General features: G+C 39.5%; 49 protein-coding genes (1 of these 49 cut by a window edge). 18 read left to right on the top strand and 31 right to left on the bottom strand.

The genetic code is table 11. The features are described 5' to 3' along the window. The first annotated feature begins 285 nt into the window (after positions 1-285). From AC6UDC_RS00785 to AC6UDC_RS00770, 4 genes are all read left to right on the top strand, one after another. Entirely contained in the window at positions 286-2472 is a 2187-nt protein-coding gene (locus AC6UDC_RS00785; protein ID WP_500720779.1) for an SEC10/PgrA surface exclusion domain-containing protein, read from the top strand. 402 nt (positions 2473-2874) lie between these two features. Further along, the gene (locus AC6UDC_RS00780) at positions 2875-3009 is read left to right on the top strand and encodes a hypothetical protein (RefSeq protein ID WP_500694145.1); all 135 of its coding nucleotides are present in this window, start codon (positions 2875-2877) and stop codon (positions 3007-3009) included. A gap of 167 nt (positions 3010-3176) precedes the next feature. Continuing rightward, on the top strand, positions 3177-5912 hold the full coding sequence (locus AC6UDC_RS00775) for an LPXTG cell wall anchor domain-containing protein (RefSeq protein ID WP_500720777.1): 2736 nt from the start codon (positions 3177-3179) through the stop codon (positions 5910-5912). A 306-nt stretch (positions 5913-6218) separates the two neighbouring features. After that, a complete protein-coding gene (locus AC6UDC_RS00770) occupies positions 6219-6746 on the top strand; it encodes a hypothetical protein (RefSeq protein ID WP_500720775.1) in 528 nt (175 codons plus the stop codon). 1 nt (position 6747) lies between these two features. Here the strand turns inward: AC6UDC_RS00770 and AC6UDC_RS00765 are convergent, their stop codons facing one another. Then, positions 6748-7398 carry a hypothetical protein gene (locus AC6UDC_RS00765; RefSeq protein WP_500720773.1) on the bottom strand — a complete coding sequence of 217 codons (651 nt, stop codon included), beginning with the start codon at positions 7396-7398 and terminating at the stop codon, positions 6748-6750. A 129-nt stretch (positions 7399-7527) separates the two neighbouring features. On the opposite strand from AC6UDC_RS00765, the gene mazE reads away from it, so the two are divergent. The 4 genes from mazE to AC6UDC_RS00745 all read left to right on the top strand — a co-directional run bounded on the left by mazE (position 7528) and on the right by AC6UDC_RS00745 (position 11271). Next, a complete protein-coding gene (gene mazE, locus AC6UDC_RS00760; RefSeq protein WP_500694149.1) occupies positions 7528-7767 on the top strand; it encodes a type II toxin-antitoxin system PemI/MazE family antitoxin in 240 nt (79 codons plus the stop codon). 448 nt (positions 7768-8215) lie between these two features. Further along, positions 8216-9064, top strand: coding sequence for a MetQ/NlpA family ABC transporter substrate-binding protein (locus tag AC6UDC_RS00755; protein WP_500694150.1), 849 nt, complete (start codon positions 8216-8218; stop codon positions 9062-9064). A gap of 14 nt (positions 9065-9078) precedes the next feature. Then, on the top strand, positions 9079-10293 hold the full coding sequence (gene pepT / locus AC6UDC_RS00750) for a peptidase T (RefSeq protein ID WP_500694151.1): 1215 nt from the start codon (positions 9079-9081) through the stop codon (positions 10291-10293). A gap of 354 nt (positions 10294-10647) precedes the next feature. Then, entirely contained in the window at positions 10648-11271 is a 624-nt protein-coding gene (locus AC6UDC_RS00745; protein ID WP_500694152.1) for a hypothetical protein, read from the top strand. Positions 11272-11368: 97 nt separating this feature from the next. Here AC6UDC_RS00745 and AC6UDC_RS00740 read toward each other — a convergent pair whose 3' ends face one another. After that, on the bottom strand, positions 11369-12016 hold the full coding sequence (locus AC6UDC_RS00740) for a PD-(D/E)XK nuclease superfamily protein (RefSeq protein ID WP_500694153.1): 648 nt from the start codon (positions 12014-12016) through the stop codon (positions 11369-11371). Positions 12017-12075: 59 nt separating this feature from the next. Then, positions 12076-13101 carry a DNA adenine methylase gene (locus tag AC6UDC_RS00735; protein WP_500694154.1) on the bottom strand — a complete coding sequence of 342 codons (1026 nt, stop codon included), beginning with the start codon at positions 13099-13101 and terminating at the stop codon, positions 12076-12078. 371 nt (positions 13102-13472) lie between these two features. Between AC6UDC_RS00735 and tdc the strand changes: the two genes are divergently transcribed. The 3 genes from tdc (at position 13473) to AC6UDC_RS00720 (ending at position 18594) form a co-directional block, all read left to right on the top strand. Next, complete coding sequence (gene tdc, locus AC6UDC_RS00730) at positions 13473-15374, top strand: tyrosine decarboxylase (protein ID WP_500694155.1); 1902 nt, start codon at positions 13473-13475, stop codon at positions 15372-15374. A gap of 18 nt (positions 15375-15392) precedes the next feature. Continuing rightward, a complete protein-coding gene (gene tyrP / locus AC6UDC_RS00725) occupies positions 15393-16802 on the top strand; it encodes a tyrosine-tyramine antiporter (protein WP_500694156.1) in 1410 nt (469 codons plus the stop codon). Between the two features lie 403 nt (positions 16803-17205). After that, positions 17206-18594 (top strand): SLC45 family MFS transporter, encoded by a 1389-nt coding sequence (locus tag AC6UDC_RS00720; protein WP_500694157.1) that lies wholly within the window; start codon positions 17206-17208, stop codon positions 18592-18594. Positions 18595-18740: 146 nt separating this feature from the next. On the opposite strand, the gene AC6UDC_RS00715 is transcribed toward AC6UDC_RS00720, so the two are convergent. From AC6UDC_RS00715 to tyrS, 4 genes are all read right to left on the bottom strand, one after another. Then, a complete protein-coding gene (locus AC6UDC_RS00715; protein ID WP_500720771.1) occupies positions 18741-20417 on the bottom strand; it encodes a glycoside hydrolase family 13 protein in 1677 nt (558 codons plus the stop codon). Between the two features lie 70 nt (positions 20418-20487). Then, positions 20488-22164, bottom strand: a complete 1677-nt coding sequence (locus tag AC6UDC_RS00710; protein ID WP_500720769.1) for a glycoside hydrolase family 13 protein — start codon at positions 22162-22164, stop codon at positions 20488-20490. A gap of 27 nt (positions 22165-22191) precedes the next feature. Then, entirely contained in the window at positions 22192-23556 is a 1365-nt protein-coding gene (locus AC6UDC_RS00705; protein WP_500694160.1) for an SLC45 family MFS transporter, read from the bottom strand. Between the two features lie 181 nt (positions 23557-23737). Next, positions 23738-24991, bottom strand: a complete 1254-nt coding sequence (tyrS, locus tag AC6UDC_RS00700; RefSeq protein ID WP_500694161.1) for a tyrosine--tRNA ligase — start codon at positions 24989-24991, stop codon at positions 23738-23740. A 535-nt stretch (positions 24992-25526) separates the two neighbouring features. On the opposite strand from tyrS, the gene AC6UDC_RS00695 reads away from it, so the two are divergent. Genes AC6UDC_RS00695 through rbsU form a run of 3 tightly spaced genes read left to right on the top strand, consistent with a single transcriptional unit; the run spans position 25527 to position 29134 of the window. Further along, positions 25527-26720, top strand: coding sequence for a galactokinase (locus tag AC6UDC_RS00695; protein WP_500720767.1), 1194 nt, complete (start codon positions 25527-25529; stop codon positions 26718-26720). Positions 26721-26734: 14 nt separating this feature from the next. Continuing rightward, entirely contained in the window at positions 26735-28204 is a 1470-nt protein-coding gene (galT, locus tag AC6UDC_RS00690; protein WP_500720765.1) for a UDP-glucose--hexose-1-phosphate uridylyltransferase, read from the top strand. A 12-nt stretch (positions 28205-28216) separates the two neighbouring features. Beyond that, complete coding sequence (gene rbsU, locus AC6UDC_RS00685; protein WP_500695984.1) at positions 28217-29134, top strand: ribose/proton symporter RbsU; 918 nt, start codon at positions 28217-28219, stop codon at positions 29132-29134. Positions 29135-29750: 616 nt separating this feature from the next. On the opposite strand, the gene AC6UDC_RS00680 is transcribed toward rbsU, so the two are convergent. The 4 genes from AC6UDC_RS00680 to AC6UDC_RS00665 form a co-directional block, all read right to left on the bottom strand. Further along, positions 29751-29993: a type II toxin-antitoxin system Phd/YefM family antitoxin gene (locus AC6UDC_RS00680; protein WP_500720763.1), complete on the bottom strand. Its 243-nt coding sequence runs from the start codon at positions 29991-29993 to the stop codon at positions 29751-29753. A gap of 143 nt (positions 29994-30136) precedes the next feature. Continuing rightward, positions 30137-30715 carry a hypothetical protein gene (locus tag AC6UDC_RS00675; protein ID WP_500694166.1) on the bottom strand — a complete coding sequence of 193 codons (579 nt, stop codon included), beginning with the start codon at positions 30713-30715 and terminating at the stop codon, positions 30137-30139. 707 nt (positions 30716-31422) lie between these two features. After that, positions 31423-31908, bottom strand: coding sequence for a hypothetical protein (locus AC6UDC_RS00670; protein ID WP_500720761.1), 486 nt, complete (start codon positions 31906-31908; stop codon positions 31423-31425). A 310-nt stretch (positions 31909-32218) separates the two neighbouring features. Next, positions 32219-34126, bottom strand: coding sequence for a thiamine pyrophosphate-dependent enzyme (locus AC6UDC_RS00665; RefSeq protein ID WP_500720759.1), 1908 nt, complete (start codon positions 34124-34126; stop codon positions 32219-32221). Positions 34127-34349: 223 nt separating this feature from the next. Between AC6UDC_RS00665 and AC6UDC_RS00660 the strand changes: the two genes are divergently transcribed. Then, positions 34350-34547: a hypothetical protein gene (locus tag AC6UDC_RS00660; RefSeq protein WP_500694170.1), complete on the top strand. Its 198-nt coding sequence runs from the start codon at positions 34350-34352 to the stop codon at positions 34545-34547. Positions 34548-34680: 133 nt separating this feature from the next. Here AC6UDC_RS00660 and AC6UDC_RS00655 read toward each other — a convergent pair whose 3' ends face one another. From AC6UDC_RS00655 to AC6UDC_RS00605, 11 genes are all read right to left on the bottom strand, one after another. Next, positions 34681-35517: a MetQ/NlpA family ABC transporter substrate-binding protein gene (locus AC6UDC_RS00655; protein ID WP_500694171.1), complete on the bottom strand. Its 837-nt coding sequence runs from the start codon at positions 35515-35517 to the stop codon at positions 34681-34683. A gap of 406 nt (positions 35518-35923) precedes the next feature. Continuing rightward, positions 35924-36694, bottom strand: coding sequence for a YibE/F family protein (locus AC6UDC_RS00650; RefSeq protein ID WP_500720757.1), 771 nt, complete (start codon positions 36692-36694; stop codon positions 35924-35926). Further along, complete coding sequence (locus tag AC6UDC_RS00645) at positions 36691-37806, bottom strand: YibE/F family protein (protein ID WP_500720755.1); 1116 nt, start codon at positions 37804-37806, stop codon at positions 36691-36693. Before AC6UDC_RS00645 ends, AC6UDC_RS00650 begins: the two co-directional genes overlap by 4 nt. Positions 37807-37939: 133 nt before the next feature. Further along, positions 37940-39196: a NupC/NupG family nucleoside CNT transporter gene (locus tag AC6UDC_RS00640; protein ID WP_500695972.1), complete on the bottom strand. Its 1257-nt coding sequence runs from the start codon at positions 39194-39196 to the stop codon at positions 37940-37942. Between the two features lie 195 nt (positions 39197-39391). Next, positions 39392-39661: a hypothetical protein gene (locus AC6UDC_RS00635; protein WP_500720753.1), complete on the bottom strand. Its 270-nt coding sequence runs from the start codon at positions 39659-39661 to the stop codon at positions 39392-39394. Between the two features lie 11 nt (positions 39662-39672). Further along, on the bottom strand, positions 39673-40413 hold the full coding sequence (locus AC6UDC_RS00630; RefSeq protein WP_500694176.1) for an SDR family oxidoreductase: 741 nt from the start codon (positions 40411-40413) through the stop codon (positions 39673-39675). A gap of 15 nt (positions 40414-40428) precedes the next feature. After that, complete coding sequence (locus tag AC6UDC_RS00625) at positions 40429-41094, bottom strand: SDR family oxidoreductase (RefSeq protein ID WP_500706094.1); 666 nt, start codon at positions 41092-41094, stop codon at positions 40429-40431. A 465-nt stretch (positions 41095-41559) separates the two neighbouring features. Next, complete coding sequence (arcC, locus tag AC6UDC_RS00620) at positions 41560-42483, bottom strand: carbamate kinase (protein ID WP_500720751.1); 924 nt, start codon at positions 42481-42483, stop codon at positions 41560-41562. Continuing rightward, the gene (locus tag AC6UDC_RS00615; protein WP_500720749.1) at positions 42484-43902 is read right to left on the bottom strand and encodes a basic amino acid/polyamine antiporter; all 1419 of its coding nucleotides are present in this window, start codon (positions 43900-43902) and stop codon (positions 42484-42486) included. It lies immediately after the preceding gene. 79 nt (positions 43903-43981) lie between these two features. Next, positions 43982-45031 (bottom strand): ornithine carbamoyltransferase, encoded by a 1050-nt coding sequence (gene argF, locus AC6UDC_RS00610; RefSeq protein WP_500701418.1) that lies wholly within the window; start codon positions 45029-45031, stop codon positions 43982-43984. Between the two features lie 16 nt (positions 45032-45047). Next, positions 45048-46286 (bottom strand): arginine deiminase, encoded by a 1239-nt coding sequence (locus AC6UDC_RS00605; RefSeq protein ID WP_500696271.1) that lies wholly within the window; start codon positions 46284-46286, stop codon positions 45048-45050. Positions 46287-46885: 599 nt separating this feature from the next. Between AC6UDC_RS00605 and AC6UDC_RS00600 the strand changes: the two genes are divergently transcribed. Continuing rightward, positions 46886-47116, top strand: a complete 231-nt coding sequence (locus tag AC6UDC_RS00600; RefSeq protein WP_500694182.1) for a hypothetical protein — start codon at positions 46886-46888, stop codon at positions 47114-47116. A 55-nt stretch (positions 47117-47171) separates the two neighbouring features. Here the strand turns inward: AC6UDC_RS00600 and AC6UDC_RS00595 are convergent, their stop codons facing one another. Beyond that, a complete protein-coding gene (locus tag AC6UDC_RS00595; RefSeq protein ID WP_500720747.1) occupies positions 47172-47756 on the bottom strand; it encodes an NADPH-dependent FMN reductase in 585 nt (194 codons plus the stop codon). 194 nt (positions 47757-47950) lie between these two features. Here AC6UDC_RS00595 and AC6UDC_RS00590 point away from each other — a divergent pair, with 194 nt between their 5' ends. Both AC6UDC_RS00590 and AC6UDC_RS00585 read left to right on the top strand, forming a co-directional pair. After that, the gene (locus AC6UDC_RS00590) at positions 47951-48154 is read left to right on the top strand and encodes a hypothetical protein (protein WP_500720745.1); all 204 of its coding nucleotides are present in this window, start codon (positions 47951-47953) and stop codon (positions 48152-48154) included. Positions 48155-48232: 78 nt separating this feature from the next. After that, entirely contained in the window at positions 48233-48973 is a 741-nt protein-coding gene (locus AC6UDC_RS00585) for a DsbA family oxidoreductase (RefSeq protein WP_500720743.1), read from the top strand. Positions 48974-49015: 42 nt separating this feature from the next. On the opposite strand, the gene AC6UDC_RS00580 is transcribed toward AC6UDC_RS00585, so the two are convergent. From AC6UDC_RS00580 to yycF, 8 genes are all read right to left on the bottom strand, one after another. Beyond that, positions 49016-49633 (bottom strand): YczE/YyaS/YitT family protein, encoded by a 618-nt coding sequence (locus AC6UDC_RS00580; RefSeq protein WP_500720741.1) that lies wholly within the window; start codon positions 49631-49633, stop codon positions 49016-49018. Positions 49634-49726: 93 nt separating this feature from the next. Continuing rightward, a complete protein-coding gene (gene rlmH / locus AC6UDC_RS00575; protein WP_500699695.1) occupies positions 49727-50206 on the bottom strand; it encodes a 23S rRNA (pseudouridine(1915)-N(3))-methyltransferase RlmH in 480 nt (159 codons plus the stop codon). A gap of 586 nt (positions 50207-50792) precedes the next feature. Further along, positions 50793-52052 carry a S1C family serine protease gene (locus AC6UDC_RS00570; protein ID WP_500694188.1) on the bottom strand — a complete coding sequence of 420 codons (1260 nt, stop codon included), beginning with the start codon at positions 52050-52052 and terminating at the stop codon, positions 50793-50795. Positions 52053-52111: 59 nt separating this feature from the next. Then, on the bottom strand, positions 52112-52900 hold the full coding sequence (locus tag AC6UDC_RS00565) for an MBL fold metallo-hydrolase (protein ID WP_500720739.1): 789 nt from the start codon (positions 52898-52900) through the stop codon (positions 52112-52114). A 30-nt stretch (positions 52901-52930) separates the two neighbouring features. Further along, on the bottom strand, positions 52931-53776 hold the full coding sequence (locus AC6UDC_RS00560) for a two-component system regulatory protein YycI (RefSeq protein ID WP_500720737.1): 846 nt from the start codon (positions 53774-53776) through the stop codon (positions 52931-52933). Next, entirely contained in the window at positions 53776-55086 is a 1311-nt protein-coding gene (locus AC6UDC_RS00555; RefSeq protein ID WP_500696263.1) for a YycH family regulatory protein, read from the bottom strand. The genes AC6UDC_RS00560 and AC6UDC_RS00555 overlap by 1 nt, the downstream gene beginning before the upstream one ends. Next, positions 55070-56929 (bottom strand): cell wall metabolism sensor histidine kinase WalK, encoded by a 1860-nt coding sequence (gene walK, locus AC6UDC_RS00550; protein ID WP_500694192.1) that lies wholly within the window; start codon positions 56927-56929, stop codon positions 55070-55072. Before walK ends, AC6UDC_RS00555 begins: the two co-directional genes overlap by 17 nt. 32 nt (positions 56930-56961) lie before the next feature. Next, positions 56962-57671, bottom strand: the 3' portion of a protein-coding gene (gene yycF, locus AC6UDC_RS00545) for a response regulator YycF (RefSeq protein WP_039143559.1). 4 nt of this gene lie beyond the right edge of the window; 710 of the gene's 714 nt are visible here — the last part of the coding sequence; its start codon lies off the right edge, out of view; it ends in the stop codon at positions 56962-56964.

Raw genomic sequence — 57671 nt, 5'->3', positions numbered from 1 at the left:
GCAGGGAATGATGTTGCTAACGATCAAAAACAAGTAGCTTCTGATCAACAAGGAGTTGATCAAGCTCAAAGTGATGTCAATAAAGCCCAAGGTACTGCTGACCAAGCTCAACAGGCACAAAATCAAGCCCAAGATGGGGTTAGTAATGCCCAAAAACAAGTTGATCAAGATTCTAGCAATGTAAACAAAGCACAAAGTGCTGTTGACCAAAATCAACAAAGCACCCAAGACGCCCAAAATAAGCAAAGCCAAGCAGAACAAGATAAGACTAAAGCACAAAGTGATTTGGATACTTTGAACCAAGGTCAAAGTGCCGCACAGCAAAAACAAGATCAAGCTAAACAAGCGGTTTCTAACGACCAAAGCGCGATCAATCAAAAGAATTCTGACATTGCCAATGCTCAAAACCAAGTTAATAACGACCAAGACCAAATTAATCAAACAAATCAACAAATTGATGGTTTGAATCAATCTAAGAGTGCTTACAGTCAGGATATTCATATTCCAGCTGGTATGACGTTGCAAGGATTCCAACAGTGGAAACAACAACACCCTAATGAAGACCCTGAAGACTGGTTTGCTCAATTTGATCAACCCGGTATGACAGGAAACAAGTATCAATCTAGTGACGCAGCTAAACAAGACAAAGTTAAAGTTGTTACTAGTGATAAAGGACAACAAGTAGCACAGTTTACTAGTAATCAATACCAAGAAATGCAAAATTATGTTGGCTGGTTAATTAATCAAATTCATCAACAATTCGGTACTCCTGAAGTTCAAGTTGGTGGAGAGGGCATGGATCAATTTGTTCAAGATATTTTGAATGGATACGATAATGATAACTGGAATATTGATGACCATAAAGATCATGACATTGACGCTATTAATCGTGCAGCCGCAGCTAGTGGATTAGAAACTTATGATGGCATGAATGGATATGAAAATGTTATCTCTGGAGCTATGGGTTTTGATGGCGATACGAATATGAATGATATCTATAGCAGACTGTACTACGCAATTTTAGACTTTATGTTTGAAGATAGTACCGCATATCATGGTCATGAAGTAAGTTTATTAGGAGTTGATCCATACAGTGGCAACGCCAATAACAATAAGTATTTAGGAGTTGGCGTAGACGCATACGGTCAAGTTCATATCATATTTGTTAGCCCTGACCAAATCAAGGACGCTAATAAGTTCAATCAATCTGCTGCTTATGTAGCTAGTCCAGATACTCTGAATCAACAAATTAGTGACGCTCAAACAAAGCTAGCAAGTCAAAAGGATCAACTATCTAAAGATACGCAAGCTCTTCAAGGACTACAAAGTCAACTTCAAGACTTACAAAAGCAGCTAGCTAGTGACCAAAGCGATGTACAAAAGTTTGATCCGGCTAACTACCAAGACAGTATTAATAAGACCAAGGCTCAAATTAATGATCTTAATAATGAGATTAGCCAACAGAAACAAACGATCGCTAATAATCAAGCTGCTCTACCGGGTCTTCAAGCTCAATTAACCCAAGCTAAGCAGCAAACCGCTGGTGACGTTAATAAGTTAAACGACGCTAAAGACACCTTACAAAAAGCAACTACCACTAAGCAGCAAGCACAAAGTGCCTTAACTACGGCTAAACAAGATTTAGCTAATAAACAACAAGCACTCGTACAAGCACAACAACAGCTAAAAGATGACCAAGCTAAACTTGCTGCTTTAAAGCAACAATTAAGCGATTACCAAAATGCTGGTCCTAACTTAGCTGCCGCTAAAGATAAATTGGCAGGGGATCAAGTTAAATTAGCTGATTTGCATAAACAAAGTGACACTGACCAAGCTGCTTTACAGCAAGCCCAAGACGCTTTGAACCAAGCTAAAGCTACTCTTGCTGACAAACAAGCTGACCTTTCAAAGGCACAAGCTGAATTAGCACAAGCAGAACAAGCCGAAAAACAAGATGAAGCTGACAAGGCAGCTAAAGAAGCCGCTAAGAAAGCTCATGACCAAGCTATTAACCATGCGATTGATAACGCCCAGCAAGGTACTCAACCAAGAGCTGCTTATGGTAACCAACAAGGAACCGTTGCTACTGGCAATGTTATTCCTCAAACCTTTAAAGGTGTTACTCAATTGAGTAATGGAACCTACAGCTTTGATAACGGTAAGATTGTAGTTAATGCTAACGGAGACGTTATTAAGCTCAATGGTCAAAATGTTACTGGATTAAAGCTCTTGACTAACGGTGAAATTGTTAATGCTAATGGTAAAGTGATTGCTACTATTGCAACTTCCTCTTCTTCTAATTTCAAATTTTCAATCGATAAGAAAAATTCACAAAATAATCAAAGTCTAAAGAACCAAGTGTTACCACAAACTGGACAATCAGATACAACGTGGATGACAATTGTTGGATTATTAGCAACTATTATAGGAATCTTTGGATTTGCAGGTAACAGACGCAGATTTACAAAATAATATCTAAATAATTATAATAAGTTTTATAATCATATTATAAATATATGGGTTCTAAATCAGTTAGTTTTGTCTAACTATTTAGAGCCCATTATTTTTGATAAAGTAAAGTTTATTACTATTAATAATAAATTAATTTAATATTATACACAATGAAATGGAAAAGATGTTTTAAATGCTTCCATACTAGTGTATTGTAGTAACTGTAGTAAGGAGGTGATGACTATGGCCTCTAAAAACAACAAAAGACTTAGATTAACGGCATTTGAAATCAGCTTCAAATTGCCTTCTCTAAGTCTCACATTTGTTTTTAAATGATAATTCATTTAGGGAGCGATTTGCGCTCGCTCCTTACTACATTTTTAGTATAACACACTATCATCAATTACATATGGGAGGTATGACATGAAAACTAGAGAATGGAAAATTGGAAAACACATAACCATCACGATGACACCACATCGGCCAACGTATAAAGACTGGCTCGGACTAGCCTTAATCGTCTTCATCATCGCTTTGATTATTTGGTGGCTCGTTTAACTTCAACCTGAATACTAGTAAACCAGCGCTTTAAGTGCTGGTTTTTATTTAACAAAATAAAATCAACTCACATAATTATCATTTTTACTTAAAACAATTGTATTATAAAAATTCATATAGTATTATCAATTATGTAAAATAATTTATAAGCAGAAAGGACTTATGTTATGAGTAAATTTATTAAACATGATAATTGTAAGGTATCAAAAGAAGATAGTCATCAGTCGCACGTGAATCCAGTAAGGCTACATAAACATTGGCTAAGGATTACTACTAGAAGCGCTTTGGTAGCGTCGGGAGTGTTTGCAGTGGGAGTATTCAACAATGCTGCTAGTGCAAACGTCCAGACGCAAGCCACTAGTCAACAGCAAAATGGCACGTCTAATGCCGTCTCAACTGATCAAAACCAGGTCACAAATGACCAGACGGCTGTAAACACCGACCAAAAGAACGTCGACTCCGACTCTCAAGCCATAAGTAATCAACAGGGTGTGGTGAATAAGGACCAAGCTGCCGTTGACCAGGCCCAAAAAGAAGCGGCCGATGCCACTCCCGAAAACATCAAAAAGACTCAGGACCAAATTAATCAGACCGATAACGACATTAAAAATGACCAAAGTCAAGTTGATAACGATCAAAAAGCCGAGAATGACGCCCAGGCGACCGTGGAGAAAGATGAGAAGAACGCTGATAATACTCAGCAGGCCCAAAATCAAGCCCAAAACGCTGTTAATAACGACCAGAATCAGTTAAACCACGATACTGACGCGCAAAATCAGGCGCAAAGTGCCGTTGACAACAACGAACAGAGCACCAAGGACGCCCAGCAAAAACAAGACCAAGCTGAACAACAAAAAGCGGATACTCAGACCACGCTTGACAACCTAGTAGACAAGTGGCAAGCCGCCACCAAGAAAAAGCATGACGAGGCCGAAAACAACGTTAAACACGACCAAGATGCCATCAATAAAACGAACCAAGCAATTAGTAATGCGCAAGACGACATTAGTTCGTGGAACTCGACCCTTAGTGATGCGCAAAGTACCTTAAACGACGAGAAACAGTCCGAGAGTGCCTTTGAGCAAAGCATTCACATTCCCGCTGGCATGACCTTACAGGGCTTTCAGCAATGGAAACAACAACATCCAAACGAAAACGCCTCCGACTGGTTCAACCAGTTTGATAATGCGGCAATGGCTGCCAACCACTATCAACCAAGTGACATTGCGAAGCAGGATTATGTCCAGGTCGGAACTAACAGTAACGGTCAGGAAACCCCACAATTCACCAATAATCAAAAACTCGAAATGGCAGAATACGTCCAATGGCTCATTAATCAAATCCACAAACAGTTTGGTACCACGGACGTTGAAATTGGTAGTTATAGTATGGGCCAATTCGTTGACGACTTGGTAAATGCTTATAACCAAGATGATTGGAACATTAATAACCAAAACGGTTATGACGTCAACGCCATCAACAACTTGGCAGCCAAGTATGGCCTAAAAACTTATCCCGGAGAGGACGGTTATGAAATCGTTACTCCTGGTGACATGACCTTTGATAACTACACCACCATGGATACCATCTACTCCAAACTCTACAGTATGATTATGAACTTGCTGTTTAATGACAGTCAGGCATCGGATGCCCACGAGATGAGTCTTCTGGGTCTCGACCCGCATAACGGAAACGTCAATAATGACAAGTACCTTGGCATCGGTGTTGATAACTATGGTCAAGTTCACTTGGTTTTGATTAGCCCAAGTCAAATTCAGGATTCGACTAAGTTTAATGTAGTTGCTACATTTATTGCGACTCCCGAAAAACTAGAACGCCAAATCGCTGACACGCTCGAATTAATCTCGGACTGTAAAGGAGCAATAAAACGTGCTCAACAAACGCTAGAAAACTCACAAAACAAACTGGGACGCCTGACCAACCAGTTAGATAACGATGAAAAACAAGTTACCCAGTATAGTCCAGATAAATGGTCCGCTAACATTCACAAGGCCAAGACCGAAATCAACGACTTAAACAATCAGATTGCTCAGCAGCAACAAACCATTGACCACAACAACGCTGCTCTTCCTGGCCTGCAGAACAAATTAGCTCAGGCCAAACAACGGGTCGCAAACGACGCCAACCAACTCCATAATGATCAAAACCAGTTGCAGAAAGCAACGGCCGCTTACGAACAGGCTCAAAGTGACTTAGACAAGGCCACCCAAGACCTCATCAATAAACAAAAGGCCCTTGAACAAGCGGAAAAGCAACTGCAAGATGACCAAGCAAAACTGGCTTCTTTACAAAAACAACTGATTAATTATCAAAATGAGGCTAATAACTTAGCTAACGCCAAAGCTAAACTAGCCAACGATAAGGCGAAGTTGGCGGACCTGGAAAAACAAGTGGCCGCCGATCAAGCCGCTCTGGACAAGGCAAAGAGTGATTTAGCAAAAGACCAAGCCGCACTGGCTCATGACGAGCAGGCTGCTAACCAAACTAGTGGTCAAAACACGACCAAAAAGGCGCACGCTCAAATCATTAACCACGCCATTGACCGCGCCCAACGGACCACAAAACCACGGGCAGCTTACATCAACCATACGGAAACGGTTCGTCCTGAAAGCGTCCAGGTCAATGCGTCTGGCGTAACCCCGTTAACCGAAGTTAAGTACCGCATCAGTAATCAAGCTGGTTCTCGTTTAACCACCTCACCGCTTGATTATCGTCAATCTGTCAAGGTTGATAAGCTGACAAGTAAGAAGCAGGGAATTTCAAACGTGACCCTTCCTCAAACCGGACAATCAAATACCACTTGGTTATCAATCGTCGGACTTCTCACCGCTCTGATGGGCATCTTTGGATTGGCTGACAAGCGCCACAAATACCTCAAATAATCTTTCACACATTGATATCCTAATAAACCCTAGTGATCATCACTAGGGTTTATTTTTTAATCGTGCTAATTGGATTTTATTTTAAATAATCGAAATTCATAAAAAATTTCTCCTTAAAGTCCGTATCTAATAATGAAAGAACATAAAAGGAGAGATATCATGGAACTAAATGAATTACCACTGAATCTATGTGAACCACTTAAGCGAAAGATGCGCAACGAATTCGCGGTCGACATCAACTAGATTTTACCGTCACAGGTGAACCGGAAACTGACCACCTACACCATTAACTGGGACTCGGTCCTGTTGCTCATCAATTTAAAGGACGCTCACAATCAATTTGATTCCCTCGTCGTCGACCGTGTCTCAGGCTTTACCCTCGTGAAGCAAACCACCAACGTCCTGATGAAAGAGTTGTGGCAAAAGAACCACCTGTCCCTTGATAAAATCAAAACGCTGGCGGGTCACTGTCAGATTAACAAGAACATCCCGTACGTTCGAAATGACATCCAACTCCTGCGCTTAAAATCCATTGACCACTGCAAGCGCAACACGTCGTGGGTCGCCTATCACAACCTCAATCATGTGATTCGCAAGGGCGACGATCGCCTGGAACTGTACTTTAACAACATCGTCACTCCGATTTATCTGGACGGCTCTTTTCCCTTTATCAAGAAACAGGAGGAGTATTCATACAAAATAAGAAGTCTGGAGGAAATGATATCCCGACAGGTGAATAACTTGTTTGGCTGTCAAGATAATGGAAATTCTAACTATCACGGTCCGACTTCAGGTGGGTGCGGATGGGAAGACTTAAGTAATCTATTAAAATAATTTAGTAGTCTTTAACGTACCGAAACTCACGATGATATCTGCGACCAGCTAACTTCTGCGCCAGTTGCTTACTGCGATAGAAGTGGCCACCCTCGTTCATGTTAACGATTGGATTCACCCCGTTATTGACGAACGTCAACATATCAACGTGGTAATCGTCGACCTTTTGGCGTCGTTCTTGAAGATAAATCCCATCACCCGTTGATTGCGTCCAACCGTACAGATTAACGGTGGCCGCCCTTCCCTTTGGACCTGATTGCCACGGAATGTAACTCATGTTGCGTAATAACGACCAATTTTCGGTCTTTTTTATGTAACTATTACTAAGTTTAGTGCGATTACCAATTTCTTTAAAATGGGGCTTATACTTGGTTTGATGGATCGTGACACAATATGTATCTGGTTTGGAGTCGGCTCCATAAATAGTCGCTGAACTCGTCCTTTTCGTGTTGCGGATGATGCTGTACCGATTGGTTTTAGTTGAGTACGAGTACCAAGCTCCGCGAAACTTTGATGGAAAACTGGCCATGCTCATGCCCTTGCTGGTCTGCTTCTTGTGAACATGATGTAATGCAGCAAAACCCGCGCCAGCTAAGACAACCACTAACAGTATTAATACTCCAGTAACGATGAAATATCTTTTCTTTTTCATGGACCCCTCCTGATTAAAGTTAAGTAATTAATGTTAATGGATAATCATTACAGTTTAAGCATAGCGCACTGAGTGGTGATGTACCAGGTAAAATCGTCATTATACAAATTTTTGAAGGAGGAATTACTAATGAAACTTAGAAAAGTTGGAAATAAAAGTGTAATTACGATTCCAAAAAGATTTAGCTATCCTGAAGGCACTGACTTTGACATCAAAAAAGAAAATGATGGGTCATTAAAGTTAACGCCTAAACATCGAAATCCATTTGAAGGAACATGGTATCTAGATGGACTAGATGAAAAACAAAAGAAAGCCCTTAGACAAAGGGAAGAGTTAGGTAAAGCAATGGGAAGAGAGATAATTAAATAATGTGTATACCAAAAAAGTGAGATTATCTCCTTAGATTTTATTCCCAGTGCTGGAAAAAATTAGAAAAAAATAAATATAATAGTTGACAATGATTCAAATTAAAATTATAGTACTTGGCAACAATAACTAAACAAATAATATTTACCAGTTGAGTACAGATTGAAAATTTGTATAGAGAGTTCCCGGGTGATGAAAAGGAATCAAATTGAGATTTGGAATATGGACTGGATTCAAAATTATTAGTGAAATTGATTAGCTAATAACGGTCCTGTATCCGATATCAGTACAAAGTTATACTGGGTTTCCTGGTGCAACTTACTGAGGTTAGATTCAAGAGAATCTAGCAAATTAAGGTGGTAACACGATTAGCAGTCGTCCTTTTATTAGGACGGTTGCTTTTTTATTTGGTTATTGAAATATATTAATTCACATTTTGGGAGGTAGAATCATGAAGAGAAGAACCAAGTACATTATTTTAGGAATTATCGTTGTTTTAGTGGTGTTGGCAGCTTATTTTAGTTTTTTTCATAACACAAGTGCTACTAACAAAAAGAAAACCATTACAGTCGGCATCATGAATGGATCCAAAAAGGATGACCAGATTTATCAATCAGTTGCTAAAACAGCAAAAGAAAAATATGGCTTACATGTCGTTTATAAGAAGTTCACTGATTACTCGCAACCTAACCGTGCATTAGCTGAACATGAAGTTGATCTTAATTCATTTCAACACAGTGCTTTCCTTAATGCTTGGAATAAAGGCAATCACGGTAATATCGTTCCAATTGGAAAAACTTTTATTGGACAAGGTCGGATTTATTCTGACCATTTAAAAAATCTCAAAGACATCAAACCAGGATCAACCATCACGATTCCAAATGATGCAACTAACGAATCTCGTGGTCTCTACATTCTCCAAAGTGCTGGTCTAATCAAACTCGATCCAAATAAGAGTCTGGTCAATGTAAAAGATATCAAGAGTAATCCCAAAAAATTAAAAATTGAAGAAATCGATGCCAATCAGGCACCAAGAACATTACCTGATGTAGCTGCCTCATATGTCCTTGGTAATTTTGCTCAAAGTGCTGGATTAGATCCAAATAAGGCCATCTACGTTGAACCAATCAACAAAATTTCTGCCAAATGGATTAACATCATTGCAGCAAATAAAGATCAACGAAATAACAAGTACTATAAAGAATATGTAAAAGCTTATCAAACCCAAAAAACTAAAAAATTATTAAACAAACTATACGGAAAAGTTGAAATTCCAGCATGGGACATTAATTTAAAATAACGGAGGTTTAGGAAATGCAAAAATATCCAGAATTATTAAATGATTTTCTCAATTATGTAAAAATTAATACGAGATCTGATTCTTCTAAAAATAGCATTCCCACTACCATTGGCCAAACAGAGTTCCTTAAAAAACTCGCAAAACAACTAAATAACAAAAAGCTAACCAACGTTCATTTTAGTGATGGAAGTTACTTATTTGCTACTCTACCTAGAAATACTACCAAAGCTGTTCCAAAAATCGGCTTCATTGCTCACGTTGACACAGCTGACTTCAATGGCGAAAATATTCATCCGCGCATACAAAAAAATTATCAAGGTAAAAACATTCAGCTTAACTCAAAATATCAACTAAACCCAGACGAATTTCCGAACCTAAAAAATTACATTGGCGATACCATCATTACTACTGATGGTTCAACGTTGTTAGGTGCCGACGATAAAGCTGGCATTGCAGAAATTATGAGCATGATTGATTACCTTCAAAAGAACCCAGAAACTAAACATGGTGACATTTTAGTTGGATTTGGACCAGACGAAGAAATTGGTAAAGGCGCCGATCATTTCAATCCAACGGATTTTGGGACCAACATTGCTTATACTCTTGATACAGGAGCTGCTGGTGAAATTAATGATGAAACTTTCAACGCGGCAGAAGCTAATATCACAATTAATGGCACTAGTGTCCATCCCTCTCATGCCAAAGGAAAAATGGTAAGTGCAATCCAATTAGCAATCGAATTTGACAATCAAATTCCTTTATCACAACGCCCTGATGTTACTGACGGAAGACAAGGATTCTATTTTGCAACCGACTTTAAAGCTACTCCTGATGTCGCACATATCAACTACATTATTAGAGATTTCGATAAAATTGCCTTTGAGAATAAGAAAAATCATCTAAAAAAAATCGTCAATCAATTAGATAACAAATACGGAAAAAATCGAGTACAAATCACCTTTCACGACCAGTACTACAATATGAAGAAACTAATTGATCCAAAAATCGTTAAAAGAGCCGAAAAAGCAACCAAAGATGCCGGTCTTAAACCGAAGATTATTCCGTTTCGTGGTGGAACAGACGGATCTAAAATCACTTTCAAGGGTTTGCCTACTCCTAACTTAACTAATGGAAGTGAAAACGCACATGGTAGGTACGAATTTGCAGTATTAGAATCAATGAAGAAAGTTACTGACGTATTAGTTAATATTTCAAAAATTAGTTTATAGTTAATCTGATTTCATCATCTTTGATAGCATAAATGATTCTACACTCGTAAAACAAACCAACAGTGTATTAATGAAAGAATTATGTAAAAACAACCATTATTCCTTATTAAGGAATATCAACATTGCCGCCAATACAACGAATCAAGGTTCTATAATTATAAAATTATAGAAATGTTTTAACAATTTATGAAGAGTATATATTGATTTTCTAATATCTTCTTTCAATAAATTTTTTACTTCACTAATTGTATATTATAAATGAGGGGGTAATTGGAAAAAATTGTTGAAATAAATTTAATCAACAATTATACGTTCATAATTTAATAATTATTTATTAATAAAGGAGATAATAAAATGAAACTTAATGATTTAAGAAATATTCAATACGTTATCGATTTAATACTTCAAACCCAGAGTGATAGAAATGAAGTTAATTCGGAAAACAGTAATGAAAAGCAATTTGAGTTATCAAGTTATGCTTTAGTAGTATATTCACCGGCAATGGGCATCATTCAGTTTGACCCATTTCTTGAAAAACATAATCAAAAGTATGATAAAAATAATTATTCTCCAAAATATTATGATATTCATATTAACTGGGGACTTAATTATAAACTTTATTCAATCGAACACATTAACATAAGTAATGAAAATAAATTTAAATTTATAAATGAACAATTTAAAAGTAATTATGCGCTTAATGATAAAAACACTATCAATAATTTTAGAGAAATAACAAAAAATCCAGAGGTGCTTCTTAGGTTTGCTATCAACTTCATGGAAGAAATTAATAAATTAAAAGATAATAAAGAGAAGTCGTTAATATCCAACTATGATAATGCTATACCAAATCCTGTGGTGTACAATGTAACTCACTTTAGAGACAATATTACTCTAGAATTTGAGATTATGAACAAAGATGAAAATTTTAAAATCATTAGTCTTCAACCAAGGACAAGATTACCTAAAATTAAATAGTTATAGAATAAAGACCCATTCCATTGATATGAAATGGGTCTTTATTAATTCATAAAATAATAACATGATTATGATAGGCAAGTCTCATTACGAATAATTATAATCCAAACCACCAATATTCATAATCATCAAAAAATATTTTTATAGCATCATCACGTAAATTATTAAAATAATCTTCGTATTCAACTCTTGAATTTGTTCGCTTAGTTACATTGCCATTCTTATCTTTTCCAATTCCATTAATAAACCAATCCTTATTAAACAAAGCAGCAAATTGTACAGTAGGTTTAGGCTCTCCATTTAAGTGATTTAAAATATCTTGATATAATTTCCTTTTATTAACAAAGCCAAACATTTTTTCATCCACAGATCCTGGTGTTTGCTGCCACTTCTTTTCGACGATAAATATAGTATTTACTTCTTCATTAAAAAATACTTCGTCTGGTTTCCATCGTTTATTATTTGTGTTATCTAAACCATATATTTCATGAAGAGCGTTATAAAAAGCATATTGTTTAGTTAAAATTCCAACATACTTTTCTTCATGTTTATCATTAGATTTTCTATAAAGATCATAAGAAAGTGTTTTAGTATTTACTATTTTGTCTTTATCATCATATTTATGTAGCTTTAAAATATACTTATTAGATAAATCACGATTAATTCTTGATACCAAATCTGTACTATTTTCAAATTTTAATCCCGAAGCATTAGTATGTGATCCTCCTACACCGTTTTCCTTCAAAAATAACCACTCCCTTTATAAAACAATTATAAAGGAAATGGTTATTTTTATAAAGATTATTAATAATTCGTTATTACGACTTCTCCAACAACCCCTCTCTTCTTACCATTACTATTAATAGATCTTTTAGCTTTTACACTGTTTATCTTAAAGTCTTTATACAAATCCCTAGTTAATTCTGTGTCAGAATTAGAAAGCATTACTTTAACTCCTCTTTTAGACAATTGTTTTGCAAGATTAGCTAACTCTTCCTGCTGGATTAAACCAAAGCCATCTTTCGTGTAACTTGTAAAATTAGAGATTTGATTAATTGGAATGTAAGGAGGATCAAAATAAATAAAATCATTTGCATTTGCATTTGCAACAGCAGCTTTATAATCACCACTTGTTATTTTTACATGTTTTTTTAGATAATCGCTAGTTGAATTAAGTGTATCCGGTAATAAATTTAACGTTTTATGATTTCCAAAGGGAACATTGTTTTGCCCTTTTTGATTAACCCGCCAAAGACCATTATATCCAGCTTTATTTAAATATATAAATCTTGCTGCTCTTTCCGTATCTGACATAGAAGTAATCTTGCCATTTCTATCTACCGATCTTAATTTATAATAAAATTCCTTATTATCTTGCTCTTGATAAATATCCAGAAGAGCTTTTAACTCGATAATATTATTTTTAACTACCTTCCAAGTATTAATTAATTCCTCATTAAAGTCGTTTATATACGCCCTATTTGGAGTTAAAGATAACAAAAGTGCTCCACCCCCAACAAAGGGCTCATAGTAATCTTTAAAATTATCTGGACAATAATATTTTAACTTAGATAAAAGTTGTCTTTTTCCACCTACCCATTTTATGAAAGGGCTTGGACTAGGGTGAATCAAATATTTTTCAAAATTATCATACGACATATTAAGGCTCTCAGAAATCTTAATTAATGTATCTTTATAATTTCTTATTACAGAATCATAAGGTCTATCTATTTGACTAATTAAAGTTGTATAAGGAACATTAATCATTTTGGAAATTTGCTTAAAAGTAAGATTATGTTCTTTCAAAATGTCATTTAAATTATTTTTCATACCATTCTCCCTGTTTCGTATTACGTAACCTAATCATATCATAGAATACGAAACGAATTCATTTTTTATTAAAATAATATTTAATATTATTAAGAATGATATATTTATTAAATATTATTATCTAAACATTGTGCATGATTATACATGTATAAAATACACTTGTATCCAATTATTATCATTTAATAAATAAACATTATGCATATAATCGTTGACATATTAGTACATAGTCACACAAATGCCACTTTCACTAAATTTTATCAAAAAACATTTTTACTGATATGTTTAAAAATTGTGTTATGTTGAACAAAGGTTTAATATAATCAGCGTAACATGCAATTACAATATTAATGTTTTTTATGGAGGCGTTTTTTATGAATACAAGTAGTGATGACGAATATAATTATAAAAATTTGGATTTGAACGCTTTATTTATCGGTGACAAATCTGAGAATGGACAACTCTACAAAGATCTTCTAAATAAATTTGTAGACGAACATCTTGGATGGCGTAGAAACTATATGCCCGCAGATAAACATATGATTACTCCTGAAGATCAATCATCCTCAGAATTTCAAGGAACAGTAAATCATTTAAGAAGTGTAATGGATGTTGTTTCACGAAAACTCCGTTCCCAATCAGTCCCTTGGCAATCAGCCGGAAGATATTGGGGCCACATGAATTCTGAAACCCTTATGCCAGCAATTCTTGCTTATGATCTTGCAATGTTATGGAATGGAAATAATGTTGCTTATGAATCTTCTCCTGCAACTTCTCAAATGGAAGAAGAAGTTGGTAATGATTTTGCCAAATTAATGGGATATACACATGGCTGGGGACATATCGCGGCTGATGGCTCCTTGGCAAATCTAGAGGGATTATGGTACGCAAGAAACATTAAGTCCCTACCTCTAGCAATGAAAGAAATAATCCCTGAACAAGTTAAAGGAAAAACTGATTGGGAACTCCTTAATATGTCAACCAAGGAAATTATGGATATTCTCGAAAATAATCCTGATAAAATTGATGCACTTAAAGCTCATTCAGCACGCAGTGGTAAAAACATTCAAAAACTTGGTAAATTATTAGTTCCACAAACAAAGCATTACTCTTGGCTAAAGGCAGCCGACATTATTGGGGTAGGTCTTGATAACGTTGTCTCTGTTCCCGTTGATAGTAATTACAGAATGGATACTAATGAACTAGAAAAAATCATAAATAAATTAGTGAAAGATAAGACTCCTATTTTGGGTGTGGTTGCTGTAGTAGCATCTACTGAAGAAGGGGCAGTGGATCCCGTAGACAAAATCGTAGATCTCCGTAAAAAGTTTGCTAAACAAGGTGTAAATTTTTATTTCCATGTTGATGCAGCATATGGTGGATATGGGAGAGCGATGTTCTTAAATAAGGATAATGAATTTATTCCTTATAATGAATTAAGCAAAGTTCAATATGATAATAACGATTTTACTGAAGATAAACAATTCTTTAAAGAAGAAGTTTACAACGCGTACAAAGCAATTGAAGATGCCGATTCAGTAACAATCGATCCACACAAAATGGGATATGTTCCATATGCAGCTGGTGGAATTACAATAAAAGATATTAGAATGCGAGATACAATTTCATATTTTGCAACTTATGTATTTGAAAAAGGAGCACATATTCCCGCATTATTAGGTGCATATATTCTTGAGGGATCAAAAGCTGGGGCAACTGCAGCATCAGTATGGGCTGCTCACCACACCTTACCATTAAACGTCGAAGGATACGGAAAACTAGTAGGAGCTTCGATCGAGGGTGCCAATCGTTATTATAATTTCTTGAAAAACCTAGAATTTAAAATTGGAGATAAAACAATTGAAGTCTATCCTCTCACGAAACCGGACTTTAACATGGTTGACTACGTATTAAAGGAAAAAGGAAACAATAGTTTAAGTGATATGAATAAACTAAACCATGATATGTATGACGAAGCATCATATGTGTCTGGCAATTTATATAGTAAAGGATATATCGTATCTCACACAGATTTCCCAAAGAGTGATTATGGAGACAGTCCATTAAAATTCGTCAAATCAACGGGAATTAGCGAAGATGACTGGAATAAAGTAAGGACTGTTACAATCATTCGTGCTTCTGTCATGACGACTTATATGAATAAAAAAGAAAATTTTGAATATTTTGCTCCAAAAATTAAATCAGAAATGCAAGAAGATTTAGAAAAAATATTTGAAAATAAAATTGTGAAAAAATTAGAAAAAGAACATAAATAAGAGAGTTGGTGAATAACAATGGCTAAAAATGCCAAAAAGATTAGCTTAATTACTTTTGTAGGTATGACAATGGCATTATGTGCAACCGTCCGTTCGATTCCTTCCATTGCTGCTAGTGGTTGGACGCAAATAACATATATGTTATTTGCGGTATTATTCTTTGCTCTTCCTATTGCTTTAATATCGGGGGAACTGGGTACTATGATGCAAGCTGAAGGAGGTCCTCAACTTTGGGTAAAGTCAGGACTAGGAGATCGCTGGGGATTTGTTACAGCATGGCTTTTATGGGTTCAAATGTTCCCAGGAATGGTCATGGTTGCTTCAACACTAGGCCCTTTATGGGGAAATACCTTTGGATTCATAGCACTTGGAAATAATCATTGGTTTATATTAGCTAATATATTAATTTTTTATTGGATTATTACCATTCTAAATTTAAAGTTCGACATGGCTAAGGTTGGGGGATCCATAGGCGTCTGGCTTGGAGTATATATTCCAATCGTTGTAATGCTAATAATGGGTGTTTGTGCATTAACAAAAGTAGGAATTATGCCTAATGGATATCTAGGTTCATTTTCATGGAGTAAACTACTTCCCAGCCTGAGCAATGTGTCTTCACTTCAGTACTTTGCTGCTATTGCCTTTGTATTTGTTGGATTAGAAATGTCATCAGTATTTATTCCAAGATTAAAGAAGCCTGAAAAAACATATACTCGTGGTATTTTTATAGCTTTAATTGGTTTAGTATTAATGAATATCATTAATTCATTACTTGTTGCAAATGTTATTCCTAATGGACAAATTCAATTAGCAAATATTACTCAACCAATTCTTTTATGGTGTAAAATTCTTGGCTGGCCAACAATAATCGCTAACATTTTTAGCTTTATGGTGGTTATTGGCGTGATTCTTCAATTATCGGCCTGGGTAACTGGACCATCTCAAACAATTGTACAAGTTGCTCGAGATGGTGAATTGCCACCTAAATTTGGATTCCAAAAAGTAAACAAATTTGGAGTTTCAAAAAATGTTGTTTTAACACAGTCAATTATGATTACGTTGTTTGCTCTTTTATATGGATTAATGAAAAATGTTAATGGTGTATTTTTAATACTAACAAATGCAACCACAATTATATATTCAATCGTATACGTATTAATAGCAATCACATTAATTGTACTGAGAATTAAAAAACCTGAAGCACCTCGTCCTTATAGAATTGGAAAAAAAGGAAATTTCTTAGGATTCTTCACAGCAGCTATTCTTCTCTTTGGAATTGCCGTTATCATAATATCAACTCTCTTAGCTAATAGTTTAATGACAGCAATCTTAGTTATTGTTATCACTGCTGTATTGTTTGTTATTCCGCTTATTATTGATAAATATAAAAATCCAGCTTGGAAATCTAAAGCTGACAAAAACATGTGATTAAGAAGTCCTAAGATATTCATTAATCATTAAATAAATGATGACTCCCAAAGAATTAGTTATAACTAACCTCTTGGGAGTTTTTTAGTTAAACAAATCTTTTTTATATTTAATCAAAATATACTTTTCATAAATACCATTGTTTTAATTAATTTTTAAATTTTGTGTTCTTACTCTCATCTATTTTTCAACTAACATTGAAATTTACATTTGATGTAACCGCTTGCAAAAAAATATTTGAAGGACTATAAATATCTATGTTGGAATATTTATTCTGATTGAAATGAAATCACATTATTAAAAATATAAAATGATAGCTACATTGTTATTTATGTAATTGTTTTCTAAAAATTGTTTATTGATCAATTTCTAAAAAACATTCATAAATAAAGGAGGAAATCTCATGGACACAAAAGCAAAAAACAGTAATTCTAATGATAAAACTGAACCAAAAAGTTTTGCATCACATCTACCAAGTTTAAAAGTAAGTATGATATTTGCAATGACATTCGGATTTTTTGGTGTTAACATGGCATTTTCATTGCAGCAGTCACAAATGGGCCGGATTTTTCAGACCATTGGTGCTAACCCAAACAACTTAGGATTTTTCTTCATCCTTCCACCATTGGCAGGAATGATTATCCAACCTTTAATTGGTAAATATTCAGATCGGACTTGGAACCGTTTTGGCAGAAGGATGCCTTACTTACTTATTGGTGCGCCAGTTGCAGCCATTGTCTTAGTATTGCTTCCCAATGCTGGTTCATTCGGTTTTGGATATGGTTCATCTGCTGCTCTTTGGTTTGCAGCCATTGCTACTCTATTCATGGATCTATCATCTAATGTATGTATGCAACCATTCAAGATGATCATTGGTGATATGGTTAATGAAGATCAAAAAGATATGGCCTGGTCATGGCAACAAGCATTCTCTAACCTTGGTGGTGTTCTAGCCAGCTTGGTACCATTCTTTTTAGCATTCATCGGTTTACCTAATATTGCCAAAAGAGGGGATGTTCCAATTACAGTTAAATTGGCTTACTATTTAGCTGCAGCGGTATTGTTACTAACTTCCTTTTATACTATTGCCAAAGTTCGTGAATATAATCCTGAAGAATATGCTTTTTATCATAATATTGATTTGACTAAACAAAAGAAGCAACCCAGTCTTTGGACTCTAACCAAAAAAGCTCCTCGAGTATTCTGGGAGATTTCAATTGTTCAATTTTTTACCTGGTTTGCCATTCTTTATTCTTGGACTTACGCTACTGGTGCCATTTCATTAAACGTGTATCATACCACTAACCCATCATCTGCAGGTTATCAAGCTGCTGGTAATTGGTATGGTGTTCTTACCTGTATCCAAGCAGTTGCATCAGTTATCTTTGGTTTCTTAGTACAAGCTAAGACAAAGCCAAAAAACAGAAAGGGCTGGTATGTCTTTGGCTTACTTGCTGGAGCCCTTGGATTTATTCTAATTTTCTTTATCCACAGTAAGTTACTCCTAATATTACCATTCTGTTTGATTGGAATTACTTACATTACGATGAATACGCAACCATTTTCATTATTAACTGAAGCGTTAAACGGTGAAAATGAAGGAGCATACCTTGGATTATTCAATTGCGCAATCTGTTTACCACAAATTGCCGCATCACTTTGCAGTTTCTTTATCTTTCCAATGGTCGGACACTCAATGCCAGCAATGTTCTTGGTAGGCGGCGTTTCACTGATAATTGCTGCACTCTCAGTAAGATTTATCCATTCTAAATTGAGTAATCAAGTAATTTAATATAATTATTGATGATAAAATTCCCTAAACAATTAATATATTATGTAAAATTTATGTTTTCATGGATTCATAAAAGGAGGCCCAATACCGATATTCAATCGGTATTGGGCCTCCTTTTTTCTCAAAATTCATTTAATATATTTTTATTATTTCATTCTATACACTTTACTCTCATACGCCCTCAACTTCTTACTAACATCATCAGCGTAATTTCCAATTAACTCTTCAGCCCCATCAGGTACCTCATAATCACGTTCCACCTCGTGGTCAGTGAAATTACTGATAACTAATAAAGTTTCGTCTTGATAGTGACGCTTATACGCAAAGACTTCCTCATCGTCTGGGTCCAATAGTTCAAAGTCCCCTTCAATAATGATTGGATTATTCTTACGTAATTCAATTAACTTCTGGTAGTAAGCAAAGACCGATTTTAGATCATCAACCTCATCTTTCGCGTTAATTTCTTTATAGTTCTTGTTTACCGCAAACCACGGTGTACCAGTGGTAAAGCCAGCGTTTTTTGAATCATCCCACTGCATCGGTGTTCTGGCATTATCACGAGACATATTGGCAAGATATTTCATCATTTTTGTTGGCGAAACAATCTTTTCTTTTTTGACAAATTGGTCGTAGGCATTAATTGTTTCAATGTCTTCATACTGACTCAAGTCCTCTTTATGGGCATTCGTCATTCCGAGTTCTTCACCCTCAAAGATGTACGGCGTTCCTTGCATCATATGAAGCGTGGTGCCAAGCATTTTAGCAGCCAAAACACGATACTTGGGATCATCCGTCGCAAATCGACTCACGGCACGAGGTTGGTCATGATTACTCCAGTAAAGTGAATTCCAACCCTTACCATTTAGCTTCGTTTGCCAGTTATTAAAGACTTGTTTTAATTCAGTTAACTTCACTGGTTGATCGTTCCACTTTCCTAAACGTTTATCTGAATTAGATGATAAAGTAACATGATCAAACTGAAATACCATATTCAATTCATGAGCATCAAATCCAGTGTATTCAATGGCTTGTTTGGGGTTAATGCTCGACATTTCGCCGACAGTCATCACGTCATAATGAGAGAGAACATCTTGATTTAATTCTCTTAAGTATTGATTCAGCTTCGGACCATTAAAGACATCTTGGCCTGGTGCACCATACATGGCGTTTTTAGCCTTATCTACATCAGGCAATCCCACTGGTTTTGAAATCAGGTTAATGGCGTCCATCCGGAAGCCGTCAACCCCCTTATCTAACCAAAATTTCATCAAACTCTTAACTTCTTCTCTGACTTTTGGATTCTCCCAGTTCAAATCGGGTTGACCGTCCGCGAAAAGGTGCAAATAGTATTGACCAGTGGTTTCATCGTATTTCCACGCTGGCCCACTAAAGAACGAACCCCAATTATTCGGTTCGTGGCCATCGACAGGGTCCTTCCAGTAGTAATAATCACGATACGGATTGTCTTTTGATTTCCGACTTTCTTGAAACCACTTGTTTTGATCAGACGTGTGATTAACAACTAAATCCATCACAATTTTAATTCCCAACTCATGCGCCCGGTCTAACAATTTTTGAAATGACTCCATGTCGCCGTACTTCGGATTAATTTTGCGATAATCGGCGATATCATAACCATTATCTTCTTCTGGTGATTCATAGATTGGATTCAACCAAATCACGTTGGCACCTAATTTTTTAATGTACGGCAACCGTTCTCTAATACCATTTAAATCACCGACTCCATCACCATTACTATCCTGAAAGCTCTGTGGATAAACCTGATATACCACTGCATTTTTCCACCATTGCTTGTTTTTCATAATTTCCACCTCTCAACTAAACTTCCGTTAAAAACAGGCCCATCAAGGTATGGTTTGATGAGCCCGGTTTTTATTTACTTAAATAAACTTTTGTTTCGTAAGGACGTAACTGACCTTCAATGTCATCATTGTAGTTTCCAATCAGTTCCTTAACGCCAACTGGAACCTCATAATTACGACTCAATTTTTGACCAGTAAAGTTACTTTCAACGAGTAATGTCTGTCCATTGTAGTGTCGCTTGTACGCAAAAACCTGGTCGTCGTCAGGATCCAACAATTCAAAGTCTCCTTCGATAATAATTGGATTATCCTTCCGTAACTTAATTAGGTCATGGTAATAAGTGAAGACTGAATCTGGATCATCAACTTCATCGGCTGCGTTAATTTCATGGTAATTCTCGTTAACAGCAAACCAAGGTTTCCCCGTAGTAAATCCAGCGTTCTTAGAAGTATCCCATTGCATTGGTGTTCTAGCATTATCACGCGAGATGTTAGCTAAGTAACTCATCATTTTCGTTGGCGATACCAACTTATCCTTGTTGACGAACTGATCGTAAGCGTTCAGTGATTCAATATCTTCATACTGACTCAAATCTTCTTTGTGAGCGTTCGTCATCCCGAGTTCTTCACCTTCAAAAATATAAGGAGTTCCTTGCATCATATGAAGCGTGGTACCAAGCATTTTGGCAGCCAAGATCCGATACTTGGGATCATCGGTCGCAAACCGACTAACAGCACGAGGTTGGTCATGGTTACTCCAGTAAAGACTATTCCAACCCTTACCGTTTAGCTTGGTTTCCCAGTTATTAAAGACTTGCTTCAACTCAGTTAGTTTAACGGGTTGATCGTTCCATTTGTCCAGGCGTTTATCTGGATTAGGTGATAGCCCAACGTGATCGAATTGAAAGACCATGTTTAATTCATGAGAATTAAAACCAGTGTATTCCAACGCTTCATCAGGCGTTGATGAAGGCATTTCACCAACAGTCATCACGTCATAATGAGAGAGCACGTCGCGATTTAATTCTTTTAAGTATTGATTCAGGTTAGGTCCATTTAACACGTCTTTGGCCGGTTCAGCATATTTAGCATTTTCAAGTTTGGGTGCATCTGGTAAGCCCTTTGGTTTAGAAATCATGTTGATAACGTCCATTCGGAAGCCATCGACTCCTTTATCAAGCCAAAAACGCATGATGTTCTTGACCTCGCCTCTAACCTTGGGATTATCCCAATTCAAATCCGCTTGTTCATCGGCAAAGAAGTGCAGGTAGTACTGGCCAGTTTTAGGATCGTATTTCCAAGCCGAACCCGTAAAGAAGGAGCCCCAATCGTTAGGTTCATGACTATCAACTGGATCACGCCAGAAATAATAATCACGGTATGGATTATCTTTAGACTTTTCACTTTCCTTAAACCATTCATTATCGGTCGAAGTATGGTTAACCACCAAATCCATCACGATCTTAATGTCTAAGTCATGGGCAGCATCAAGTAACTTATTAAACGATTCCATATCACCGTATTTAGGATTGATTTTCCGATAATCAGCAATGTCATAACCGTTGTCAACTTCGGGTGAGACGTAAATTGGGTTCAACCAAATCACGTTGGCGCCTAATTTTTTAATGTACGGAAGCCGTTCTCTAATCCCGTCTAAATCTCCAACTCCGTCTCCATTACTGTCCTGAAAGCTTTGGGGATAGACTTGATAAACGACTGCATTTTTCCACCATTGTTTATTTTTCATAACTAACTCCTCAACTAAAATTTAAAATTATTTTTTACTTTCAATGGGTTTAACGTGAATAGCACTAACGGCTATCACTCCTAATAACATCATAATTCCAGCAACCAAAATCATGCCAGGCATTGATTTTCCAATAAGCGGGAAAATGGCGAAACTAACTAGTGAAGCAATGATCTGAGGCATGCAAATACTGATATTAAAGAGGCCTAAGTAGGCACCCTCATCCTCACCGTTCAAAGCCTCAGTCACGATTGACAGTGATTCAGACTGCATGGCAAGAAAGGCAATTCCAATTAAAACAAAAGCAACAACTGAAAGAGCTTGAGAATGGATAAATGCCAACCAAACAAAGCCAACCCCACCAGCAAACAGTCCAATCCGATACCACATTTTACGTGAGTTGGGTTTCGTCCGTGACAATACTAAGAATCCAAAGATAGCGGCGGCTAATGCTTCAACTCCTGACAGAATTCCAAACCAGTTCCCGGCTGCTTGATATGCGGCTGACGATGGATCAGTAACATGCCAGATAGTCTTAGCAATTGAACCAGTTCCATAAGTCCATAAGTATTGAAAAGCAAACCAACTAAAGAATTGGACAAACGAGACTTCCCAGAATGGACGAGGCGCCGTCTTTAATAATTTAATTAAACTACTCTTCGTTTTTTGGGCATTAACATCAATGCCATGATACTTGGCGTAGACAGTTGGACTGTATTCATGAACTGACATAACGGTATATAAAGCCGTGATTAGTAAGACAGCTGCAGCAGTATAAAATGCAATCTTAACTGATAATGGAACCACACCTTTAGGTGCTACGTTTGAAATTCCAAGCGCCGTTAAGACGAATGGAAGTAAAGTTGCAAACACTCCACCTAAGTTTGAGAAGGACTGCTGCCATGACCATGCTAAATCCTTTTGGTCTTCATTAACCATATCACCAACGATCATCTTAAATGGCTGCATACATGCATTTGATGAAACGTCCATCATGGCAATCGTAATTGCACCAAATAGAAGAGCTGCAAGCGATCCATAACCAAACCCAAATGAACCAGCATTAGGTAACAATATCAGTACAATCGCTGCAATTGGAGCTCCTACTAATAAATATGGCATTCGTCTACCAAACCGATTCCAGGTTATATCTGAATACTTACCAATCAATGGTTGCACAATCATTCCAGCCAAAGGTGGTAAAAGGAAGAAGAAACCTAACTTTGTTGGATCCGCACCAATAGTCTGAAAGATTCGTCCCATTTGTGAACTTTGAAGCGAGAATGCCATATTGACCCCAAAAAAGCCAAATGTCATCGCAAAAATCGTATACAAACTCAACTTAGGAAGTGTATTCTTCTTAGGCTTGTCAGCAGATTTAGAATTATCCATAACGATCCTCCTATTAATTCATTTATTACTTTTTAACGAATATATTGTGATCACAGTTTTAGTATAGCTAGTTCTTTTATAATGTAAAGCGCTTACATTTAAAATAACAAATAAATTCAATTAATTATGAATATAAAAGTGCATAAAAATAGTCATTGACTAAGCAGTCAATGACTATTAGTTATTTTACTTTTGCTAAGAAGTAATGTTTCTTCCCTCGACGAATAATAACAAATTTTCCTTCAAAATTATCATTAGGATCAATTTGATCATCGACTGAAACTACCTTTTTACCGTTAATCGTGATGGCACCATTATTTACATCTTCTCTAGCTTGTCGTTTGGATTTATCAACCCCAGTTTCAACAAGTAAATCAATAATATTTACAGGATTATTTTCAATCTCTGAAGTAGGAACATTGTTAAATGCCTGACTAACTTCCTCAACAGATAATTTCTCTACATCACCGTTAAATAATATATTACTTATATCTTCAGCTTGTTTGGTTGCTTTTTCACCATGAACAAAATTAGTTACTTCTTCTGCTAATACCTTTTGTGCTTCCCGTTTTTGTGGTTCTTTTTTAACTTTCTCAGCTAGTTCATCTATTTGGTCCTTATTCAAAAATGTGAAGTACTTAAGGTACTTTATGACATCTCTATCGTCTTGATTAAGCCAAAATTGATAGAATTCAAATGGTGAGGTTTTGTTTGGATCTAACCAGATCGCACCACCAGCAGTTTTACCAAATTTAGTTCCATCTGCCTTTAACATCAGTGGGATAGTCAGTCCATAAACTTTAGTTTCAGGACCATCGATTTTGTGTATTAAATCAATTCCAGCTGTTATATTACCCCATTGATCGGCACCACCGATTTCTAATTGAATATTATATTTATTGTGTAATGTCAAAAAATCAACAGACTGTAGTATTTGATAAGTAAATTCAGTAAATGAAATTCCTTGATCTAGACGACTAGCAACTATGTCTTTAGCAAGCATTGAATTAATATTAACTAATTTTCCATAATCTCTAAGAAAATCTAAAAGAGAAATTTTTGATAACCAATCATAATTATTTACAAAAGTTATATTTGAATCTTTACCAAATAATTTTTTCATTTGTTTAGTTAAAGAATCAACATTATGTTGCACTTTATCCATTGTTTGAAGAGGACGTTCTGTTTTACGACCACTTGGATCTCCAATGGAACCAGTTGCTCCACCAATCAAAATGTATGGATGATGACCTGCACGCGAAAATCTTTCCATCATCATAAATGGTATTAGATGTCCGATATGCATGCTGTCTCCAGTAGGGTCAACCCCACAGTATAATGAAATCTTATTATTTTCTGTTAAATCTTCAAGAGCTTTCTCATCTGTTTCTTGATTGATCGCCCCTCGCCACTTTAATTCATCAATAATGTTCATTACAATAACCCCCTTTGAAAGAAATAACTTAATGTTTTATATTAAAAGTTTACTTAATACTAAATAAAAAACGTCCCTGTAGAAAAACTACAGGGACGCAATTTGCGCGGTACCACCCAAATTTGGATAATAAATATATCCACACTCATTAATGTAAGAATTGACTAGTATTGCTTACATTTATTATTTAATTTAAGTAATTCATTTAACTGTCCTGCATGACTCACACCAACCGTCAATTCTCTGATCTCACAAACAGCAAACTAATATAACTTTTAATATGATAAGAATACCACATTAATTTCTTTAAAACAACAATAATGTAAATTCTTTCACATTGTTGTTGTTTTTCTATCTTTATTAACAAACAAATTATAATTCGCAATTATCTACAAATTCCACCTGTTCACCCTTCTATCACAATTAAGTCAAACAATTATTTTACAGAATAAAAATCTTGACTTACCATATGAAAACGCTTACTCTCAAAATAGAAATCACTACAAATAAAATGATTTCTAAGGAGATGTTTTAAATGACCGAGAAAATAACTTCAACTAACAAAATCATTAGTAATTTAAAGGATAAATTTCAAAACTTGTATCAACAGGAACCGACCAAGGCGTATTTCGCGCCTGGCCGAATCAACCTGATCGGGGAACACACCGATTACAACGGTGGTCACGTCTTTCCGTGTGCCATTAGCCTCGGAACGTACGCCGTGGTTACCCCGACTAACGATAAAAAGGTCAACATCTATTCAGAGAACTTCCCAGATACGGGAGTCAACTCGTTTCAAATCGATGACCTAACAATTAACCACGATGATGGCTGGATTAACTACCCCAAGGGCATGTTCAAGGCGTTTGCCGACAAGGGTCACAAGCTGGATCATGGTTTCAACATTCTAATTTATGGCACTTTACCGGATGAGTCAGGACTATCATCATCTGCTTCCATTGAGATGTTGTTTGGCAAGATTTTAAACGACCAGTTTAACGATGTCTTCTCGGGACCAGAACTAGCCAAACTCGGACAACATGTGGAAAACAACGATATCGGTGTGAATTCCGGCATCATGGACCAGTACGCCGTTGAGATGGGCAAAAAAGACACGGCCATTCTGCTCGACACCAACACGATGAAAAGCGAGTTCGTCCCGATTAAACTTGGCAACGACAAAATCGTCATCATGAATACCAACAAGAAACGGGGCCTCAAAGATTCCAAGTACAACGAGCGCCGCCAACAGTGTGAGGACGCCTTAAAACTCGTCAACAAGGTGGCCGATTTTTCATCGTTTGGCGCCATGTCAAATGATGAATTCGACGAGTACACCTACACCATTAATGACGCAACGTTGTTGAAACGATCCCGTCATGCGGTTTCCGAAAATCAACGAACCTTAAGAGCCGTGAAGGCTTTACGCAACAACGCTATTGCTGAATTTGGTCGACTGGTGAACGCCTCTCACATTTCACTTGAATACGATTACGAAGTCACTGGTCCAAACCTGGATACGCTAGTTCATGAAGCCTGGAAGAACGGTGCCGTTGGATCACGAATGATCGGTGCTGGCTTCGGTGGGTGTGCGATTGCGATTGTTCCATCCGACCAAGTCGCAAGCTTCACCAAAAACGTTGGTGACACCTACAACTACCGGTTCGGCTACGACGCTGACTTCTACATTGCCAACATCTCGGATGGCCCGAAAGAAATCCAGATTTAGGTGAGGTGAACAACATGGAAAATCTCGTTGAACACTACGCCGGTCAGGTCATTGATACTGGACAAACGTACCGACCATCGGACCGCACGTATCTCATAAATTATCTTTACCATTTGGTTGGTGAAAAGAACGTGTCCAATCCGAACTTATATAATAAATTATTGGCAACGGTCGATCAATTAATCGATGTGGCCATTAAGAATGGTCAAATTGACGATACCCTCAAAAACCGTGAACTGTTAGAGGCGGAACTGACTAATCTCTACACCCCACTTCCAAGTGCAGTCAATGACAAGTTCTGGAACCTGTATCAGCAGGCTCCAGACCGGGCCACAAACTATTTTTACAATTTAAGCCAACAAAATAACTACATTAAAACCGCTCGCATCAAGAAGAACCTGCTCTGGGACATTGACACCAAGTTTGGGGATCTGGAAATCACGATTAACCTGTCGAAACCGGAGAAGGACCCCAAAGACATTGCCAAGGCCGGTCAAAACACCCACTTTGGTTATCCCAAGTGCAACCTGTGCGCTCAAACTGAGGGTTACTACGGTAATTCGCAAATTCCGGTGCGGGTTAATCACCGCATCATTGATGTTTTAGTTGGCGGGAAGCCATGGGGCTTTCAGTATTCACCGTACTCCTACTTTGATCAGCACTGCATCTTTTTGGATGATGTTCACGAGCCGATGAAAATTAGTGCGCAGACGTTTTTCAATCTAACTGAAATTGTTTCGATGTTCCCTGCGTACTTTATGGGGAGTAATGCGGACCTACCAATCGTGGGAGGTTCAATTCTGAGTCACGAACACTACCAGGGCGGCTATCACACCTTCCCAATGATGAAAGCACAGACCCGGTTCACCTTTGACTTGGATCAGTATCCAGACGTTAAGGCCGAGGTCTTAAACTGGCCGATGTCGACGATTCGCCTGACCGGGACAGATAAACAAGAACTGATTGATTTTGCGACCCATATCTTAAATGAATGGCGTAAGTATTCAGACCCATCCGTTGACGTGCGTGCCGAAACAAACGGGACACCACACCACACGGTCACACCAATCGTCCGCATGAACAAACAGGAGCAGTTTGAGGTCTACGTGGTTCTGCGTGATAACCAGACGTCAAAGAAGTATCCCGATGGCATTTTTCATCCCCACGCCGAATACCAACACATCAAAAAGGAAAACATTGGCCTGATTGAGGTGATGGGACGGGCCATTCTACCCGCTCGTCTGAAATCCGAACTGGCCGAGGTCAAGAAGTATCTACTTGGTCAGCCTAACGACATCGCGGATTATCACGTTGCCTGGGCCAACCAGATCAAACAAAGTTACCAACTCAATCCCGACAACGTCCAGGACGTGATTGACAAAGAAGTCGGGATTACCTTTATGCACGTCTTGGAAAACGCCGGGGTCTTCAAGCTTGATGACCAGGGGACCGCAGCGTTTCAAAAATTCATTCACACACTTTAGGAGGTTATTATTATGAATTGGCTAGCGATATTAATTGGTTTAGGACCAATGGTCGGTTGGGGACTTTTCCCAACGATTGCTTCGAAGGTTGGTGGAAAACCCGCCAACCAAATCTTAGGTGCCACCCTTGGAACCTTAGTCTTTGCGGTCGTCCTGTTTTTCATTGAAGGATTAGCCCTTCCTGGTTGGATCAGTACCACTTTTGGAATTATTTCTGGACTTGGCTGGGGCTTTGGTCAGATCATGCAGTTCAAGGGTTTTAAGTTAGTTGGATCATCACGAGTAATGCCGATTACCACGGCCTTTCAGCTGATCCTGACGTCGCTTTGGGGAGTCTTTGTTCTAGGCGACTGGACTGGCATTATCGGAAAAGTCTTAGGATTTACTGCCCTAGTTATCGTAATCCTTGGTGCGACCCTCACTGCTTGGGTCCAAAACCCAGAATCCACCAATAAGGGTGCTTTAAAGAAAGCTACGATCTTTCAGCTGATTGGTGCTCTGGGATACTTAGTTTACTCAGCTGCTCCACAGGTAGTCATCATGCCCTCAATGAAAGCTTTATTGCCAAACATGCAAGCCATGGACGGGAACCATGCGTTTCTTCCCCAGGCCATCGGAATGGTACTCTGTGCCGTGATTTACGATTTGTGGAACCTAAAAGACGAAAATGTCTTCATTCAATCCGTTTCATACAAAAACATTCTTGCTGGATTATCGCAAGGCTTTGGTATGTTAATGTACTTAATCTCAGCTCAACCTGACATGAACGGTTTGGCCACTGCCAACGTTCTGGGTCAACTAGCCGTCCTCGTTTCCACTCTGACCGGGATTTACTTCTTGCACCAGAAGAAGACGCCAAAGGAAATGACTCTGACCTACCTCGGGTTAGTTCTCATTGTCTTTGCTTCCGCCATTACGGCATTTATTTAATTAAATTGAAATGGTATTATAGAAGTAACGAGGCTCCCTGCGTTAGTGGGAATGGCACCATCTTGTCAATGTCTCCACATTAGCGAGACCTATAGTACCAAAAAGGCTGGAACCAATTTAGGTTTCAGCCTTTTTATGTGAATTTATTGATGGATAAAAAAAGAGCTCATCAGCGACAAACCGATAAGCTCTCGATCATCAATCCTACCGAAAACCGGTGATCATGTATTACTTGTTATGAATATATTATAACCTAACCAGATAATAAGTCAATTATACTGTATAATAATTAGAGTGGGAAATGATTTACCGAAAATCTAACTGTTCCCACTGGTGAAATCATGTATTACTTGTTATTTATTATCGTATCTATCACGATTAGTACTTTATCACATTTAATCATTCGATTAATAGATATGTTATTTGACCGTTTAAACAGACACGATAATTAAAAAGTGCAGCTTCCTAAATGGAAGCTGCATTTTTTAATGCTAAAGACAAACGAATTCATCAGCAATAAACTAACAAACTCTTACTCATCAGCCCTATTAAATCGATGAGTTGATTGCATAATCTTCATTTGTTATTATACAGCATAATTATGTTAAATTAACTATTATTTCAAATGATTCGTTTTTCCATTTTTCAATTGCTTCTTCGAATGTTCCAAGAACTTCAAATTATCACCATTTCCTAAGACAAACAGATTCTCGATCATGCTATCATATTTCTTTTTTGAAACGAGCAACGCCGAATCACCATTCTCACAATGAATGGTAACTTCTTCATAATCCTTCATAACCTGATCCATGTATGTTTCAAAGTTCACTTTGAAATTATTACAATTAACCACTTTCATGTAGTATCATCTCTCTTCATACGTAAAAATGAAATTTTTTATAGTGATGATTATACCATATAGAATAAAAAGTAAAACTAAAAAGAATGTCTTTTGATGTGAATCCTTAAATTGAATTTTTTGTCCAACTTAAGGAAGTCATATCACTCATTTTTTTTATATGTTATATTTCTCCAGAAAAAGTTTTTTATATTTATCCCAGCAAAGTATATTGAAAGTAAAAAAAGTATAAGAAAACAAATAAGATCCCACTTAAAATAACTTACAATATAAATTAAACTAATCCTTGTTCCAATAATAATTATTAATCCTATGATTAATAATGAAAATATTAATTTACTAAAATTATATAAGTATTTTAGATATTGTTCTGCACTTAATCGTTCTATACATTTATTGTCTGGTTTTTGATCTAATGTTCCCTTATATCCATTTTTAGCTCTATGAACATTAATAAAAAATGAAATTCCGATTACTAAGTAAAATATTAAAATTATTACTGTCACTAAAAGTAATATAGTATTAATAATTAAATTATTCGAATTCATAAATTTTAAAATACTTATTTTAATTTGGAAAAATGGATTTATTTTTTTAGATATTGTAATAAAACCATTAAAGCCAAAAGTAACTAATAAAACAATCAACAAAAAAACATTTGATATTGTTGAGTTAAGTCCATCCAAAGTCTTTTTTATCTCACTAGACATATTATTCAACATTACTGATCTCCTTATATTAATATTATGATATTTTATAAATATCTAATTATTAAATTTTAGTAGAATGTAAATTAACTTAAATAAGTCAATAACCATCACAAATTTTATTAAGCATATTCTTGATAAAAAAAGCGCGGTATTTTTAATGTAAACTACTATATCGATATTGAAATTATTAACAAGAGTAACATCTCCTCTATAATTAGAAATTTTTAAACTACCATTAATAATATAGATCTAATCATCATTGATAATGTAGTGTCCTGTCGTACTTCATATTGATATTACTCAAGTGAATTATTGGATTCTAATGAGGCGTTACAACAATCCATTGATGAATTTTTAGCTACGTCAATCAGTCAAACGCTTAACTATGAATTAGTTTATGTTATGTTACATAACCTTAGTAATCAATTTTCGAGGTGGGTTCGTCCTTTAATTCATTATGATCAAGACTTTCATTATCACACTTATGACTATAGTAGATGGATTAAGTGTCACCACTACCAACAAAGTACGTAACATAAAAATTTTCACGATAATTCTCTCATTAAAAGTTATTCCCATTTCTTAAACCGATAATGTTTGAAACGAATTTCGGATAATAAAAAGACTCACATCAATTAAATACCGATATGAATCCTTGAAATTGTATAAATTTATATAAAGTGTCTAACTTTTATATAGCACTTCAGACTCCTCAACAACTACTTCATTTCCGCTTTCTTATCCTTTTTTTCCATTCTCATCTTTTCCTTATGGGTCTTCTTATGCTTCATCTGGAGATGTGAAGTGATTTCTCGATGATGCAACATATCCAACTGGTTGTTTGATGAACAGTAGAACGCAATGAAGAAGATCAGAGTTGCAAGCAGTGCATACACGGCTCTTCTAAAATACTTAATGAAGACCGTCTGGTCCCAGCTGTATCCTTTACCTAAAGCAGCCATAAAGTAGCGAACCAAGTAGTAAACAAACAGAACAAAGGCAATCACGAAACCAGCAACTGACAAAATGTTTCTGGTGGCGACGGCAAAAGTTACGACAGCAACCAAAATACATATCATGAAGACAAAGTATTTAAAGCTCTTGATATAACTTTTATCGTCAGCCCGACCGCGATTCGTCCAATACAAATAACAGGCAATAATTAAGGCAATCACTGCGATAATCAATAAAATTGGTTTAAACATCTAATTCCTCCTTTAAATTTTATCTCCCAGGACACAATTTAAACTGTGAATCAGCATTCCAATCACCATCATATACATTGAGACCATACTGAAACCCATGGCTAACACCACGAAAGTCACGATCCAAAAAACAACTAAAAACCAATTAACAAATCCTTTAAAACTCATTATATTTCATCTCCGATATCCTCTTGTGATTACTTTCATCATACCATTAAATCGCCGTGAGCTGAGGAATTTGCTCAAGTTTTTACATCACCGATTTGCCCACAAAAAAAGAGCTCTCAATGAGAGCTCTTTTTCTTACTTATTAAAGTTGAACATCGTATTTATCGAAGAAGTCCTTAAGTGGTAACAAGCCTTCGCCACCATATTCTGCGAAGAATTCTGGCAATGTGTAAGTCTTGTTGTCATTTTTGTCCTTCTTGTAGTTTGGACTGATGGTCTCAACGATTTGACCATTTTCAATCTTAACAATCAAATCTTCAACTGGAAGTCCACGGTCTTGGTTAATCTTAGCGTCAATCAAGAATGGATGACCAGCTTTGGTAACCTTAACGGCTTTGTCAAAAGCAGCCGGAAGTTCAGAAACGTTGTGAACAGTCGTAGCGTCAATTCCCATTCCCTTAGCGATTAATTCAAAGCTTTGACCTTGAAGTTGAAGTCCAAAGAATTGCATTGGTAAGTCTTCTTGTTCACCTTCGATGAAGCCTAAGTCTTCGTTTGAAGTAACCACGTTAATAACTGGAAGTTGATACTTCGTCAAAGTTACTAAGTCTTGGATAACCATTGAAAGGGCACCGTCACCGGCAATGTTAAAGACTTGACGATCTGGGTAAGCTTTCTTAGCAGCAATGGCACCAGGAAGTCCGGAACCCATCGTTGCGAACAATGCGGAGATGACCCACTTGTTAGTTGGTTGAATGTCCAAGTATCTGAAACTGTTGATGATGTTGTCACCAACGTCGATTGAGAAGACAGCATCTTTGTCGGCTACTCGGTTAATTTGTTTGTAGATTGGGGCAACTGGCATGGTTGAGTTAGCGTTAGTCATGGTGTCCTTCAAGTGCTTACCAAAGTCCTTGAATTCTTCCATGAAACTACCATTACTCTCATCGGTTTCGTCACTGCCAATGTTTAACATCTTGTGAATGTACTCCATCCAGTTAGCTTGGTCAGCAACGGCAGCCTTGTAGAATGGACTTGGCGCAACTTTTTCACTTTGAGCCAATGCTTTGTCAACAAATGAACCAGCGTCAGACCAAATTGGGAGGTCAACTTCGTGGTGACGACCAAGTTGGATTTGAGAGTCATCAACTTGGATGTAAGCGAATTTGTGACTTGCATAAACTGATTTAGCGAATGGGAAGTCACCACCGATGGCGATAACTAGGTCAGCGGTACTCAAGATTTCGTCAGCGGCCTTTGATGCGGCACGGTTGGCGGTTCCTAGGTTAGCTTCGTAGTTAGCGTCAACGTAACCTAAAGCTAAGCCGTCCATAATAACTGGAATCTGGAGTTTCTTTGAAAGTTCGATTAACTTGTCGCCATTGCCCTTGATTCCACGACCAACGTGGAGAACAGGACGTTTAGCATTCTTAATCATCTTAAGGGCTTGATTTACTTCGTCATCGGTTGCGACTGGTTCTGGAGCTGGCTTGTCGTAAGTCTTTGAGGCAGAACTGTACGGAACATCTGGGATTTCGTCAAAGCCAAAGTCATTTGGAATGACAACTACGGCAACACCCTTCTTTGCGTATGCTTCGTGAATGGCACGATCAACAACGTGTGGCAAGCTTTCAGGAGTTATTACAATACGGTCATAAACCGAAACATCAGAGAACATCGGGGTCTCTGGAAATTCTTGGAAGTAGTTGTAGTTCATGTTGTCATGACCAACTTGGCCAACGATGGCAAGTACTGGAGCGTGGTCTTCTTTAGCGTCATACAAGCCGTTTAATAAGTTGACCGCACCAGGACCAGCGGAGCCAAAGGCAACTCCGATTTTACCAGTTAGTTTAGCGTGAGCAGCGGCCGTTAATGCACCAACCTGTTCGTGCCGAATTTGTACGTAATTAATGTTATCTTTTTCTTGATCGAGCGCAGCAAGCGTTGAGTTAATGGAACCACCTGGGTATCCATAAACATCCTTAACGCCATATGATTCGATAACTTTAAGCATTGCTACTGCTGCAGGAATTTTCTTTACATCTGTCATAATTTCTTCCTCCCAAAAGTACTTAATTCTTTTGTTGACCCTAATATACTCCCATATGAAAACGGTTGCAATAAAAACGCTTGCTTAATTTATTAAGTCTTTTTAATGTAAATCATGAAATTAACAAAAGGTAATAAATTCCCAATTTAACGGCAATTTGAGCGTGTTATTAGTTATCTTTTGGCGCGTCATATGTAATAATACTAGTAAGGAGGTGAAAAACATGAACTTTTCTGGATTAGTTGAAACTGGCGACGGTCGTTTGATTAACGTGAACAACGTGAACTCAATCCATCCCCGCGAATCAGAAGGTAACATCATTTCATACCAAGTTACCTTCAACAACAATACTACTGAAGAAATCGACATCGATGCTTTTGAAGCCCTTAAGAACATCGCTTTGAACAAAGATAACAAGTAGGATTGGCAATACTTAGAAAAAACAGGCCAACTGTGAGGTTGACCTGTTTTTGTGTGGAATAAGCTTCACGTGAAACAAAAAAATCCTCCAAACATTGGGAGGATTTGATCGTATTTTTAGACACAGTGTTCAATTATTTCTCAGGAATTTCCCACTCATGGTCCTGATTGTGTTTCTTCATGTAATTCATGAACTGTTTGGAGTTGTAAGCCTTCTTGACGTCCTGAGCCCACTTGGTGTGCTCATTCTTTTTGTTTACAACGGCTAGTAGCATATACTGACTCTGTGGATTTTCCTTCAAAAGCATTGAACTAGCGGGAATCTTGGCTCCGTAAGTGTCAGAACCAGGGATGATGGCGTAGTCCACGCTGTTTCTGGAACGTGGTTCGTTGGCCGAATCCATCTCGTCAAACTTCAGGTCGTACTTGTTGTCGATGATGTCATTTTTAGTGGCCTTGATGGGATCCACGCCTTTCTTCAGCTTAATCCAACCGGCTTTTTCCATTACTAGAAAAGCCCGTGACATGTTGGATGGATCGTTTGGAATGGCAACCGTGTCACCCTTCTTAACGTCCTTTAAGCTATGCTTTTTAGCGGGATAAATCCCAGTTGGAATCGTTGGCACCTTGGTTAATGAAACCAAGTTTCCGTGATTTTCCTTATTAAAGTTATTCATGTAGGCGCCGTGTTGTTCAACGTTTAAGTCAACCTGACCCTGGTTTAATGCCATGTCGGCATTCAGTAAGACGGAGAATGATTTATTTTTTACCTTGTACCCGTCTTTTTCAAGAATGGGTTTGATGCCCTTCATAAACAGGTCACTGTAAGGACCGGGTGAACTTGCTAAAGTGATGGTTTTCTTGTTTGACTGTGGTGCATGGGCCTTCTGATACGGCCGATACACAAACGTATATCCAAATAAAATCACGATAATTGCGACTAAAGCGGTAATCCAATATCTTTTCTTCATCCTATTTCTCCCTTTCAACTAAATAATCCTGTTTCTGCCAAAACCTCGTTAAACGAAACAATTAAAAAAATCAGTTAGACTATCCATAAAGTTAGCCTAACTGATCCTTTTTTTCCACGTAAATAGAGTAGATTAGTATATTCGATTGAGTTGGAATTCACCAATCTCAGCTAGACTAACAAAATGTTGTATCTAACTGAGCACAAAATTACTACACTTAGATACAGGCGTTTGATCAACACCCGCATCTAAAACTACGAACGCTGACCTACATGTAACAAGTACAGCAACAGTAAGTATTTTGATAGTTCATAGTAATCGTTGTCATTGGTTTCATCCCTTTCTTATTTTGCATTAATTTAACCACAGAAATCGCGAGTTGTAAAGGATAAAGTTCACAAATCACTTAATCCTGTTTTGCTTTCTTCAACTTGCGATGCTTCAAATACAGCATCACCGCGATGGTCACGGGAATGGTCAGAACCACTCCAATGGCGGAAATCAACGTCATGATTAACTCCGACGCAAAAATCTTGTCGTTCATGACCATGCCGATACTGTAGTGCAAACGCGCAAACCAGATGAACAAACCAACTAACTCCCCGTAGAAACTAAAAAACAGAGTGTTAAAGGCCGTTCCAACGATTTCCTTTCCAATCGAAACTCCGATATAGCTGAAGTCCCTATCAGAAATCTTGATGTTATGGTCCTGAATCTCAACTAAACCGGTGGCCATCGCAACGGCCGCTTCGGCCACCGCTCCCAAACAACTCAGAATCGTCATTGCACACGAAACGTTTAGGAATTTCACCCCAATTAAGAGTGACATTCCCTCCAAGTCTTCGGTATTCTCGGGTCCAAAACCTTGCACCTGCGCCCAATGTTCCACCGGAATGATCAACGCAATTACGATTGCCACCACAATTAACGAGGTCACAAACGCCACGTCGGCGTTCCGGCCTTGCTCATTACCGAAGTAAATTGTAATGACGAGGATAATGACGGCATTAACCAGTGTGACCCAGAGGTACGGAATGCCAAACGCAATCAAAACGACGGACATGAAGACCAAACCAAAGTTACACAAAAGACCAATAAAAGCCACGAAACCCTTGGAGCCACCCGCCAGCAGCATTGCGAAAAAGAGAATGATTAATAAGACGGTCATGGTACTCATTTAATCACCTTCATTTCACAAAGTGCACTCGCAATCAGGCTGGTAATCGGCACCGTCAGTGTGATTCCAATTGCGCTAATCAAACTTTGAATGATTCCAAGTGACATAATCATTGAGAACGAGTAGCCCCAACTATTACCGTTTCTTAAGAACAGCACCATCATCGGAAAAGTTCCGGCCACGAAAATGAGAAACAAGACGTTAATCAACGGTCCCATGATTGACCGTCCGATGTTTTGCCCATTCTTTAAGAGCTTCAAGAACGAAAGACTGTGGTCTTCTTCATAAACCGCAAACAGACTGGACGTGATGTCGGCTGAGAGGTCCATGATGGCCCCCAGCGACCCAATCATACAACCGACGAAGTAGATTGGCAGTCGTTGTTGGGTCACGTAGTCCATCATCTCAAAGTTCATGCCCCGTTCGTGCGTGACTGACAGGACAATGAACGCAATCAGAATCGCGACCGCTGTCCCTAGAATCGTGGACGAAATCGTCACGACCGTTTCTTTTGACACGCCAAAAATCAGGATGGCGGTGACAATCGTGAAAATTACCGACAAGATGGCAAACAAGATGAACGGATTAAAGCTTGTCCCCACGTCAATTGAGACCGCCAAAAAGAACAGGACGGCGTTGATGATGATACTCAAAAGCGCCATGGAGCCACTGAACTTCAAAATCACCAGCAACAGCATCACCGTTAGCCAGATTAAGAAGACGACCGCGGTGTCCCGCTTAAAGCCGTTGATAAGAATCGACGAAGGCTTTAAGTTCTTGTTGGCAACGTGAATAAAGATCTGTTGGCCGGCATGATACTTCATGTCGGTCGCCCCAGCACCAGAATACTGGTTGTTGGCGGTAATCGTCTTGCCCTTGTATTCTCCGTTTAAGACCTTGAGGGTCAGTTTCTGATTTTCTTGGTAGTCATGATTCTTAAATTCATCAGTTTGTGAAGTGCGACCGTAGTTGTGCACGTTTACGACTCGAGCCACCGTCTGTTTGTACATCGGTGCGTCGAAATGGGTGAAGGTCACGGCGACGATCCCCGAGATTAGCACCAAAACGATGGCGAGCCAACGAATCTTTAGCTTTGGATGGATTCGTTTCAAATTCTCATCCCCTAATTATTTACGTTCAGTGTATCATACTAAAATTAAGTTTCGCTAAACTTACGTATTTATAGCTAGACAACAAAAAACACCTCTGAATTAAATCAGAAGTGTCATGAATTTTATTTAATAATTACCAAACGAATAATCCAACGATTCCAGCCGAGAGTAATGATACCAAGATTCCGGATAGGATTAAGTATCCAACGTTTCTGGAAATAACATCGTTCTTTTCCCGACTGACTAAGCCTTTCAGACATCCGATAACCATGCCAACGGTACTGAAGTTGGCAAAGGAAGTTAAAAAGACACAGAGTTGGGCTTGATAGTGAGCTGGGAAGATGTGTAAGTTGTTGATATGGGGAGCAATGGCACCCATGACCACGAATTCGTTGGTCACTAACTTGGTTCCCATGTATTGAGCAAACTGGAAGGCGTGGTTAACGTCCATCCCCATCAGCCATGCAAATGGGAACATTACGATTCCAAGTAAGTGTTGAAGTGACAACCAAGGATTAATGAGTCCCAGTAACTTACTGATTAAGTTAGCAAGGGCCACGAAGGCAATGACGTTAGCAGCGATGATTAATACCAGTTTACCGGCACCTAAGATTGAGTCACCCAAAAATGAGAAGAACGGCTCTTTTTTAGGCTTCTCAGGTTTGTCAGCAACCGTTTCTTCAGCAACCTGCTCTGAAGGTTCCGTCATCGTCGCAATTGTGTCTTCTTCAGGCGTAACGTGAACGGGATTCAGTAGTGAAGTCACGATGATGGCGTTCAAGATGTTAAGCGGGATTGCGGTTAAAACGTATTGACCCGGAATCATCTGGGTGTACGAACCAACGATCGCAGCGGTGATACAAGACATCGACATCATGGCGACTGTCAAGAGTCGTTCACTAGATAATTTCTTGAGTTGCAGACTAGAAACGGCTAGGGCTTCCGTGTTTCCAAGGAACATCATTTCAACGGCGTAAAATGATTCGAACTTTGGTTGTCCCGTGACCTTTGATAACGCAATTCCGATCCATTTAATGATAAATGGCAAAATCCCAAAGTATGTAAGGATATCAAACAACGGAACAATCATTAAAATTGGAAGCAGTGCTGAAGTCACAAAGTTCATCTGTTTGACGTGCACCCAGTTGGGAAGTGCAAAGGCAATCCCAGTGTAAGCAACCTGGACAATCCAGTTGAATCCTTCAGCGGCACCCTTGACAGCGTCTCGACCCCAACTAAAGCGAGTAAGGAGAAACGCGATGACGAGGTTTAAGACTAAAACGACAATGACCGATCGCCAGTTGACGTGCTTGTGATCCTTAGAAAACAAAAAGGCAATTCCGAGGAACACGGCGACCCCAATGATGTTAATGATTAGATAGTAATTCATCGAACTTTCTCCTCCATTTTATATGCAATGTTCGGATATTGTCAGATAACAAAATTCGAACAACCTGTTTTTTATAATAATAGTATTAAACATTAACAATTTCAACCTTCATCGCGGAAATAGTTCACGGATTGGTTAATTTTCCCGTAAAAAAAGACTAACGATCGGTTAAAAGCGACAGTTAGTCTAATTAATTTATTTCTTTGTTCGTCGTTTATCAATGCGTTCGTCGTACCACGTAAAAACAAGCAGCAACCCGATCATAATCAGATTGACAATCGACTGCAGGACTTGATCTGGAACTAGTCCATACATTAAGACGGTAATCAAAAACAGCACCAGGTACTTAGCCGAACGCAGATACTCCTGGGTGTAGACGTAGCGCGCAAACTGCATGATTGACAGGATGGCGATGATTAAAAACGAACCATCCCTTAAGATGTGCTTTGATACATCTAATTTCATATGCGTCAGTCCTAAACCTGATCGGTTGGTCGAATCACGATTTCGTTGACCGAGGCATCCTTTGGCATGTCAATGGCGTACAGGATGGATTGCGCAATCCGTTTGGGACTAAGCGGCGTCAAGTCGTATGACTCAAACTGCTTCTTGATGTCCGGATCGGTAATGTGATTGGGCAATTCGGTAGCTACCGCGCCGGGTGAAATCATGGTCACCCGAATGCCAGACTTGGCCTTAGCCTCTTCCTCTCGTAATGAATCACTAATCATCTTCACGGCCGCCTTTGTGGCACTGTACACCCCACTGTTAATTCCAGAAGTGTGAGCCGCCACCGAAGCGGTGTTGATGTACTGACCGCTACCTTGACCACGCATCGTATCAAGGGAAGCGGTAATGCCGTACAAAACACCCCTGATATTGACGTCAATCATGAGATTCCAACCCTTGACGTCACCCTTAATCAGTGGTGATTGGGGCATCACACCAGCATTGTTCATCCAAACATCGATGCGACCAAACTGGTCAACCGCAGCGGACGCCAGGTTTCTGACCTCATCGAGTTTGGTAACATCGGTCTTCTGAATAGCGGCCACACCACCGTCAGCTTCGATATCTTCCTGAATCGCACGTAAGCGGTCCTCTCTTCTAGCGCCCAGCACGACCTTGGCGCCGTTCTTTGCCAATAACTTGGCGGTTGCCTCACCAATTCCACTAGAAGCTCCCGTAATTACAACTACTTTATCTTTAACAGCCATCTTAATTCTCCCTAACTATTTTAAATTGTTAAGTGCGGTTTCGATACTCATGTCACCACTGTGCATGATGATTACCTTGTCAAAGGCATGTTGGTTATCTAAAACGTCAAACAAGACCTGTGAAACGTCGTTGATTGAGTTCGAACCAGGTTGGTCATCATTAAAGGTTACTTCGCCGGTTCCAGGAGTCTCAAGCAAGGAGCCCGGCTGTAAAATAGTGTAGTTCAGGTCAGTATCGTGAATTAGCCAGTGGTCGGCCATGAACTTAGCAGCCTGGTAGTCCTGTAACTTGGCGTAGTGTTTCTTTCCCTCCCACTGGTCTGGTTGAAGCGCAAAGGCTGAACTGAGCATGATGTAACGTTTGACGCCGGCTTTTTCGGCGGCCTGCATGGTCTTGATGGCTCCGTAACTGTCAACTAAGACCACGTTGTGTCCACCGGATCCAGCGGTAAAGTAGATGGCATCAAAGCCCTTCATTGCGTCGGCCATTTCGTTAACACTCATATCGACGATGCTAAACTTCATGGTGTTAATTTTGGGACGTTCCTCAACGGTGTCCACAAATTTGACTTCTTCAGGATGACGAGCCGCAATGGTAACCGAATCGTCAGTGTTTTTTTGAAATTGTTTTACTAGGTCAGAACCGACTCTTCCGGTTCCACCAATAATCATAATCTTCATAATTGAAACCTCCTATATACGTCTAAAGCATAACAAATTCAACTAAACGTTAATAGCGATATGCATGTGAAGTTTATGTTAAAGCCAACGTTAATCGTGCCACCGTTCAATCACATAAAATAAATAAAGATAGACATTTTTATCATGTATGATATACTATGTTTGTACCGCGTAGGCGGTAGTTTTCAAACAAGATGCACTACTCCTTTCTATTTGATGGTTATGACCCACAAGTACCATGAAGTTCCCTTGCAACTATTTTTGATAGTGGCAAGGGAACTTTTTGTTTTAAAGACTAATCATGACATTGGATTACCTCTAACTAGATAAGAATAATCTTTGACATTTCGTTCTTAAATGCTAATATCAAATTGGAAAAATGGTTATAGTCCCGTTGAATCACTTAATAACAACTAAAAATCACCCAAAGACTAGTACATAGTCATCGGGTGATTTCTTCCGTCGTTATTTTTTAATGACCGTTGCTCGACCGTTTTCCTCAAAATCGGCAACGTTATCTAATGACGTAATCACGGCTTCCTTGCCGGTGTTTTTCACAAACTGCATCGCCGCTTGAATCTTGGGTTCCATCGAACCCTTACCAAACTGACCTTGTTTTAGATACATGTTCAGTTCGTCAAGCGACACGTGTCCCAGTTCTCTTTGATTAGGCCGTCCGAAATTAATGGCCGCCTGGTCAATTCCCGTCAGGATAATTAACTGATCAGCATTGACCATTTGTCCGATTAACGAAGCCGTAAAGTCTTTATCAATCACGGCTTCCACGCCTTCGACGTCTCCGTTGTCAGTCATGACGACCGGAACGCCGCCTCCACCACCAGCAATGACAGTGAATCCACTGTCAACCAGGGTGCTAATTTGTTTCGCCTCTAAAATGCTGATGGGATGAGGCGATGGAACGACCCGCCTGAATCCGCGACCGGCATCTTCGGCAAATTTCCAGTCCGGATGTTTCATTAAGACGGAATTAACGTCCGCGTAAAACGGACCGATGGGCTTGGTTGGATCCTTAAACGCTGGATCATTGGGATTGACTAATACCCGCGTGACAATGGTTGAACTAGTCATATCATTGTCTGAGAGGGCATCCCCAATCCACAGTCCTAACTCACCTTGAGTCATCGCTCCAACCACGTCAAGTGGCATTGGCGGATTTTCCTTCGTGCTACCGTTTAGTTCTTGGAGTAACAAGTTTCCAACTTGCGGGCCATTGCCGTGGGTAATCACTAACTGAAGGTTTTCAGTTGAATTACGCACGAACTTCACGATTTTTTTCGTGGTTTTTTTTAAAGCTTCTCTTTGCCCTTTCGCAGTTGGATCATCGGTTAAAATCGCATTGCCACCTAGAGCTATCACGATTCTCTTCATTTACGACACTCCTATCTTTCCCATAAATAGAGCAATGACCGCCCCAATGGCAGCAATCGTTATCAATGCCATCATGATCCATTCAAAGGTTGTGATTTTACGTCCTTGATTCTTGATCGCTTTGATGTAGAAACCAAAGCCTAGAACGTATGCAATTGAGCATAACCACAAGAATTGTAGTCCCGCCACTGCGATTCCGACAACTTCAAACAATAGAGCTAGGATGCCCGGCATCATTTTCTTGACCGAATGAGCCTGTACGCCAGCCTTAATTTGATCGGCACCAACCAGCGCGTAACAAATCACAATCGCTGCCGTACACAACGAAATTGCCAGGTTGTACGCCTGATCGGTAAATAGTAACGAAATCAAAACAATTTGTACCAAAATCTGAGTTAACCACAATGAGTGTGAAGGTGAATTGTGCTTGTTTAAGTAACCGAACCACCGGGGTAGTAGCTTCTGATCAGCTAGTTGTGACGTCGCTTCAACCGGAAGCATGGTCCATGACAGGAGGGCACCGACCATGGTGATTATAAGTGAGATACTGACAAAAGCCGCACCTATTGGTCCAATCATATCTTTAACAACGTAGGTCAGGGCCGGGTTGCTCAACTTAGCTAGTTTGGCTTGAGGTAAGTAACCATATGGTAGCATCGCAATCACGATGTTGATGATCAAGAGTGAGATGGTGCCAATAATGGTTGCCTTGGCCGCATCAGAACGCTTCTTAGCGCGTCCTGCCATCATCGTGGCACCTTCAATCCCGATGAAGATCCACATGGTGGTGATGATACAGCCCTTGACTTGATCAAATACCCCCATTGCCGTCGCCGGACTATACGTGAAGTTAGTACTAAAATTAGCCCAGAAGTGGGCGGTGAAAACGTTAGCTTTGAATAAGACAATTCCTAAGATTGCGAAAGCAACCAAGGGAATTATTTTTATTACGGTGATAATGGTATTGATGAAAGCCGCGTTTTCAATCCCCATCGTTACTAACCACGTGAGTAGCCACGTGAATACCGACGCAATGATTACCGCTTGAATTGAGTTGCCTGATCGAAAAACCGGAAAGAAATAACCGATCGCTGACATCATCATGGTGGCAAACGCAATGTTACCAAGCCATGCCGATAGCCAGTATCCCCAGCCCGATAGAAATCCAGCAAAGTCACCAAATCCATCTCTGGCAAAATCGGAAATTCCAGTCAGTTCTGGTTTATCCTCACTTAGAGACTTCAAACTCATTGCTAGTGCAAAAATTCCGACTCCAGTAATAATCCACGCAACGAGCGCGGGTCCCGGAGTGGCCGCTGCCGCAATCTGTTCACTGGCATTATAAATTCCAGCGCCAATCGCGGAACTAATGACCAGCATGATTAATCCAAATAATGAAACTCCCTTTTTATTTCCCATATAATTTACGCAATCCTCTCAAATCCTAATTTAGGACATGATTGTATCATTGATAATCCTATTTATGCTTTAGTAAAATTTAATTTTCGTTGTACATACTTAAGTCGCCTAAAGTGGCGGCCATAATTGCCATGATCGAGTGCTTACGGTTACCGGCCTCAACAAACTGGCGCCCGTAAGGACTTCTAAAGACCTCGTCGGTTACTTCCATTTCGGGACTATTTAGGCCCTTGTACTTTTTAACCGCCTCTTTGGCAGTGGTGGTGTTGCCGTCATGAAAGGCTGGCAGACAGTGCATGAAAATCAATTCATCGTCAGGGGTGCCCGTCTTCTTCATTAAGTCCATGTTGACTTGGTATGGTAGTAGTTGGTCAATTCGTTGTTGCCAGTTGTTTTCACCCATTGACACCCAAACGTCGGTGTAGATGATGTTTGAGCCTTTGACCCCTTTGTCAATGTCAGAGGTAATCATGAAGTGTGCTCCTGATTGCTTAGCGTACTTTTCGGCCAGGTCGACCACCGCTTTTTCTGGGTGCAGTTCATCTGGAGCCACGATGTGAACGTTCACACCCAGCATCGAACCAGTAACTAGTAAAGAATTAGCCACGTTATTTCGCCCGTCACCAACAAAGGTCAACGTGAGCCCCTTTAAGTGACCGAAGTTTTCCTTCACGGTCATGAAGTCCGCAATCATTTGAGTGGGATGCCACTCGTTTGAAAGACCGTTCCAAACGGGAACTCCCGAGTACTTGGCCATGATTTCCATGTCGGATTGTTCAAAGCCCCGGTACTCAATTCCGTCAGCCAGTTCGCCAAAGACTCGAGCGGAGTCTTCTACCGATTCCTTTTTGCCGAACTGACTTGAGGTTGGATCAATGTAGGCCGTGTTTCCACCTAAGTCGTCACCACCAAGTTCAAACGAAAGTCTGGTTCTGGTCGAAGTCTTTTGAAACAAGAGCACCAGGTCCTTGTCGTGTAAATACTTGGTCACCTTGCCATACTTCTTGTGTTCGTTTTTCAAGTTAATGGCAAAATCAATCAAAGCTTCAATCTGGGCTGGTGTAAAATCAGACTCCTTTAAAAAAGAACGTCCTTGCATTGATTTTAATTCCTCTAGTAATGTACTCATTTGATTTGCTCCCCCTCTAATTATTTTTATCAAGTGGTTCACGAATGATTGGTTGTGACATACAACGAGCTCCACCACGGCCACGCGATAGTTCTGAAGACAAAATCTCGTAAACGGTAATACCATGTTTTCGCATCACATCAATCGTGACCGTGTTGCGATCGTATGTGACCACTTCCCCAGGGGCAATTGCCAAGTTGTTTGACCCATCGTTCCACTGTTCACGTGGAGCGGCAACTGGGTCACCATCGCCGGTCTCCATCATGTCAATCTCAGATAATCCAAGAACTTCTTTGAGTGTATCCGGCAGACTTTCACGATGTTCCATGTTAATAGTATTGTTTTTTCCGGGATGAAGGATGTTAATATTCATCTTACCACCGTTCATGATCCCTGGATATACTGTAAATTGGTCGTAGTTGACCATGGTGAAGACCGTATCTAGATGCATCATGGCATGGTTATGCGGAATTTGAACCGCCACGATTGTGTCAAAATGTGACTTGGGATCTTCAAAAAGTTTGTGAGCCAGTTTTTCAATCGAACGAGTTGAGGTTCGTTGCGAACAACCAATTGCCATGACGTGATCGTTTAAAACGAGTTCGTCACCACCCTCAATGCGAGCATCATTATAGCGGTCCAGCCAAACATCAACTTTTCCGGCAAACCGTGGATGATACTTCATCACGTACTCCGTGATGAGTGACTCCGGACGCCGCGCCTCAAAAGTCATGTGGTTAATCGTTAAACCAGATCCCATCGAAGCTTGCGGATCCCTTGTAAAGTACGCATTTGGTAGTGGATCCAGTAGGAAGGGATCAAAGGCGTTAGTCCCGGCCACGTCGTGCAAACTTGGGTGAGTAAAATGAATCTTGTCTCGTCTTAGGCCGGCATAAATCGTACTGACCAGGTCGTGAATCGAGAGACTCTCAAAGTAGCGTTTGATGTCCTCTGCCGAACTACCCGTGTAGTAGTGTTCATTTAGGTAAGTTGACTCAAAATCATCCCTTACGTCATCCTTTTTTAAGATGTCTTCCAACAAATCCTCGATGTACACAACCTCCACTCCATGATCACGGAGTAGATTGGTAAAATAATCGTGTTCTTTGTCAGCGATTTTTTGATACGGGATGTCATCAAACAACATCTGCTTCATGGTATCCGGAATGACATTTTCAATCTCTTTTCCAGGCCTGTGCATTAAGACAGACTTCAGCTGCCCAATTTCAGAGTTCACTTCAATTGCAGATTTCATAATAATCCTCCTTAAGATTGTTATTCATGCTTATGGTTAAACGATTTAACCACCCATATCGTACGGGGTTTCGCAATTTATAACAAGCATTTTAACCGACTAGAAAAAGTTTCCTAGTCGTACGTCAATAATGATAACTGTTTCACAAATTTTGTCAAATCATTCAAAGACTGATAATTTGTAAAAGAGGATATGCGTTGATAGAATGGGAAAGTTAAACGTTTTTGTCAAATTTTAACTAACTTTTTAATAGTTACATGTTTAACAAACGTCGCATCAAAAAAATCCTCGAACGTAATACAACTTGGCTCTTAATTAATTAACTTTGTTGAATGTACTGATTAATGATAATCCATTATTAGTTGATACTTAGACCCTTTAAATCAACCTTAATTGCTAGTACTTGTCAACCATCTAAAATAATTAAAAATAATCTCGCTTTTGTTTTAACGCAATGGTATAATTAGTTCGGTAATAAGAAGTACCAATCAATCTCTTTTGCCATTTTAAAAACATACCTGTGCACCAAATCTATTGAGAGACCTCCACGTCTACTCGGATTTGGTGTTTTTAGTAAAACAGAAAGGAGGTTACTTGAATTGACAGTCTTTAAGGAACTACTTGAACTAGTGATTTTGGTGTTACTGATGGTCTTAACCTTTTTTCATCCCAATCCTTGGGTGGGAATTGGCCTAAACGTCCTTTTAATCTTAATCTTGTGGCTCTTCCCCGAGGGAAGTAATAAGATTAACAAACTCTTCAAGTACATAATCACAGCGGTCTTCTTGATCTCGATTATCCTGATCGTCTTGCAGATGATTTTTCAATAAAAAAAAGAGCACTTCAAAAAAATGAAGTGCTCCTTTTACGTATTTACTTATAAACCTAATTACCTAAAAGCTTGGTGTAAGAAGCAATGTCACTTACGGCATCCTTTAACTGCTGGGAGTAATATTCCACTGATGGCGCATTACTTACAAAATTGCCATCCTTTTCAAAGTTGTCGTCAATGTGACCAATCATGGTCATGTGTGGCAACATTACCATTCCCAACATGGATAAAGTGGGAAGAATGCCTAAAGCGGAAGCTTGACCAGACAAGGCACTGCTAGAATACGAAACAATTCGGGCAGGCTTATCAGCCGTTTCAAAGCCAATATAATCAAGGGCGTTCTTAAACGCACCAGAAAGACCGTTGTCATAGACTGGTTCGATAAATAGATAACCGTCACCAGCCTTGATGTTATCAATCCACTTCTTGGGTGCCCCTGTTAGTTTCCGGTCAGGATCACCCATTGGTGGTAGTGGCTCATTGAAGATTGGTAAGTCTAAATCACCAATATCAATAAAGTTCAACTTGACCTCGTTGTCAGACTCAAGTTCTTCTGCGTTCTTCTTTAAAAAGTTAAAAATTCCGGCACCACTAGAATTAGATCTGGCACTACCTAAAATTACGTCAACTGTTTTCATTTAATCTCTCTCCCTTTACTCACAAAAAGTAAGTTAATACGTACTTTAATTCTATTTAATTTCCGAAACAAAAGCAAGCAAAAAGCCCGCTTCGTAGTTGGCATATCACAATTCTTTATAAATTAGTTAACTTTCATTACAATCAAAACTCACTATACTATAATAAGGTGAGAAGTAGATGAGGGGGAAGTAACATGAAGAATTGGCTTAATAAGATTCTCAAATCAGTCCGTGGCGATTCTGATAAGAAGTCATCGGATCATGCCGAGAATAAAAATCAAAGCACTCCAAATGAAGCAAAAAACAGTGATAGTAAGCAAACCACTGAACAAAACCAAGATCCAAAGCAAATCAAAAACGATAAATTACTTGGAACAAGCAACGCCATTGATAAGTGATTCTTAAGCAAGATGATTGTGATTGATTCAGTTGAACACTATACTTTAGTTAGTGGATAATTTGTAGGAGGTACTAAAATGACGAAAAAAATGGAAGTCCAGGTTTGGTCCGATATTGCATGTCCGTTCTGTTACATCGGACGAGCCCACTTCAAGTCCGCACTAAGTGATTTTGACCATAAGGACGACGTTGAGGTTCATTACAATAGTTTTGAACTTGATCCCAACGCATCTGGTGAACCAGAAACCATGGCTGACCACATGAGTAAGGAAAAGGGGATGTCAAAGGAAAAAGTTTCCGAGTTTCTATCAACCATCACCGAACTGGCAAACGAAGCTGGTTTAAAGATGGATACCGGAAAGATTAAAGTCGTGAACACCTTAAAAGCTCACCGTTTACTTCACTTTGCGGGAACCAAGGGCAAAGAATCCGAACTGATGGACAAGTTATTCGAGGCTTACTTCGCCGACGGTTTAAATGTTGACGACAATGCCATTTTAGTTGACCTTGCCATGAGCGTTGGTTTAAACCAAGACGAAGTCAAATCTGTCATCGATAGTGACAAATTCAAAGACGACGTCAGAGCTGACGAAGCCGCCGCTCAACAAGTTGGAATTAACGGGGTTCCGTTCTACATCTTCAACAAGAAGTACGCCGTTTCAGGTGCTCAACCAGTAAAAGTCTTCAAGTCTGCTTTAGACAAGGCTTGGGCTAGCTTTCAACCAATTGAAATGGTTGGTGGCGATGATGACCAGCAAAAGGGTGCTAACTGTGAAGGCGGAAGCTGCAGCGTTAACCCAAATGATAATAAGAATTAATTAAACTAAACGGTCCGTTGGAATAATCCAGCGGACCGTTTTTTATTTAATCAGATGGAGGTGTCTGCCCCAGAGTTCCACAAATGGACCCGAACACAACGAAATGATGACCGTCATAATTCCAATTGGACCAGAAACGAGGAACGCCAAAAACATGAAAAGCACATCCTGAATCACTCTTACTAACCAGTACGGCATGTGCAATCTTTGAGAGAAAATGGGCGCAATGGCATCATACGAGGACACCCCGAACTTGGCCGACATGTATACGGCAATTCCGACCGTAAATATCAGGAATCCAAGGACAGCGAACAACAATTTCAACCAGAAGTTATCGAACACCAAGTAGGCCCCGAACCAGAGCGTGAAATACTGGACTCCATATCCCACCAGCATGTTAATTAGCGTCCCAAAACCAATCTGATGGTAATCCAAAAACAACACGATGACTAATAGGATCATGTAGTCGATGAACTGGATGTTACCCAAACCAAGCGGTAAATGATGCGATAATCCGACACTCAACGCGGTAAAGGCGTCCATTCCGAGATTTTCTTTTCGCATCAGGGTCATTCCCATCGCGATGATGGCCGTTCCGACCGCGGTAATTAAGACTTGAACCAGAAAACGCAGCACCTGATGCGAATTTAAATTTTTCATTATTAATGACATCCTTTCGGCGTGTACGTGTAATTGAAGCAAATATCCATATTTTACAAATAAAATAATAAAAAAAGCTAATCAGCCTGTTTCCTATTTATGGTACGGACTGCCGCTATTAATCATGAAAGCCCGATATATTTGTTCGGTCAACACTAAGCGCATCAGCTGGTGCGGTAGCGTAAAACGACCAAATGACAGTTCAAAGTTAGCCCGCTTCAAGACCTTACGAGCAAGTCCCAACGACCCACCAATCACAAAGGTAATGTCCGAGTGACCGTACGTTGCGAGATCCTTGATTTTCTTCGCAAAGGCTTCAGAGGTCAGTTCATCGCCTTGAATTGCCAAAGCAATCACATACTCGCGGTCTTTAATTTTAGCCAAAATTCGGGTTCCTTCTTGCTCCATCACCTCGTCCATTTCCGCTTGACTAAGGTTCTCAGGCGCCTTTTCGTCGGGAACCTGAACAATCTTAAACTTGCAAAAACGAGAAAGTCGTTTGACGTACTCGTTAATTCCGTCTTTGAAGTATTTTTCCTTCAATTTTCCAACTACCACCAATTTAATGTTCATAAGTCGACTCCTTTAAACAGACTATCCACAAAGTTATCCACAGGTACCTTCACAAACTATCACGTTTCTGGAGAATTTAAAGACCTGTTAATATTTCGATTTTGTCAACAACATTTTTATTTATCCACAGAAATAAACAAGACATATGTTCGTTAACGCAATTTTCGTTGTTGTGATATCAACGTTTATCGCGTTCTTTTTTTAATAAAATTTTGTTACATAAACTTATGCACACTGCCTGTGGATAAGTTCTCGATACTTTTCCACTATCATTAAAAGCCTAAATTACAGCTTTTGTGTTTTCACAATGAGTTTATCCCCAAAGTTATGCACAGACTTTTACCACTTGACATTTCCAACCACGTATTTTCTGATTATTAATTTTTTTTAAACCAATTTTGTTCGGAGTTTACCGTCAATCCCTCTATCACGGAATTCATAAGTATCGTTACAATCATCACAACTAAAATTCAGGCTTTAAACGGACAATTGCTTCAATTATCGCATTAAGCTATCCGAATGTCAGTTCACTCTTTTCAAACAAAAAATGTTCGCCGCATCTACTCTACGACGAACATTTTTTAAATTACTGCTGTTTTGCTTGCTGATCTAGCGTAATCTCAGCCGTTTTCATTTGTCCATTATGATAATAGGTAACGGAAATCTTGTCGCCAACGTTATGCTCATACAGGATGTCACGTAACTTACCCTGATTGGTAATGTCTTTTCCAGCCAACTTGGTAATTACGTCATTTTTCTTGAGACCCGCATTAGCGGCTGGTGATCCACCCCTAACGTCCATTACTACAACTCCATTGGTAACGTTTGAAGGGAGCTTTAAAATCGATTTCTGCTGCTTAACCGAGATGTTAGCTAGGTCCACGTACTTAATGCCTAGTTCGGGACGAATTACCTTTCCGTTCTTAATGAGCTGGTTGATAATCCGTACGACCTCGTTACTTGGAATGGCAAAACCCATCCCTTCAACACTGGTACCGGAACTATCCTTCGACAGTTTCATTGAGTTAATCCCAACGACCTGTCCGGCACTATTTAGGAGTGGTCCACCAGAGTTTCCAGGGTTAATGGCCGCATCGGTCTGGATAACCGTTGCGTCACCGGCACTGGCATTCTGTTGCCCATTCTCAGTGCTAGCCTGTGGTACTTCTCGCTTCTTTGCGGAAATGATTCCCTCAGTCAGAGACGAAGCGTACTCAGAACCAAGTGGTGATCCGATTGCAAGGGCGGTTTGACCCACCTTGATGTCGTCAGAATTACCGAAGTTAGCCACCTTATTGACACCATCACCGTTAATCTTAAGAACGGCAAGGTCGGTCACGGCATCATGCCCAATTAGCTTAGCTTCCTTCTTCTGGCCGTTACTCAAGATGACTTCCAGGTTGGACGAACCCGACACCACGTGATTGTTGGTCACAATGTACGCCGAACCGTTATCCTTATTGTAGACAACCCCAGAACCCTCACTAATCTGTTGCTGATCCTTTTGGTCTTGGCCGCCATTGTCTCCGCCATTTCCTCCGAACACGCCACCAAACATACCCTGAAGTGGATCAGAGTCACTGGACTTGGTCTTCTCGGTGTTAATCACCGAAACGACGGTATCCTTGTTGTCCTTAAAGACTTTCTCCGCCTGATTAGAGGCATTTACCCTTACATTCTCAACTTTTGCGGTTCCGCCACGATTGGAACCCGCAGGGACAGATTGAGTTCCTAGAGACATTCCGCCGTTATACCACGAAATCCCACCATAGGCAATTCCACCGCCCAATAGACCGGCTACTAGTGCCACGATGGCAACTGTTAGTAGCGGATGTGTTCTCTTCATATTTACACCCCATTTAATATTATTCTATCAAATAGTTTTTAAAAAAGTATCAATTATTCTCAAAGAGTTATTAAATCGGATGGTTTTTCGACGTCGGTGTCAAACAAATTAAAGTCTTGTCCGACCCCAAAGTCCTCATTTTCAAGCATGGAGGCGACGGTGAGATGAGCCAAAGACTTCATGTTGTTATGATGACTGCGGTGCCCGATGAAGATGTTCTTGGTGTCACGTCCGATGATTTTCATCATGGCGTCCGCCCCGTCTTCGTTTGATAAATGCCCCTCATCACTCATGATGCGTTGCTTGGTTGGCCACGAATAGTCGCCGTTTCTAAGCATTTCCACGTCATGATTACACTCTAAAACGTACGCGTTGGCGTCTCTTATGACCCCTTCAATGTGATCAGAGACGTAACCTGTATCCGTCAACACCACAAAACTCTTATTGCCGTCGTGAAAATTGTAGAACTGGGCGTCGGCAGCATCGTGGGACACACTGAAACTTTCAACGTCCAAGTCACCAAATGACTTAGTGGTATCGGGATCAAAAATAAACTTTTGTTCCTCAGGAAATTTTCCGATCTTGTTACCCATCGCGTTCCAGGTCTTCTCGTTCGCGTAGACCTGCATGTCATACTTACGCGCCAAGATTCCCACTGATTTGGCATGATCGGTATGTTCGTGGGTCACAAATAACTTATCAACGTCGGTCAAACTCCGTCCAATTGAATTCATGAGGTTCTCAATTTTTTTGCCCGACAGTCCGGCATCAAGTAAGACCTTGTGCTGGTTCGTCTCAATATAAGTAACGTTGCCGCCACTTCCGCTCGACAATACACTGATTTTCATTGGATCTTCGCTCAACTTATTCCCAGCTTTCTAATTATCTTCTGTCCCACTTGTGATTTTATTTTTAAAGTTCTCCTGAACGTTTTCGGTCTTTAAGACCGACCCAGTGAAGGCGTTAATCCGCCTTACGGAAACGTCCTTGGAGTTGCGGGTCTGGATGGCAATGACCCAAGTAGGGATATAGACCCCATTATTATTAATGTTTAACAATTTAGTGTATGATCTTCTGGTCCAAAGCACCCTGGAGTTGTTGGGAATCTCATTGTACTGATAGAGCCAGATCAGTGCCCGTTCTTCCGAAATGGTCTCAGAACTCTCGTGTAAAATCTTGATGTTATTAAGCGCCGTTTGCGTATAACTCTTAATATTACCGTCGTCATCTAAATAGAAGATGATTCTGGCATTATTGTCCATCAAATTACTCGTCAAAGCCTTCTGAATGTAGACAATCTTACTTGAATTGGACTGGTTTTGGTCATACTCATAATCCTCACCGTTAATCACAAAACTCTTTTTCTTCATGAGCGGGTCCAGCGTGTTCTGTGGGTTCCGATTATCAATGTCAATTGGCGTCCGCAACGTACTTACGACCGCGCCATTTTCAAAGCGCGCGTCCTGATTTTTCAGGTTACCCATCTCATTTGCGAGATTACCATCATTAGAAGCGGAAATGTAGTAACCGTTAGAGCGCTTATTAGAGAGCTTCCCAACGGAAATTTCATCCCTGCGCATCTCTTTGATAATGGTGGAGTTTGCACTGTTTTGACTCGTGTTCTCGGACTGCATGTTTTGGTTTTGAACAATCATTAGGACCAAGAAGACGTCCAAAATAATGAAAGCCAGCAAGAAGATCTCTTGAATTCGTTTAAAATTCATTAGAAACTCTCCTTTCCGGTCCCATTGCCAATTAACTGGGAGTTAATCCAGGTGCCGTCGTAATTAACGAACCACGAGGGCTGTAAGGTGATTAACTGCTTGTTGTTCTTTTCGGGAACAACTTGGTAACCAAGGGTGATGGATCTAACCTTCTTCATGTCAATTCCCTGAGCGGATAGTTGGTTTAAGATTGTTCCCGTACTTGGAAGGGTGGTACTTTCGGCGTTCGTTGGAATTGGGATTTGGAAACTTAAAAGTGAAAATTCATAACGATTGGCTCCACCATTTCCCATCTTAAACGAACACGTTCCCAGTCGCTTCTGATTGAAGACCGGATAACCCTCCACAAACGTCCGGTAAGTGACGGTGTTTTTGACCGGATTATAGCTGTCAAAACGAGCATTATCCAGTGGAATCCCCAGCTTAGTAGCGTAGCGATAAGCCGAGTTCAACACTTCCTCGTAACTGTGGCCCCGCTTACTTTGCTGGTAGTCCTGATAAATAACGTTGTCCTCATTGTCAAAGTTTAATGACTGGTCCCGACTACTGTAGGTCGTACTCTTCTTTCGGTGCTTAACGCTGGTATCCGTCGTATTACCTAGTACCCGATTAATGTAAGCCGTCTGGGACTGTTCTGCGAGTAAGTACCCGTAATTACGCATCTTGACCTGGCTTGGGTAGAAGAGAAACGGGCGATCGTTTAACGTCCGCATCTGAACGTCCACACTTTGAACTTTCGTAGTAAGAATGTTCTGTAACTTGGCTAAATTCCGCTTTTTAGTGGTGACCTGGTACACGTGGTAACCGTCATCGCCTAGCAGGTAAAAGTGGGTACTGTCATTTAGTGGAATGACCATGCGATCAACGTTGAAATCATTCTTTTTCACCTTGTGATTAAAAATCTTACTTAACAAATTAACTGGAACTTCGCCACCATAATTCAGCATCAGCGAATTTTCAGAGTTAAGGGTATCGATATACCGCTTTTGATTATCCTTTGAGACCTCTTTGATTGACTTGACCTGATAGGTCTTGATGTTTTTGACGATTTCACCGGTCAAACTCGTGGTCTCACTTGTGAGCGACTTCTGTTTCCCACTCCTAGTGGTAGTAATAACCTCGGTGGGAGAATAGATATCATAACGATTCTTCGAAGAAACTTCGCTTTTAAGCGTAGCTGACTTATCCTGATGCATTCGACTCCCAAAGCGAGCTGGATTGACCAGTAGTGCCACGATGAGCACCAAACTGACTAGTACGGCAATGCACAGTGAAACCGGTAAAATATAAGGTTTAAGCTTCTCCTTCATCCCAAAGATCCTCCTCGACTGGTTCGTTTGGTAGTGAAATATAGAACGTTGAACCCTTTCCTTCAATACTATCGACCCAAATATGGCCACCAAAGGCTTCCACAATTTCCTTAGAGATTGCGAGCCCAAGTCCACTTCCACCTTGAGCCCGTGAACGAGCTTTATCGACTCGATAGAAACGATCGAAAATATGTTTAATGGCTTTTCGTGGCATTCCTAATCCCTGATCAGAAATACTCATGATGATGCGGTTGTTCTGTTCGTACAGCCGACAGGTAATGACGCCACCGTCTGGTGAATATTTGATCGCATTATTCATAATGTTATCAATGACCTGGGTAAAACGGTCGGTATCGATGTCAGCCCACAGATCCTGCTTAGTAAAGTCCCGTTTAATGGAATAATTCTTCTTTTTCGGATCGTCATCGGTCTTAATGATCATGTCAAAACGATCCAAGATATAGTTAAAGAGCTTGTTGATGTTAACTAGTTCCGTATCATACTTCTGGGTCCCAGAATCCATCCGCGATAGTGTCAAAAGGTCGTTGATCATTCGAATCATTCGGTCGGTCTCGTCCTGAGTGACCTTCAAAAATTTGGGTGCCAACTTTTTATCCTTCCAAGCGCCGTCCTGCAAGGCTTCAATGTAGGAATGCACACTGGTTAAGGGCGTTCGTAGTTCGTGTGAAACATTGGATACAAACTGCTTCCGATCGTCATCAATCTTTTGTTGCAAGGTGATGTCATGGAACACGCAAACAAGCCCATTAATAAAGCCGGATTCACGCTGAATCAACGAAAAATGAGCTGATAAAATCAGCTTATGGTCGTGATCAGAGAAGTCCAAGTTGACCTGTCCTGGGTCTTCAATCAAGTTTTTAAGGGTGAACCGGTCGCGTAAATGCAAGACATCTAGGATGGACTTACCGATGACCTGTTGCTTACTAACGCCTAGAAAACTAAGCGCCTCATCGTTGATGATGATGACGTTTCCGCGACGATCCGTGGCAACCACACCGTCGGTCATGTTATCTAAGACCGAATCCAGACGCCTTCGCTCGGACTCGGTTGACTCCTGAGACTCTTCCACCCGCACTGACAGGTTGTTGACGGCCTTCGCTAGTTGACCCAACTCGTCATTTCCGTAGACCTTAACGTGCCCCGAATAATTTCCGCGAGCAATCTGTTCCGTCTGCTTCTTCATCGCGTCGATTGGCTTCGTAATGGCCCGAGAAATAATGAACGTTAACAGTAGTCCCAAGATGATGGCGACGATCGCCGCAAACAGGTAGATTAAGGTGATACTGTTGATGTTTTGGTAAACCGGATTCAGATTAGCCCGAACGTAAACGACCCCTTCCATGTTGTTTTCATTGCCCTGACTGTTAATCAAAGGTGTAATCATGGTGTAGTAACGGTTTCCATCACTGTATGTGTTTTTCTCGATGGTTTTACCGTTATTTAAGGCATTCTTGATGTCATTGTCGGTGGTCTTTTGCCCCACTAACGATTGGTCGCTACTCTGATTGGTTCCACGGATGTTTCCCCTGGAATCCACCACCAGAATATCATCAGAATTGTTGGTATCAACGTCTTCAAGGATCGTCTGAATCTGCTTATTAGCCTTGGTTTGGTTCTTTTTGGCTAACTGCTTTTTAAGGGATGTATTAACGTAGGGCTTCAGTTGGATGGAGTCCTTAAACGTATTCAAATTTTGGTACTCGAGTTGACGCACAAAAACGGCACCCACTACTTCCAAGGTAATGATCATCATTAAGGCGAAAACTAACGCAATCTTAAAATGAATGGACCTTAAAAAGTGCCAACGTCTTTTCTTCTTCATTACATGAATACCTCTAAACTAATCAATTTGGGTTATTCTTCCTTTTCGGAATCCCGCAGGTAATAACCAACCCCACGTCTGGTTACTAACCACTTGGGGTGACTTGAATCATCTTCAATTTTTTCTCGTAAACGACGTACGGTCACGTCGACGGTTCGAACGTCACCGAAGTAATCGTAGCCCCAAACCGTTTGAAGCAAGTGCTCTCTGGTCATCACTTGACCAATGTGTTGGGCTAGATAATGAAGAAGTTCGAATTCTCGATGGGTAAGATCAACACCCTTTCCGCGTTTAGTAACGGAGTAAGAGTCAGGATGAATCACCAGGTCACCGATTTCGATATCGTGATTATCGTCTTTCCCTTCCCCAGCTGAGCCAGTGATGTTCTGCCGTCTCAAGTTGGCCTTGACCCGTGCCACTAATTCACGGTTGGAAAATGGCTTAGTAACGTAATCATCGGCACCGAGCTCTAGACCCAATACCTTGTCGAGTTCAGAATCCTTGGCAGTCACCATGATAATTGGCATGTTGTGGGTCTTTCGAACTTCCTTGGCAACTTCTAAGCCATCGACCTTTGGTAACATGAGGTCAAGAATAATGAGATCGGGTGTATTACTATCAACCTTATCAAGGGCCTCTTGCCCATCGTGTGCGACGTCAACGTCAAATCCTTCTTTGGTTAAACTAAATTTTTCAATGTCTGTAATTGGTTTTTCATCATCGACAACTAGAATTTTTTTCT

It is taken from the genome of Fructilactobacillus sp. X7R7C1 (genome assembly GCF_059901065.1).
Note: the sequence above shows the minus strand (reverse complement) of the source record. Positions and strands in the feature narration are given on the sequence as shown.

Excerpts from the sequence above, each read along its gene's own strand:
- AC6UDC_RS00745 (WP_500694152.1), top strand. The coding sequence starts at position 10,648 with ATGAAACTTAATGATTTAAGAAATATTCAATACGTTATCGATTTAATA.
- AC6UDC_RS00570 (WP_500694188.1), bottom strand. The coding sequence starts at position 52,052 with ATGAAGAGAACACATCCGCTACTAACAGTTGCCATCGTGGCACTAGTA.
- AC6UDC_RS00580 (WP_500720741.1), bottom strand. The coding sequence starts at position 49,633 with ATGAAAAATTTAAATTCGCATCAGGTGCTGCGTTTTCTGGTTCAAGTC.
- AC6UDC_RS00710 (WP_500720769.1), bottom strand. The coding sequence starts at position 22,164 with ATGAAAAATAAACAATGGTGGAAAAATGCAGTCGTTTATCAAGTCTAT.
- AC6UDC_RS00680 (WP_500720763.1), bottom strand. The coding sequence starts at position 29,993 with ATGAAAGTGGTTAATTGTAATAATTTCAAAGTGAACTTTGAAACATAC.
- rlmH (WP_500699695.1), bottom strand. The coding sequence starts at position 50,206 with ATGAACATTAAATTGGTGGTAGTTGGAAAATTGAAGGAAAAATACTTC.
- AC6UDC_RS00655 (WP_500694171.1), bottom strand. The coding sequence starts at position 35,517 with ATGAAGAAAAGATATTGGATTACCGCTTTAGTCGCAATTATCGTGATT.
- AC6UDC_RS00665 (WP_500720759.1), bottom strand. The coding sequence starts at position 34,126 with ATGACAGATGTAAAGAAAATTCCTGCAGCAGTAGCAATGCTTAAAGTT.
- AC6UDC_RS00615 (WP_500720749.1), bottom strand. The coding sequence starts at position 43,902 with ATGGGAAATAAAAAGGGAGTTTCATTATTTGGATTAATCATGCTGGTC.
- AC6UDC_RS00630 (WP_500694176.1), bottom strand. The coding sequence starts at position 40,413 with ATGGCTGTTAAAGATAAAGTAGTTGTAATTACGGGAGCTTCTAGTGGA.
- tdc (WP_500694155.1), top strand. The coding sequence starts at position 13,473 with ATGAATACAAGTAGTGATGACGAATATAATTATAAAAATTTGGATTTG.
- mazE (WP_500694149.1), top strand. The coding sequence starts at position 7,528 with ATGAAACTTAGAAAAGTTGGAAATAAAAGTGTAATTACGATTCCAAAA.
- AC6UDC_RS00635 (WP_500720753.1), bottom strand. The coding sequence starts at position 39,661 with ATGAAATTAGATGTATCAAAGCACATCTTAAGGGATGGTTCGTTTTTA.
- AC6UDC_RS00720 (WP_500694157.1), top strand. The coding sequence starts at position 17,206 with ATGGACACAAAAGCAAAAAACAGTAATTCTAATGATAAAACTGAACCA.
- AC6UDC_RS00625 (WP_500706094.1), bottom strand. The coding sequence starts at position 41,094 with ATGAAGATTATGATTATTGGTGGAACCGGAAGAGTCGGTTCTGACCTA.
- AC6UDC_RS00640 (WP_500695972.1), bottom strand. The coding sequence starts at position 39,196 with ATGAATTACTATCTAATCATTAACATCATTGGGGTCGCCGTGTTCCTC.
- pepT (WP_500694151.1), top strand. The coding sequence starts at position 9,079 with ATGCAAAAATATCCAGAATTATTAAATGATTTTCTCAATTATGTAAAA.
- rbsU (WP_500695984.1), top strand. The coding sequence starts at position 28,217 with ATGAATTGGCTAGCGATATTAATTGGTTTAGGACCAATGGTCGGTTGG.
- walK (WP_500694192.1), bottom strand. The coding sequence starts at position 56,929 with ATGAAGAAGAAAAGACGTTGGCACTTTTTAAGGTCCATTCATTTTAAG.
- AC6UDC_RS00755 (WP_500694150.1), top strand. The coding sequence starts at position 8,216 with ATGAAGAGAAGAACCAAGTACATTATTTTAGGAATTATCGTTGTTTTA.
- argF (WP_500701418.1), bottom strand. The coding sequence starts at position 45,031 with ATGAGTACATTACTAGAGGAATTAAAATCAATGCAAGGACGTTCTTTT.
- AC6UDC_RS00670 (WP_500720761.1), bottom strand. The coding sequence starts at position 31,908 with ATGTTTAAACCAATTTTATTGATTATCGCAGTGATTGCCTTAATTATT.
- tyrS (WP_500694161.1), bottom strand. The coding sequence starts at position 24,991 with ATGAACATTATTGATGAATTAAAGTGGCGAGGGGCGATCAATCAAGAA.
- tyrP (WP_500694156.1), top strand. The coding sequence starts at position 15,393 with ATGGCTAAAAATGCCAAAAAGATTAGCTTAATTACTTTTGTAGGTATG.
- AC6UDC_RS00595 (WP_500720747.1), bottom strand. The coding sequence starts at position 47,756 with ATGAAAACAGTTGACGTAATTTTAGGTAGTGCCAGATCTAATTCTAGT.
- AC6UDC_RS00765 (WP_500720773.1), bottom strand. The coding sequence starts at position 7,398 with ATGAAAAAGAAAAGATATTTCATCGTTACTGGAGTATTAATACTGTTA.
- AC6UDC_RS00560 (WP_500720737.1), bottom strand. The coding sequence starts at position 53,776 with ATGAATTTTAAACGAATTCAAGAGATCTTCTTGCTGGCTTTCATTATT.
- AC6UDC_RS00565 (WP_500720739.1), bottom strand. The coding sequence starts at position 52,900 with ATGAAAATCAGTGTATTGTCGAGCGGAAGTGGCGGCAACGTTACTTAT.
- AC6UDC_RS00705 (WP_500694160.1), bottom strand. The coding sequence starts at position 23,556 with ATGGATAATTCTAAATCTGCTGACAAGCCTAAGAAGAATACACTTCCT.
- AC6UDC_RS00775 (WP_500720777.1), top strand. The coding sequence starts at position 3,177 with ATGAGTAAATTTATTAAACATGATAATTGTAAGGTATCAAAAGAAGAT.
- AC6UDC_RS00780 (WP_500694145.1), top strand. The coding sequence starts at position 2,875 with ATGAAAACTAGAGAATGGAAAATTGGAAAACACATAACCATCACGATG.
- AC6UDC_RS00735 (WP_500694154.1), bottom strand. The coding sequence starts at position 13,101 with ATGAAAAATAATTTAAATGACATTTTGAAAGAACATAATCTTACTTTT.
- AC6UDC_RS00675 (WP_500694166.1), bottom strand. The coding sequence starts at position 30,715 with ATGTTGAATAATATGTCTAGTGAGATAAAAAAGACTTTGGATGGACTT.
- galT (WP_500720765.1), top strand. The coding sequence starts at position 26,735 with ATGGAAAATCTCGTTGAACACTACGCCGGTCAGGTCATTGATACTGGA.
- AC6UDC_RS00660 (WP_500694170.1), top strand. The coding sequence starts at position 34,350 with ATGAACTTTTCTGGATTAGTTGAAACTGGCGACGGTCGTTTGATTAAC.
- AC6UDC_RS00650 (WP_500720757.1), bottom strand. The coding sequence starts at position 36,694 with ATGAGTACCATGACCGTCTTATTAATCATTCTCTTTTTCGCAATGCTG.
- arcC (WP_500720751.1), bottom strand. The coding sequence starts at position 42,483 with ATGAAGAGAATCGTGATAGCTCTAGGTGGCAATGCGATTTTAACCGAT.
- AC6UDC_RS00715 (WP_500720771.1), bottom strand. The coding sequence starts at position 20,417 with ATGAAAAACAAGCAATGGTGGAAAAATGCAGTGGTATATCAGGTTTAT.
- AC6UDC_RS00605 (WP_500696271.1), bottom strand. The coding sequence starts at position 46,286 with ATGAAATCTGCAATTGAAGTGAACTCTGAAATTGGGCAGCTGAAGTCT.
- AC6UDC_RS00590 (WP_500720745.1), top strand. The coding sequence starts at position 47,951 with ATGAAGAATTGGCTTAATAAGATTCTCAAATCAGTCCGTGGCGATTCT.
- AC6UDC_RS00555 (WP_500696263.1), bottom strand. The coding sequence starts at position 55,086 with ATGAAGGAGAAGCTTAAACCTTATATTTTACCGGTTTCACTGTGCATT.
- AC6UDC_RS00695 (WP_500720767.1), top strand. The coding sequence starts at position 25,527 with ATGACCGAGAAAATAACTTCAACTAACAAAATCATTAGTAATTTAAAG.
- AC6UDC_RS00585 (WP_500720743.1), top strand. The coding sequence starts at position 48,233 with ATGACGAAAAAAATGGAAGTCCAGGTTTGGTCCGATATTGCATGTCCG.